This window comes from Candidatus Protochlamydia phocaeensis (genome assembly GCF_001545115.1).
Taxonomy (GTDB): domain Bacteria; phylum Chlamydiota; class Chlamydiia; order Chlamydiales; family Parachlamydiaceae; genus Protochlamydia_A; species Protochlamydia_A phocaeensis.
Genome location: NZ_FCNU01000022.1, coordinates 173,015 through 230,685, shown reverse-complemented (window position 1 = coordinate 230,685; position 57,671 = coordinate 173,015). Strand labels below are relative to the sequence as shown.

The window sequence follows — 57,671 nt, the reverse complement described above, 5'->3', positions numbered from 1 at the left end:
GAGTTAAAGCAAGAAGTTGAAACGATTCCTTCCTCTCGCTTTCTTATTAAATATTTTTCTCCTTATCTCATTTTCATCATTCCTCCTGATGAAACTCAGAATATGTATTTAGTTGGCCTAGCGAATAGCTATCAGCTTTTTGACACTATTATCCAAAATTTAGCTTCTACAGACTATACCATTCAAGTTCTTCAGGACTCTATTCTCATTTATCAACTCAATGAGTCTCCCACACCCACAATGAAACAGTGGAGCGACCAAAGCCATTTAGAGTTGCCTGGCCTCGATTTGATTCTAGACGTTTTTCCTTCCACAGCAAAAATCAATGAAACAATCAATCAAGAGATTAGATGGATAAGCATACTGGGAGGATTCCTTTTAAGCTGTATACTAGGAATCCTGATTTATTTATGGCAGTTTAGCCAGAGAAAGCTTAAGCAAATCCAGCAAATCAGTGAAGAACTCACTGAAAATCAGGATAAGCTCGATTTAGCTTTAAAATCGGCGGAGATGGGAGTTTGGTCTTGGAATTTGGAGACAGATCAAGTCTTTACCGATTCGCACACGTCAAGTTTTCTTGGCTTGCCAAATAGAGCGTCTTTAAGAAGTTGGGATGAAGCTTTTATTTATGTTTTAGAGGAAGATAAAAACCGGCTCAAATTGCAATTAAATGAAGCTTTGAATAATAGAGGCTCCCTGGAAACCCATATCCGCATCGCTTCTCCCCAGCAGCCCTTTCGTTATCTTTCGATAAAAGGAAAGATAGGGGTAGTTGAGAAGGAAAGTACGCTTAAGATGACGGGAATTTGCTGGGATATCACGGAAAACCAGCGAAATTTAAAACTGCTAGAGGGGCAATTAGCAGTAGCCAAAATCCTTCAAACCTCTATTAGCATTAAAGAAGCAGCTCCGAAAATTTTAGAGGCATTGGGAAAAGATCTGGAATGGGATATAGCTGTGTTTTGGGAGTTAAAAGATAATGCCCAAGAAATGGAGTGCCTGAATATTTGGCATGTCCCGTCTTTTAATATAGAAGAATTTGAAAAGGAAACACGCGACTTAATTTTACATAAAGGACAAAGCTTTTTAGGTGAAATATGGGACTATGTGGGGCCTTTATGGATACAAGATATCGAATTAAAGCATAACTTTGCACAGGCAGAGAAAGCTCGCGCAATAGGATTAAAAGGAGCGCTTGGATTTCCTATCTTAGCCATGCAAAAAGACAAAAATATCGTTCTAGGAGTCATTGAATTTTTCAGACGGACACGTTTTAACGATAAAATCGATATTTTTTTTCTTAATTTTTGCTACGCGATCGGTTCGACTATCGGTCTCTTTATGCAGCAAAAGAAAGATGAGAGTGCGCAAGCCTTTTTAGCTTCCATTGTTCAATGCTCTAACGAGGCTATTATTAGCAAGAATCTAGATGGCATCATCACGAGTTGGAATAAAGGCGCCGAACAAATCTTTTATTATACGGAAGAAGAGGCGATTGGCAAATCTGTTCAAATACTTTATCCTCCAGAAAAATTTGAAGAGCTTCAATATATATTAGATATAACCAGCCGAGGGGAATTCATCTCAACACTTGAAACAGTGCGGAAGCGAAAAAATGGAGAACTATGCTGGTGCTTAGCTGCGTTTTCTCCAATCAAAGATCGGACTGGAGCAATTGTGGGATCGTGTGCAATCGCACGAGATATTTCGGAATTTAAACGCGCACAAGAGGAAGCGCAAAAACACCAAGAAAATTTCCGGGCCTTTATTGAAACGACCAATGATTGGATATGGTCAATTGATGCAGAAGGAAAAATTACCTTTTCCAATAACGCCATAAAGACCATCTTGGGATATAAGGTAGAAGAAATTATAGGCGCCGATATCTCATTTTTATTAGATGCAGGAGATAGAAAAAAATGGACTCAAGAATTTAAAAATTATCTCAACAAACAGAAAGGGTGGATTGCCCTAGTTCATCAATGGAGGCATAAAAATGGCTCCATTAAATGGTTGGAGAGCAATGCCGAGCCTATCATAAGTGCACAAGGGGAAATTACCGGCTATCGAGGTGCAGACCGCGATATCACAGAACGGGTGCATGCTGATAAAGTGAAGAACGAGTTTATTTCAGTAGTCAGCCATGAACTGAGAACCCCGCTTACTTCTATTCGCGGATCTCTTGGCCTATTAATTGGAAAATCAAAAGAAGAATTAAAGCCCCGCTCCCTTCATCTCATTGAAATTGCCTATAACAATTGCGAACGTCTGATCCGCCTCATCAACGACATTTTAGATATGGAAAAAATGGAGGTAGGAAAGATAGAGCTTCACTTTGAACCGCTTAATATTGATGACTTGATCCATACAGCTGTCGAAAGCAGCCAATCCTATGCAGAAAAATTTAAAGTCCAAATAAAGGTTGAACAGTTGACAGAGGGAGCAAAGATTTTTGGAAGCGCTGATCGCCTGCTGCAAGTCCTGGATAATCTTCTTTCTAATGCAATTAAATTCTCAAATCCAAATGGCCACGTATTTATCAGCGCGACACAGAATACGACTAGCGTTCGCGTGTCTATCAAAGATGAGGGATGCGGAATTGAGGATTCATTTCAAAATCAAGTGTTTAAGAAATTCGCTCAAGCGGATGCATCAAGCTCAAGACCTTCTGCAGGAACGGGCCTTGGATTATACATTTGTAAAAACATTATTGAAAAACATGGGGGAACGATTCACTTCATTTCAAAAGTCAAAGAAGGAACAACCTTTTATTTTGATCTTCCTAAATGGCATGAAGCCGTTCCTTTGATTCAATGCCTCCCTCAAGACAGCAGTATTGCCCCTTTTTTACTTATTCTCTCTAGCAATACGGAATTTTCTAAAAATTTAAAGCGCGAGTTGGAGGAAAATGGACTTTTAGCTGATATCGTCAGTACGCTTTCGCAAGCGACTGTACTCGTTCAAAAGCAGGCATATAGCGCCGCTATTATTGACGTTGAAGGCATAAAAGGCGAGGATATCGAACTAATTAAGGAAATTTACAATAAGGGATTAAATCCCCAACTTCCGATTATTCTCGTTTCCAGCGATCAGGAAAAAAATAAAGAAATGGGAAAAATCTTTCCTATTTTTGGATGGCTGGACAAACAAGCGGATTCAGGACAAATTTCTACTTTTATTCAAGGAATCAAGAAAAGGCTGAATTCGCAATTGCCAAAAGTCTTATACGTAGAAGATGATCTGGAATTAATAGAAGTCATTAAAATCATTGTAAAAGACCAATTACAGATTTTTCCCGTTTGTACTTTAAAAGAAGCGCGAGAAAAATTGGCAAGCGAAGAATTTGATTTAGTCTTGCTAGATTTGATCCTTCCGGACGGAACGGGAGCGGACCTTCTTCCTTGCCTGAACCCGCGGACCGGTCAAATCATTCCCGTGGTTATTTTCTCGGCACGGGAAGAAGACCGTCAATACGGTAGCGAAGTTAAACGGTTTTTAGTGAAATCGCGAACAACAGAAAGCGAGCTGATTCGAATCCTTAAATCAATCATAGCCTCCAAAGAAACCCAGATAATTGAGGAAGATTATGGCCAATAAACCTCTCAAGAAAATTATTATAGCAGATGATGAAGAGAACATTTTGGACATTCTAAAATACTGCATGGAAGATTTGCCGGACGTTGAAGTGCACTATTTGGGATCAGGCCAAGAAGCCTTGCAAGATGCCTTAACCTTCCAGCCGGATCTGATCATATTGGATTTTATGATGCCCGGAATGGACGGACAAGCCACGCTTCAGGCTTTGCGGCTCATTCCTTCTCTCTCTAAAATTCCGGTTGTTTTTTTGACTGCCAAGGTCCAAAAGAATGAAATAGATGAATTTATCAGAATGGGAGCTAGCAATGTCATTGCAAAGCCCTTCGATCCCATGACTTTAGCTGAAACGATAAAAAACGAGTGGGAACGCATTAATTCTCAAGCATCTTAGAGGGTAAACCCCATAAGGTTCTCCCTAGAGGCAGGAGAGAACAGGCCATATTGAGTGGATATGGCCCGTTCCCCCTTATTGCCACCCAGGGAAAAAAACGCGAATCTCGGTCATTAGCGGTTTTAGCGCTCCCTCTTAGATGCTAAAATCCCCTTTTGAATGGGGTTAGAGTGTTATTTGGCTATTTTTTTACCTTCCTATTAAAGTTTGATCTATTTCAAATTGACACCTGCTTCTCTTATTGATAGGATAACGGCAAAAATATCTAGCTAGATTTTCCCTATGCTTTTCAACTCTTACTCCTTTATTTTTCTCTTTTTGCCCCTTGTGCTGGGAGGATATTTCCTCTGTATGTCCTTGCATTTGCCCAAAATGGCCTTGGTCACGCTCTTGTTCAGTTCACTGTTCTTTTACGCCTATTGGGATCCTCGCTTTCTCATTTTGCTTTGCGGTTCTATTCTTTTTAATTACTTAGCCGGCGAGCAGCTTCAGCGCTTAGTTTCACAAAAGTATAAAAAAATCTTCTTGCTAGGGGCTGTCGGAGTCGATTTAGCCTTGCTCTTTTATTTTAAGTACGTTGCCTTTTTTTTAAGCATGTTGATTCCTTGGCTTGGGCCTGACATTGTAGTTAATTCATCCATTCTTCCGCTGGGCATTTCATTTTTTACTTTTACCCAGATCGCCTATTTGGTCGATGTCTATCAAAAGAAAGCCAACCGATCAAGCCTTGTCTCTTATAGTCTGTTTGTGACAGTTTTTCCCCATCTGATTGCAGGTCCCATCCTTCATCATAAGGAGATGACCGATCAATTTAACCGCTTTGGACAAGGGGAGTGGTGGTCTACCGAGAATTTTGCCAAAGGCCTTTTCTTATTTGTCATCGGCTTGGGGAAAAAAGTCTTGATTGCCGATTACTTGGCAGGGCTTGTTAAACCCATTTTTGACGGATCTGTGGGCGATCCCATGCCCTTTTTACAAGCCTGGTTTGGAGCCATTACTTATACCTTGCAGCTGTATTTTGATTTTTCCGGCTATTCGGATATGGCTGTCGGTTTGGGCCTTCTCTTCAACCTGCATCTGCCCATTAACTTTAATTCGCCTTATCAAGCCACTTCCATTATTGATTTTTGGCGACGCTGGCATATTTCGTTATCGACCTTTTTGAAAGACTATCTCTATATCCCATTGGGAGGAAATCGTCAGGGCCATCAGTCCAAAATGCGCAACCTATTTTTAACGATGCTGTTAGGAGGCTTATGGCACGGCGCTGGCTGGACATTTGTCTTATGGGGGGCATGCCATGGCTTTTTCCTGGTGATCAATCATACATGGAGATGGATGGGATACCAAATGAAAAACAGCGTAGGACAGATTCTGACATTATTGGCTGTCATTATCGCATGGGTGATTTTTCGCTCGCCAACCATTGAAATGGCATTCCATATTTTAAAGGGAATGATAGGAGGCAATGGTATTGTTTTACCGGCTAAATTGGCAGATTCGCTTGGTTTTTTAAGCAACTGGGGAATTGTCTTCATGCACCTAGAAAATTCGCTATTTAAAGCTAAGGATGTGGTTTTAATTCCAGCGCTGATGCTTATCGTATTGTTTTTACCTAATTCGAACGCCTTGAAAGAGCGGTTTTCTCGTTATCGATGGGCCGGTGCCGTATGCGGGGGATTGTTTCTCTTTGCACTCTTAAACTTAAAAGAAGTCACGGAATTCCTCTATTACCAATTCTAGATACCATGAATGAACATTCCCATTACCGCCATTTTATACTGACTTTTTTTTGTCTGCTAGGAGTTGCTATTCCGCTTATCATTGCTTTCAACTGGGCCATAGATCCTTATGGGATTTTTAACTCACCCCAACTCAATGGATTAAATACGCATAAGCCTCAAGCCGAACAGCATGTTCGATTAATCAAGGCTCTTGAAGTAGAAAAAGCAAAACCCAAAGTCATCTTGCTTGGCTCTTCCCGGACAAGGGCGGGAATGCATGGAGAAGACTTAAAGGACCTAACGCCTTATCCGGCCCTTAATGTTGGCTTGCCAGCCGCAACGATAGAAGAACTATATGCTTATCTAGAGCATGCGCTATATAACCAGCCGGACCTTAAAGAAGTGATCATGGATGTGGATTTGTTCATGTTCAACCGTAATCGCAAAATAAATCCCGAATACGATTCAAAGCGATTGAAAACCAACTCCATGATTTTAGATGATTATATTGGTTCGCTTTTCACGGCACATGCCTTGAAAAATAGCTTTTTAACGCTTGCTGAAAATGTGCAGCGTCAGTACTGGCCTTTTCAAGAAGGCAAAGAGATCGCCTTGAATTCCCATGAGATTAACGAAGAAGACAAGAGGTTTCTTAAAGATATTTTAATTAGTCATGAATGGTATGGCAAATTTGAGATGGATTCCAAGCAAGTCGAGTCCTTTGCACAAATTGTCCAAAAATGCCAAAACAGCGGCGTCCAACTAAAGGTCTACTTTCCTCCTGCTCAAGCCGTTTATTGGGAAGCCATTTATCAAAAAGGACTGGGACCCTCTCTTGAGAATCTCAAAATGACTCTTTGTCAAATTCATCCCTTTTATGACTTTAGCGGTTATAACCCTGTCACCATGCAACAATGTCAACAAATCTCCGGTCCTCTTTATTTGGACTGCAGTCACTTTACACGCCCTGTCGGACAAATGATCTTGACCAAGCTCTATGATCGTCCTGTCGAAATTGATCATTTCGGAATTCTGGTAACCCCAAAGACAATTGCATCGCATCTCAATCAAATGAGGCAAGAGCGCGAAGCTTGGATAGCCACGCATCGCGATCAAGCGAGCTATATTGCTGAGTTAGAGCAAAAAGCCAAGCCCGTGCGATAAAGATGATCAGTTCAATGACTAAAACAAAGTCAGTTGAATCTCTTCGCCAATGCTTAAATTGATGCCCAGTCCAAGCAATCGAACGGGCTGCTTTTTGCGCATCCATCCGATTTCAACCAAGGCTTTGTAGTTATCCAAATTAAATAAAGGATAAAGTCCGCTCTCTGCTGTGGTTGTTGAAAAGTCTGCAAACTTGACTTTTACAAAAGGCTTTTTAATGAGGTAATGCTGTTTGATTTTTTCATAGCGGGCAACAAGCCTTTCGTAAAGATCCGGCAGATGCAAGAGGCAGCTTTCAAAAGTGGGAAGATCGTGGATAAAGGTCGACTCTACACTGATGGATTTGCGAATACGGTCCGTTACAACGGAGCGGTTATCAATGCCTCGGCAAAGCTCAAAAAGAGTCCAGGCCCGACTGCCAAAATGATCGTGTAATAGCGAAATATCCCATTGCTGCAATTGTTCACACGTATAAATATTTAATGCATGAAGCTTTTGCGCTGTGACATGGCCGATTCCCCAAATTTTTTCAATGGGCAGCTGTTTAATGAAGGCGTTCACCTCATCCGGAGTGACAACAAAGAGTCCATTCGGCTTATTCCACTCACTGGCAATTTTAGCTAAGAATTTATTAGGCGCCACTCCGGCTGAAGCCGTTAAGCGCCGCTCTTCCCAAATTTGCCTGCGAATCTCTTTTGCAATTAATGTGGCGCTTCCTCCAAAAGCCGCAGTTTCCGATACATCTAAATACGCTTCATCTAAAGAGAGGGGTTCGATTGCATCTGTAAAGGAATGGAATATCTCTTGAATGGCTAAGCTTTCCTTTTTGTATTTATCAAAATTTGGAAAGATGATCAGTAAATCAGGGCATAATTGCTTTGCCTTCCAAGATGGCATCGCTGAACGCACGCCATATTTTCTTGCCACATAATTGGCAGTAGCAATCACGCCTCTTCCTTCAGGATCACCTCCAACAGCAAGAGGGCGCGATTGCAAAGAGGGGTTATCCCGCATCTCTACCGAAGCATAGAAGGCATCCATATCAATGTGAATGATTTTTCTTGTACGCATCTCAACAAATGATAGTCATCGCTCAATTATAGGAAATCCAATCAGCTTTATTTTGAAAAATTTAGGGGGATTAAGCGCATGGATTTTACCCCCTTAATTTGAATAAATTTTATAGCCTTTACTATTTGAAAGTCAAATACTTGAGATTTAAAGAACGGAGCTGCGCTTTGCATGGATAAGGAAAAATAATGCAGGCAGCTCCTCTGCTGCTAGCGACGTCCTAATGCATAAGCCATTGCTATAAGGATGGAAATGATAAATCCAGCCCCTATTAAAGCAACGCCGGTTCCAAATGCTCCAATTGTAATGGGAATAGCCGCAGCAAGACTTGTTGTCAGTTTACTAAATCCTAAAGCCTTTAAAGCTAAGGTGGTTATTACTCCTAGGCTAATGCCTCCAACAGCTAAGACGGTCGCATTGCCTGTAATGTTAATAATAGGAGAAATAAAATCGTAATCTCCTTGGCTTCTTGCAAATTGAATAGGAAATACCATACATAACCTATGTTTTGAGATTTTATTGAATTGCCTTTTATACTAAAGTGAAAGTCGAGATTCTTGCCTTTTATTTGGCCAATAAAGTCTTGAGATTTCGCAAAAAACCTTGTTTAAAAAATTGATGCTTAATGATTTGTCTTTTGCGCTCTAAATAAGGAAGATATTCTAGTTCAGCATATGCCCATAGCAGAGCTTTTTGATGGGAATTTAATAAGTGATCATACCTTTCAAGTAAAAGGCAAGCTTGCTTATGTGTCCGGCAAGCGCAGACGGATTTTTTCTGTGTTTCTGCATTTGGCTCATTCAAAAATTTAAATAGTCCATAGTTTTTTGCGCCGGTATCATTTGCACCGTGCTGACGATAAAGCATAGTAGGCTGATCGACATAATCAATATGGCCAAAGCATGTGGCGACAAGAGCAATCCACCAATCATGCATGATGGCTTTTTCCGGAACGGGACAAGCCAACTCTAACAATCGCCGATTGATGAGCATGGTGCAGCCTGTCACGACATTCTGAGCCAATAGGCGATTGAGGGCAATATGATGAGGATTTAAATGCGTATAGCGCCAAAAGGAAGGGGCTATTTCGGCTAAATCTTTTCCGACTACTTTAAGATCTGTATGCACTAACAGGGGAAGGTGCTTTCCATAACTTTGCTCCATTGCTTGCATGCAAGCCAGACTTGTTTCAATTTTATGGGGAAGCCAATAGTCGTCTTGGTCGGCAAAGAGAATGTAGGGGGCTTTGGCAACTTTCATTAATTCTGAGAAATTCCCCTTTACTCCCAAATTTTCTTGGCTTGGAAGCAAGGTGACTTGATGGGGATAAGTCCGGGCTATTTTAGTTAAAATGGCGACCGTTTCATCGGACGAGCCATCATCCCTAATCCATAGGTGAAAATGAGGATAGTTCTGAAGTAAAATCGATTTAATTTGCTCTTCGACATATTCAGCCCCTTGATAGGTAGCCAATAAAATATCAACGCATTCGCTCATAGTTTTCTCGCCATCCTAAAAGATATTTCAATCGAGCGATAGAATACCAAAAATAAGATTTTAATGTATGGCGAAAACGATAGTGAAAAATAACGTCCATGATTTCTTCGTTACTCATTAAGCCAAAGGCTTTAACGGATTGATCGATACGTTCATCTTGTTTAGTTTTAAATAAGCTCTTCATTAGCATCTCGGAAAAAAGCCATTTTTTTCCAAAATAGCGGTTCATGGAGCGGTCAAAGTCAATAAAATTTGAAATGTCGCCCTTTAAATATCGTTGAATGTGAAAAGCTGCTTCGCGCCCACTGGCCAAGGCGTGTCTAATCCCTTCACAACCAAGGGGATTAATACTAGAAATCGCATCTCCAATAGCTAGAATCGGGCCTTGGTAACGCAAATCTTTTTGCCCTAACGTATAATAGATGGTCTTCCCATGCTTATCTAAAATTTGATAGGCGTCAGGCGACCCGCAAAATTGAAGCAATTGCTCTAAATAAAATTTATAAGAAGGTTCATAGTTAACATAATTGTAATTTTGGAAGTAGCGAATGACTCCGATTTTGAGGCAAGGGGAAGCCATGGGGAAAATCCAAGCATAGCCCTGCGGCATCCAATGATGGCCTAAAAAGAAATTAAGGGATTTGGCAAATTGATGATAGACAGCGGGCGACACCTGAACGTGATATTCAATTCCTGTCGCAGCCATCGCTTGATTCTTATCATAAGGATGGTGAGAAGATAAAACTTTGCGTTCCGTTCCCGTCGCATCTACTAAAACTTTTGTCTGAAGAGAAAAAATTTCATTCGTCGCCAAATCTTTAAAGTGGACTATAGTTGAATGCGAATGAGTTTCATGCGATTGATAGTGGCAGCCTAAGCGAAAAGCGCCGCCTTGTTCGATTGTTTTTTTAGCAAGGAAAGCGCGTAGCTTATCAAAATCAAAAATAGGCCCAAAAGGAGAAGGGGATTCCCATGTGCTTTTTTCCTTAGTCGATTGGACGTTTAAAACTGTCCAATATGTTCCGACCACTTCTTCGGGAAGATCAAAGTCCGTCATCGTTTCTTTGGGGGCGCCGCCGCTGGAATAATTATTTTCTTCAAAGCTTTTGGCTCGATCAGCTAAGAAAACGCGATAGCCTTTGTTAGAGAGTTCACGGGCGCATTGACCGCCGGCCGGTCCTGCGCCTGCTATAACTACATCATATTCTTGCATGCTTTTTCCTAGCTTACACTTATTGATTATTATCCAAGAGGGGGCGGAGGAGGGGGCTGCTGAGAATTTTCGGAAGAAGGAAAGTCTCCCGCTTCTCTATATTCTCCTCCCTCAATAGCGGCAATGCGCTTTTCTATGGGAGGATGGGTGGCAAATAGGCGCTCCCAAAAAGAAGGATGTTCATTGAAATAAAGATGAGAAAAAGGCTGCCCGCTTCTTGGCATATCGGATACGACGGATCGTTGAATTTTTCGCAAAGCATTGGCTATTCCAATCGGATTCCGTGTGTATTGGACAGAGCACGCATCAGCTAAGTATTCCCTTTGTCGACTAACCATCGCCTGCAAGATTGATCCAAAAAACCACGTCAATGCTCCCGCAATCAAAAAGATAAGCGCGATCAGGAGGATTGGATTTCCCCCTTTGCGGTCCTCATCATTGCGTCTAGAATACCCCCCATAAGAGGCGCTTTCCAATAGGCGAAGGCCTATATAAGATACAATGAAAAATCCCATGATCATAGCCGCCACGCGCATGCCGATTGTCATATCTCTATTGTAAATATGGCCAAATTCATGCGCCAACACGCCTTGCAGTTCGTCCCGTTTTAGAGTCATTAAGCATCCGCGTGTGACTGTAATGGCCGCATTCTCAGGGGATGTGCCGGCGGCAAAAGCATTGATTTCTTGAGCTTCTAAAATATAAACCGGCGGAACCGGTAAAGAGGTGGCCAAAGCAATTTCTTCCACAATGTTAAGAAGCTGCCTTTCCTTTGGATCTCTTGTATAAGGATTGACTAGCTCGGCTCCTACTGATTCAGCCACATAGCTTCCGCCCGATTGCAAATAGTTCATATAATTGAAAGCCGCTACCCCAAACGTCACTCCCAAAAATCCCAATCCCACATAGGGCATGGGAGGATTGCCGTAACTATCTCCAGCAAAAGCACGCATAGCTAATTCAGCGCAAAGTCCTGCCGCTAGCGTCAAAAGAATGAAAATAGTTAAATAGATAATGGTCTTAGTTTTTGCTTGTCTCTGTGCTTCCCAAAAGTTCATTACCATAGAATGCTTCTCGTTGTCTGTTTTCGGTCTGCCAAATTAATTTACTAGCGGATTGAGAGTTTCGCGTCTTATTAAGAAAAAGAAATTTTGGGCGCTTTCTTAACTTGTTGATCTTCCACTTGAAAGAGCTCAACAGGGTGATGCCCAAACATTCCAGCTAATACAACAGCGGGAAATTGTTGTTGGGAAGTGTTGTAAAGCATGACATTGTCGTTATAGGCTTGGCGGGCGAAAGCAACCTTATTTTCAGTAGAGCTTAATTCTTCTTGCAATTGCTGCATATTCTCGCTTGCGCGCAATTGAGGATAATTTTCAGCTAAAGCCATAATATTTGTAACAGCTCCTCTCAAAGCCGCATCCGCTGTCGCTAAGTCTTTAATAGAGCTTGCTGTCGGTCCACCGCTTTGCTCAACTTGTGTACGTGCTGCCTGAGCTTGATTGCGGGCGCTGATGACGGCTTCTAAAGTTCCCTTTTCATAGCTCATATACCCCTTTACAGCCTCAACTAGATTGGGAATTAAATCATAGCGGCGCTGAAGCTGAACATCAATTTGGCTCCAGGCATTATTGACTTGGTTGCGCAATTGAACCAACCTATTATAAATTCCAATTGCCCATAGCGCAAGAAGAGCAATAATCACTAAAATAACAATCAATGCTGTAGACATACAATACTCCAGTGGATCGTGTCCGTTTAATTCGCCATTTATCTTTATTTTACCTTTTTGGCATTTTAAGGAGAAGTTTAGTCGGTTTATTTAAAAAATTTATTGAATTTATAAATCAATTTTCTAAAAAAGTAAAATTTTTCCTTGCTTTTTGAGTGATTTATTTTCCTTTCTTTGCTAGGGTGTGCTCTCCTTAGCCACTATCCGTGAATGCATAATAACCTCTTTCCTAAGAGGAGTATTTATTGAAGACCTTTAAATATAGTCATTTACATTTCGTTTACAAGGAATCTTCCATGAGGATAAAGAAAAAACCTAACGAGCCCCTTTGCCTGTTAAAATTTTACTTACTCGTTTTATTTTTTTTCTTTGCTAATTTGGGTGCTGCCGGTACAGAAGAGATTAATACAAAAAGCGAATATCCGCCTTCGGAATTAAACAATCAACCCCCTTCAAAAGAGACAGCGAAGCAAGAAGCCACTGAGCCATCTCAGCAACAGGAAAAGGATAAAAAAGAAGGGAAAAAAGAAGACAAAGAAAAGGGAGATAAAGACAAAAAAGAGGAGAAGAAAAAATCGCCTCATTCCTTTACGGGAAGTGTTAGCATTGTGTCTGATTATCGAGACAGAGGCCTATCAGACACCCTGCATACACCTGCCATTCAGGGAGGATTTGATTATGCCCATGAGAGCGGTTTTTATTTAGGAACATGGGCGACGAATACGGATAGAAGCGGTAATCTTTACAATAACGCAAGCATGGAATGGGATATTTATGGGGGATTTAAAAGCAAAGTCTTTCCCTGTTATCCAGATTTTAGCTATAACGTCGGTTTACTTTTTTACTATTATCCGGGAGGGCAAGCGTTTGTTCCCAAAAGAGTGAAGTACAATACGCTCGAATATTACGTCGAATTCACTTTTAAAGAAGTTGCCGTTAAACTTTCTCAAACGCTGACTGATTTTTTTGCTGTTAATTCTGACAATCCTCCGACAAATTGGGATAAAAATCGTCCAATTCGTCCCAATGGCCATTCTTACGGCTCTCTTTACATTGAAGCGAGCTGGACTCATCCCTTATATCCTAAATGGACACTGTTATTGCATGCAGGTTATCAAACGGTTACGAATTACTGGCAACTCAATTATGCAGATTGGCTGGCGACTCTCACGCGAGAATTTGATTGGCTCAATATCTTTGTTACGTATGTAGGAACAAATGGAAGACCGGCTTTTTATGATGTTCCAGATCATCGTCATGGGCATCCGCATCGTGTTAGTATCGGAGATCAAGGGGTTGTTTTTGGCGTCAACAAAAAATTTTAAACAAAAGATCTATTCAATTAAAACCGTTACCATTAAATCCCAGGAGCTCACGTCTATCGCGGGCAATCTTTAAGCACTTCATTGATACTATGCCAGCATCGCGTTCCCTCTACCGCGTTCGTCTCTGCAAGCCCGGCAGCGATGATCAAAGCTTTCCATAAAGCCCAAGCCCTGCCGCGTTTCCATGTACCCGCATCAAGCGGAAGTCCTGCCTGAAAGGCTTGCCGGCTTTCACCCTTAAATAACGTCCATGCAATCGCCAAATCACAGGCAGGGTCACCGATTGTTAGCTGGCCAAAATCAATGATTGCGCACAGGCGACCTTCTTGTACAAGCAAATTGCCCATGCTGATGTCTCCATGAACCCATACAGGAGATCCTTTCCATTCTGTCGCAAGGGCAGCTTCCCAAACAGCGGTTGCCGCATGCGAATCAATCTGCTTCTTCAGGATATCGATTGCACGCCGTGTTTCTGTATCATAGATGGTCAATGTCCCTCCGCGATAGAAACTATGCGGGCCTGGCAAGGGGGCATTCATCGTTTCTATGTGCTGCAAGGCAAAGAGAAATTGTGCTAAGCGCGTTGCAAATTCCGGCAAATTTGCGATAGTAGCACAGGTTGCGCTTTCGCCTTCAATCCAACGATAAATAGACCATTTCCATGGATAGCCATAAGCTGGCTCTCCGATAGCCAAGGGAACGGGAAGGGGAAGGGGAAGAAAGGGCGCCAGTTTTGGTAGCCAAAGCCATTCTTTTTCCACTTGACCTGCATATTCTGCGGCGCTTGGCATGCGCACTAGCAAATGCCTGCCCAAATGAAAAGTCCGGTTGTCCCAGCCGCTTTGTTTGACGGGGCGAATGGGAAAATTTTTCCATTGGGGAAATTGGGTGGCAACTAAACGGCTGACTAGCCTATCATTTATTATAATTTGTTGAGCGTCTGTCATTAAAGCTATTACCGTCAAGTTATACGTTTGAGAAAGTAATGGAATTCTAGGGTTCTCATTTTATCATTTGCTTTTTTTTCTGGGTTTGTTGCATTTTTATCCTCCATTAAACTCATATTCATCTCCTTACATTAAAAGCCTATCTTCTGTTCTTTCTTTTCCATTTGCAGGGGGCGATTGAGTCTTTTAGAGAAATTTAATTTTTAAGCTATCCAACTGGATTACGTCCTTAACAAAAAGGTAAAAAACTATGTGCTGTCCGCTTCAACGTATGCCAAGCCATTTTATATTAACAGACATTAATCCAGAGCCTTCAACACAACACGGGACAATTTATCATTGTAGAGGATACGTAGATTTTTCACCCCGAACGCTTGCTGATCGCATTCTATTGACTTTCCAACGTCTTGAGCTTGCCGAAAAAATTTCTGAAATTGCAGATGAGTTCTTCCATCTTTTTGGATCCCTACTAAAACAGCATGCCAATTTGATGGTCTATCAAACCTTTCGCAATCTTCATCATGGAGCGCATGAAATTGAGCATTTTTTACATTCTTTTTGCTTCCTAGGTGATTTATGCAGAGCGTGGAATTGGAAAACTCAATTTTTAGAGTATACGGATGAGCAACGCATTCAATTAGATTACATCCGTACATCAGCTAGAGTATGCCATGCTGTGTCTCATTTCTTTTCTACCCTGACTTTTTTGTCGGAACATCAATTATGCCGTTTAGGCCGCTTTGAACATATCGTTAAATATCACTCTCTATTAAGCACGGTCGGATACGGATTATGGACGATTTCTTTGATTTGGAGATGTTGTCAGCGTCAAAGACAGGCCCATTTAGCTTCTGACTTGGCTATTCATGCAGGAGGATTTTTCTTTGAAGGCTTGGAAGTCAGTAAGACATTTAATGCCTTAGCAGCCTATACCTCAATTATTAATAAAGTCAAAGCAGTGGCAGGCATTATTCATGCCTGGAGTGTGGCTTATCGCTTAATGCCGGGGAACCGCGAAGAGTTGCAAGGCCAATTTAGAAGGACTGCAGAAGGATGCATTATTCCTAATGAAATGCATACCCATCACGATCATAATCATTGCCATCACGAGCATCATCATCATAACCATTGCGAATCAGCTTGAGTCAATCAGAAGACTCTATTCCCTTGTAAATCTTTTATAAACCACAGTGCGCAAGCGCTGTGGTTTTTTTATTTAAAATTTAGCTAGGGTTGTTTACCAGACATCTTCCGGATTGCGTTCTGAAACATCATGTTTAATGCAGAATTGATCTAAGATCTCTTTCCAGCGCGCAAAATCTCCCATCCAGTTCCAGGCCTTTTGCTGAATGTAGAAATTTCTAATACGCTCTAGTCCCCAATCTTCATAAAAGGCTTCATCATCACTGACAGCCAAAATTGTATAGGAAAGAGTGGGATATAGCGTTTGGAATAGCAGATCTAATTGTTCCACTTGCTCGCGAGTAAAGCCTTCCCGAACAAATAAAATTTTCTTATTCGAATTCAATAATTCAAAAAATCTATTTATTCTGCGATCATACTTGGTTTTTATGTCATTGTAATTTGCCATAGGTGGCATGGAAAGAAAATCGTGATAGGAATGAATGCCATATAATAAATCAACCACATGAAAACGGCCAGTGTCGCCGGGATAAGGCTCGACTATCCAAATGTGATTCCATTCCAAAAAATGCTCTCCTTTATGCTGAATAAAAGCCATGAGGCTATCAAAGGAAGTATGAAACCAATCAAAAGGATAAGCTGCCTTTCTAAGTCCGTTGGTTTCCAATTGCCACGCAACTTGGCATCCATAGCCAAGACTGACGATTTCATCGTAAGCTTGGATTTCAGCCCTAGCAGCAAATGGGGTAATCACTAACAAAAATAAATAGACGCATAATTTTTTGATCATAATGGAATCCTATTGCTCAAATGATTTGAATAAGCGATTGATAAGAGCTTGTCATCAAATTCATTAGCAATTTGATGACAAGCTCTAAGGACGCCATTATTTATACAAATAAATTTTAAATCTTCTATTTTTTTTATTTATCTTTTTTAATTTAAGAAGAAAGTAAAGCGTTAGATGAGAGGGATAGGCGACGCTTTCCCATCCAAAAAGCCCATCCAGCAGTCAGCATTGCTGCTGCACCACCCCATGAAGTCAAACTGGGATAGTTCCCGACTGCAAACCCCACAATCAAAGGACTCACCCCCATGGCCAATGCAATGACTGATTGATAGACACCCAGAACCTCTCCTTGGTTTTCCCTATTCGCATAATTGGAAATGAGCGCGGTGGTAGTGGAAAAAGTCATTGCCAAACAGGACATAAAAGGAGGAAGGATCCACCAAATGTAAGAAGAGTGGGGAATGATAATAAATAGGAGCATGCAAATCGCGCATCCTATTAATGCCTTAGTCACCACATTTTCCGGATAAAAATATTTTAATAGAGCAGAAGCTATAGCCGCACTAAGGGCATACCAAATCCCGCCATAGGCATAATAGTTCCCTACCTCACCAAGGGCAAAATTAAAACGTTCGCGAAGAAGAATGGGAACAAATTCGTTAAAAAACGACCATCCAAAAGAAAAGGTAAAAGTTGCAAAAAACAGCCAACGCAATTGTTTCCAAACAACAACTTTGCCAATGTTTGTTATGCTTTGCTTTAAACTAAACGGTTTGTTTTCTTTTATGCGGTGCGTTTCCGGAAATTTAAACAAGACAAGGATAAGATTACCTAAACTTAAGACGCTCGCTAAAATAAAGGGAACGGCATATCCACACCAACTTGCTACAGCAGGGTCTGCCAATTTTCCCCCCAAGAACGGACCAATTGAAAACCCTGTTCCCAGGCTTGCATTAAAGAGAGCAAACTGTCTGGCTTTATTTTGATCCGTGCTAATATCGGCAATCATCGCTTGCGCTACACCTACTGTTCCTTCCGATATGCCAATAAGAATGCGGTAAATGAAAAGCAAGGACAGCGAGTGAATGCAAATTCCCACTACAGCTAAAAAGTATCCTAGGCATCCAAGGCCTATTCCATAACCCAGCGTTTGCCTGCGTCCTTTTAAATCCGAAATACTTCCTAAAATAGGAGAGCTAAAAAATTGCGTAAGGGGAGTCAGGCCTATTAAGATTCCCAATATAGCTCCTCGAAAAAAGGAAGAAGAACCAATTGGCACAAGCGGAACGGTTTGATCAAATAATAAAGCAGCAAAAACAGGATACACAAGGGCGATTCCCAAGTAATCCACAAATCCAATTAAAAGAATGGTGAAAAAATTCAACCTAGACATGTTATGTCTCCATTACGAAAAGTCTGAACGAAGTCTTTGCTCCCAAGTTCAAGGCATTGCGTTTACTAATAAAGTTAAACAGCTAAAAATGAAAAACTTGTAAGCAAGAAAAGTATGCGATTAGCAAGAATAGCGAACCGTTGAGGACTTGAAAAAGCCTCTAGCTCGCGTTCTTTTACGGAGAATGGTCACAGCCTCCGAACGCTAGCAGGAGTGACCGTTTGAAGTGGTGCGTGGTAATTGATGATCCATATCAATCAGTTTATGTTATCTATTAATTATCCTCAATATTTAATCGCTTAAATCTGGGTTTAGTTCTTATTTAAGCGATTCCTTACAATTCATATTTTCCCTCTATTCCCAGCGCTTCGAATCCGTTCAAAATAGCCCCGCGTCCTGTAGCGACATCCAGAATATGGACGGATTTAGATATTAGATAAATGCGCTAAATCGACCAGCTTTCGAGCAAAATAATCGAAAAATCTCGACTAGACGATAAACAATTTATAAGCAATTGGATTCAAGCATGCGCTGTCTTTTCAGTGAATTGAAATTTCATTAAAAAAAATTTCTTTAGCTATATATTAATAGACGCTATAGCTATTTAAGGCATCCAAATTTAGCAACAGTAAAACCTTATATATAGGAAAAATATGAAAAGAATGAGGAAGAATTCATTTACCGCAATTTTAATGTTTGCAATCCTTAACTTTGTCTCTTTTTCTCTTCAGGCTAATTGGCAAGATGAGTGGAATGAAGAACAGACAGGAATAGAGGCATTTGAAAAAGCCATGGCTTATGAAGTGGGATGTAAATGCAAGGATAAAAAAAAGACAAAAAGCGAAGAATAGCTTGAATCAAAAAAGCCCAATTAAACTAAAAAAACCATCTAAATACAACATAACGTATATTATCAGACCTTAAACTATAAAAACTTTGCCTTGTTCCTGCTTTTTGCCCCTCCCCTCTGAAATTGATTTTAATAAACAGAAAGCCTAAACTTGTTGCCATGTTTATTATGCCATTCCTTAGTTCAATAAATTGTGCTTAGCTGCGCTTATTAATTTGCCTTCAAATTTCTTCGATATTGATAAAGAAGCCTGTTATTTTGTGATAAAACACGAATTGTCTCACATCAAAAATAATGAGAGAGTTTTAAGAATCCCATAATAGGAGCGATCAGTTCAGCTGTAACTGCTATTTTGATGAACACCTGGATGATCCCCGCCACGCCAGCAAGTTTTGTCTCTGCTTCCGCTGGACGGCTTGTTGTGTCACTTTTTTGCTCAGCGTCAAGAACGCCAAGTCGATGATTTTGCTATCGCCAATAGTTCCATTGAAGAATTAAAAGGTGGAAGAAGATTTTTGCTATGCTTACAAAAAATTAATGCGGCTCTTTATGCAAACTTTCTACACATGAAGCTGATTTTCTCTTCTAATGGTGAAAATAGACTTGATCTACACCACCCTTCTCTTGCTAGCCGTTTAAATAAAATTGAGACGGCTTTGGCCAAAAGAGGAATAAAAGTAGAAGATGATAGCGAGAAAAAAGAAAAGCTGCTCAAGCTGGGAGCGCTTATTCTCAAGCATTGAGAATAAAGTGATTCTTCCTCTAGAGCTATCTTCCTCCTGAACAGAGAAGAGTAAAATACGCCACTTCCTTTGGAGTGATCCCCTTTATGCGCTCTCCTTTCGTTTTTAGGATTATTCACTCAGTAACGTCTGATAATATTAAAAGATATTCATGCTTTTCTAGTTAGATCCATTGACATTTGCAAGTAAAGGTTTCTATAATCGGCTGTCTTTTATTTATCCATTAGGAGCTTTTAACCATGCTTATTCACGGAGAATTGCCTTTACAATTTTGGATGGGGAAAATTCACACGCATTTAGTTAAGCAAGAAACGATCAAAGCAAGCTTTGCTGCTCTGGTCCTTCCCATCTTTGAAGGCTATGCTTGCCTTTGCACAATCGGGCATGTTTGCTTCCGGTTTGCTTCTAACGATGATCATTCGTCTTTCCCCTTATCGCAAGCGCTTATCAAAACAACCGTATTAGCCTTTAATATTTTGCTTAGCCCTTATCACGGCTTCCTGCATCCTTGGAGCAATTATCATCTTCATGAACTTTTTGACCTAACTCCCAGATGTCCCTCTCCATCCAGTGAAACACAGAGAGAACAAAACACGCCTCCGCCATCCATTGAACCGGTTTCTTCCCTTTCGACTCCCACTCCTCATACAAACGAAAACACGGAGAGGCAAGAGCCCTCTCAGGAGGAGCCTCTGATTCCTGTTAGCGAATCTCAACCGATGGAATCTCCTAATCCACCTGCGCCTTCCTCTCCTCAACCGATTTCCACTCCAATAGAACCTGAAACTCCGCCCACTCATTCTAATTCCCCAGTAATTACTCACACCGCAGCGCCCCAAACGCCTATTCGTGCGCCTCAAACACCTGTTTCAGTTTTTACTCCGGTTCCACTAACTCCTCGCACACCTCAAAGAAATGCAGTAAATGAGTCGGTGCCTTCAACGCCAGGTAGAATAATAGCGATCCGAAATATCACCTCTACTGTAGCCACTTCCAATCCTACGCCAAACCAACCTTCAACGCCTCCCAGGGGACAACTGGCCAATCCCGCGGTTTCTACACCAATTACACGTGTTACACGTGCTTTTACACCTAGCAGGCAAAGCCCAGGCATCCAAAATCGGATCGCAAGCCTGCAAGCAAGTCAAACACCTGTTAGAAAATCAGTTACAGTGACTTTAATACCAAACGATAATCTAACGCCTCCTGTTTCGATAAGACACGAACCGGACATTCAAACAGTCTCTCTTCCAATTGAAAGCCCAGACCCACAACAGACAGTTGAACAAACTTCACATATCGAAACTCCAATCAGACAGCGAACGAGCTTGCCACGCCCGCGAACGAGCATTAGTTTTACGCCGATTAATCTTGCCCCTATTTTTGAATCAGGGGTAGGGAAACAACAATCTGACATGGAGAAACGCCAATCTGTTGGCACATCAAATTCTTGTACGCCAGTTTCGTCTGAAACAAGCGAGAACGAAGGCTTTTATCCCACCTTCTCCCCAGCTTTCTTTAATTCTGATTTGGTGTATAGCACTGACACTGAAATAGAAATGGTAGATTTCACCTCTTCTTTAAACCGCTCTTCCCAAGAAATCACTTCGTCTGATCCGGAGCCCGTTGTCCCTGCGCAAGTTTTTATCCAACCCTCTACTCAACGCCCCTTTTATTTAGGGGATCTTCCCCCTCCTCCTTCATTGTGCGCCACCCAGCAAACGCTTCAGCCAACGGCTTCTTCTTCTTTATTAGAATGTCTTTTTAATCAAATGTTGAACGAGCCATTTAAATTAAAAGTGGCGACTCGCAAGGCTTACGTCCTTTTTGGAAAAGAATCAAAATATTTATCGATTGAGAAGTCTCAACAAACGACTATTAGCGATCCCGAGAAGGTAAAAAAGTTTATTCAAAAGCATCAAAAAGACTTCAATACCTTATCCGCTTCTCAAATTGGATATCTAAAAAACAATCTCAAACTTCTTCAAGGAAAGGGATTAGGTGGTGTAGAAACTTTTCTTTCTCAATTAAATACGCTTCAGTTCAAACTCTGGGTAGAGGATGAATACAAAAAAGGCCAGTTGGAAAATACGTGCAGGCGCTTAATCGAACAGACAATTGATAAGATTATTGAAGACCAAGGCAGATCCAGCGGAAGCCAGGCGCGTTTAATGCGGGCAGCCATCAATCATGATGTGTTACAGCAGAGAATTGAAGAGCATCACAAATATGATCTGTGCAAGATCAATCAATTTACAGCTTATGAAACATATGGCATTTTAAGTCGTTACCTTCAAAATTTACCCGAACAGAAAAAAGCAGATCTGCAATCTCTTCAACAAGTGAATTCAACGGAAGGCTTTATTGCAGCTATAAAACAATTGAACAAAACAGATCGCGCTTTCGTCATTGATTTGCTTTCCCTTTATTGGTTTGCCTGGGATAGAATTTGGTTAAAAGAAGACCGAATAAGTTTCGGGGACGATTATGACTCGCGCACATCTGCGACAAATATGTTAAGAGGCTCTTTCAGCATTGCTTCGCTTTTATGCCCGCCAACATCGACGCCTGGCGAATTGAAAAGGGATTATGTTGTTGATGTGCTTTTAAATTACAACACCTATTTTGAAGAATTAAAGCAAAGCCTGCAAGCATAGGAATTGTCTATTTGGTTGGGAGGAAGCTAGTTGAATCTTCACTAGCTTTCCTTTATGAGGAGGTATTAGACCTGCTAATAACATGACAATTTTTAAGAATTTTGTTATCAATGAAAATAAACAAACCTTAGCATCATGGCAAATCCATCCTCTCTCCTTCCCCCTCCATCCCACCCACCTGCTAAATCTGTTTCTCCTTCTCTCATCAAACGCGCAGTCCGCGTTCTCGTTGATGCCGCCCGCGGGTTTGTAGAAGATGACTGTTATGCAAAAGCATCTGCTTTAACATTTTATTCTCTTCTATCAATCGTTCCTGTTTTTGCCGTCTTGTTCGGCATCGCCAAAGGTTTTGGCTTTGAGAAGGCGCTTGAATCAGAAATTAATGAACGTTTCTATGAGCAGCGCGAAATCGTAGAAAAATTAATTGAATTTTCTTATTCTTGGCTGAAAACTGTACAAGGAGGAGTAATAGCCGGGATTGGAACCATTACCTTATTGTGGTCTGTCTTCGGCCTGCTTAATAATATTGAAACAACGCTTAATTCAATTTGGAAAACACGCATTTCGCGTCCTTACAGCAGAAAAATTAGCGACTACCTAGCCACCATGATCATTGGCCCTCTATTTTTGGTTACCTCTAGTAGTATAACTGTCTTTTTAAGCACCCAAATCACGCAAACGGCTCAAAACAATATTTTAGTTGAAGCCGTCAGCCCTGTCTTAATTTTTGTTCTTAAGCTCTTTCCCTTTTTTTTAAGCTGGATATTATTTACTTTTATTTACGCATTCATGCCAAACACGAAAGTCTATTTACGATCTGCTCTTATAGCAGGAATCATTGCCGGGACGGTTTTTCAGCTTTGGCAGCTGCTGTATATTCAATTCCAAATCGGTGCTTCAAGTTATGGCGCCATTTATGGAAGTTTTGCTGCACTTCCTCTTTTTCTCATTTGGCTTCAGGTGAGCTGGCTAATTTTATTAGGTGGGGCCGAATTGGGATTTGAAATTGAAAATGATCTTTTTATTCCTGTCAGGCGGCTGACCCCTCTTTCAAGCAAAGCGATCGCTTTGCTCATTACTTACCGCTGCATTGAGGCCTTTGCAAAAGGACAGCCTCCCCTTACAGACCGTGCATTGGCTCATGAACTGGGAATGTCCCTGAATCATTTGCAGCTTGTCCTAGAAGCGCTTCAGGAAGACCGTATCTTATCCGCTGTTTCTTTTCAGGACAAAACAATCGGCTACCAGCCGGCGAGAGCCATTGAGACCATCACCATGAAAAAGGTCTGCGATGCGATTGACAGAAGCCACGATTTAATGGCATCTGTCAAAGAGTCTCCGCCAATGGAAAAAATTAGAGGCTATGTCCAGCAAATTGACCTCATCTTAGAAGACCCGACAAACAACCAACCGCTTTATAATTTTATTTCCAATCCCTAGAAATAGGGCAACAGAGGGAGTGAACCTAACTGAACAACTATTCCTATATCTGTTCTTTTTGCAATTCAATGATTTGCTGTTGCATTTCAATATACCGATTGACCTTGATCGTCTCTTTTTCTAAAATTTCTTTTTCTGTTAATTGCAAGTCAATCCATACCTCTAAACAGGAATAAGCGCATGTGTCAAATCGCTGCGCTTTATACAAAGGGCCTGATTTGAGGTCCGGTTCTTTCCCTTCCTCAAAAAGAAATTTTTTATGAAGGCTATAAAAGTGATCGATAGAAGAGCGTTTATCTAGAGCGCATAGGATTAAACTTTCAATAAAGGAATAACTCAATTTCTCGCGTCTCACCTCTTTTATAATATAGGGATGAACAAAGATTTCTCGATTTACTCTCTGGATGCGATGGTACTTTTTTATTCCATTGCCGGTGTTAAAGATAGTATAGCAATAACGGCAATCGGTAGATTGTTGGGATGGTAACAACTCAATTTGAATCACGATATTATGCGTGCCTGTTCCCAAATTAAAGATGCGTTTATCCCCTTCTTTCATTTGATCAATAATCTCGATCATATCCCAACACATGTCATTGACCAAAACTTGAAAAGGAACCGAAAAGGGCGAAAGGAGTGGATATGTGCTATAAAAAGAATCTTTGTCAAACCCGACCAACTCTTTCAGATAAGTCAAAGGAATTTTTTCTTCCTTTTTTAAAACTTGATGAGCAAAAGAGGTTTTAATGGCAAACTTTTCTGCTTTTTTTAAAGCCTCATAAGTGGCATTGAAAGCGGCTAAACGCTCGCTCTCTATCTTACTTCTTAACGCTTCCAATAAGCTTAAATAACTAATGGCCGATTGCAACTCTAAACTTCCTTCATAAGCTTCAACGTCTACTTCTTGAAGATCCTTCCGAACAAATTGATTGGCCATTAAATGGAAAAGATCTTTTTGGACTGTTGTAATGGTAGAAGAATCTAGCCTTAAATCCCGCACCTTTTTTTGATAAAAAGCTTCCCAAGCTTTATCGGCATTACAAGGTAAACGCGCTCCAACTTTCATCTGCTGGGTTAATTCATTTATACAAGCATTTAGAGAAACTGACACCTTTTTTCCTGTCTCTAAATTCAAGACTGAACAAGGAGGTTGTTTAACAGATTTTTGACTCGCGTTCACTTGGTGGATATGCTTTGATATTAAATTAATCTTTTTTTTTAGATTAATTAACTTTACCAATCGATCGGCAGATTGAGTGATCGACAAAAGAGGCTTTCTGGTATCTTCTAAATGAATTAATTGATCTGTCTTACAGACAATAGCTTGAAAATCTATATCTAATTCATCAGTAGTGGATTTACAAGTTCTAATGGCTTTTTCAGTCTGCTTTATACGTTCTTCAATCCCCTTAACAGTACTAATAAAAAATTGAAGATTTCCATTTTGAATCATAAATCCACTAAATTGTAGTTATTTTAATTTTATCAATTCTAAACAAAAACTAAATTTTACAACGAACACCTTTTAATTACAAATAACATTATCTATATCAAAGGTTAATTTGATTTATACAACTATTACTTTAACTTTCTTTTAAAGAGTCATTTAATCAATCTAGCCATTTGTGAAGGTCTTGGATTTTAGAAAAGTTAAGAGGGATAAGGGCCTATATTCAAGGTGATTTTTCCGCTAGGAAAAGCCTTCAATTTTAGGTCACGAGCCGTTTTAATATCCCCTCTAAAGGAAGATCTCCTTATTGCGTGTCATTTATAAGAGGAAAAGCCCCTTCCTTTTGAAATAAACTTTCTTCTTTGGTTATCGAAATTTTTCTTTTTTTTACTTCTGTTTGCAAATGAGAAAAGTATTTTTCGCCTAAATCAAGAAAAATCTTACTCTCTTTTAATTTTCTCTTTCGTTTATTGAAATCGCTTTCTGTATAGTTTCTGCGTTTTTTGGGGATTTTCGAAGAAAATGCCTGAATCGCTTTTTTGTCATCTTGTTCCAGGATTTGAACAACGCGTGCTTGCTTTTGAACAGATAAAGATGACTTAATTAATTCCTTTTGCAAAACTTCTTCTAAAGTGAGATGAGAATCGATCCACGCCTCAAAAGAAGAATAGGCACAGGTACCAAATTTTTGCTCAAGATAAGCCGAGCCGCTATCAAGGTCTACAGAGCCGCCGCCTTCCACTAAACACTTTCTATGCAATTCATAAAACTCTTGAATAGTTGACTCTTCATCAAACATGAATTTCACGAGACTTTCAATAAAGGAATAGCTAAAAGCTTCAAGCTTCAATCCTTTAATAATATAAGGCTTACAATAATTTCCGTCTGCTGTTTGAGCGTAGTAGTGAAATTTCTTTCTTCCCGATCCGGTGTTAAAAATCGCGTAGCGATACTCGCCATTTGAATACTGCTCCGATGGCTCTAGCCGTTCGACTTGGACAGTAATGGAATGCTCCCTTATTCCTACGTTAAAAACACGTAAATCATTAGGTTCAATTTGATGGATCATCGTAATAATATCCCAAGCGATATTATTAATAATGATAGAGAAAGGTACTTGGCACTTTTTTGCAAGCGTATAGGTTCGATTGAAATCCGCCCATTCGTTCATCGCATCAACCAAAGACACGTTTTGACTGCTCGCTACTTTAGCCAGCCCTTCAAAATAGGTCTGCTCACTTTCAACTGTATGATCTTGCTGCATTTTGAAGACAAAAGTTGTTTTGAGAGCAATTTCCAAAGCTAAGCTTGTCCGACAGAGAAGGAAAAACATTTTTTCTTTGTTTTGATTAGAGCTGACTTGAACAAGTCTTTCTAGCATTTTTAAATAACTGAAAATAGAATGAAATTCCCAACTTCCTTCGTAACTTTCAATTTTTACGTCTTCTAGTTTTTTTTCATCGAATCGACCACCCAGCCAATGAAAGAGCTCTTTTTGAGCGGTTTGAACGCCCTCTGCTTGTTCCAAGAGAAGTTTTTTTTTCTGCTCCTCATAAAAGAGTTGCAAAGCATCTTTATCCTGAAAAGGTAGGCGAAATGTTTGTTTTAATTCTGTTTTTAATTCCTGTACTCTCTTTGCCAAGCAAAAGAGGACGCCTTTCTTACCTGTGACTTTACTATTTATAAAAAATTTACTTGTTGTAGACTGGATCAAGTTTTGTATTTTTTTGACTTGTCTATGAAGCGCATCTAATTTATCAATCCGTTGACTTTCTAAAAAACCATTGGAAGATGATTCAATAGGAAGGCGTTTATCTTGCTGAACCAAATAAAAAATTTGATTTAAAAATTGATTAAATTGGCGACGAACCGACCTGGGAAAAGAATGAGTCCGCTTCAAATGCAAGACCGTTCCTTGCAAATGACTTTTAATTTGATCCATTCGATTAAATTGATCATAAAGCGTAGGGAACGGATTTGAATTTATTACCTGTTGAGAAACATCAAAAGAAACAGAGGAGGGAGACGCGTCCTCTGTTTCTTCTAAAGACAAATCCCTAAGATGAATGCGAAAATGTCCGATTTGCTGCATGGCTTACCATAAAAAAATATTATTACACCTATTCTCGACTCTAATAATTATTGAAGATTGCTCTTCATTTTTTCAATTTTCTGCTTGTACTGTTCTCCCAATGCCAACAAGATTTTGCTATCCTTGAGAGCTTTCTGTTTGGCCATGGATTCTGTTGTTGGAACATAGCGAGTTTTGTTGTAGACTCTTTTGACAGTTTTCCAATTAGACTTTTTTGTTTCTTCTTCTAATTGTTTAATAACATGAGTTTGTTTTTTAATAGAGAGCGAAGATTTGATTAATTCTTTTTCTAATCTTTCACTATCTGTTAATTGCAAATCGATCCAAGCATCAACAGCCGCATAGCTGCAAGTGCCAAATTTTTGAGCCTGATATTCCGGTCCTCCATTCAAGTCCAAATATCCGTTGGCTTCTCCTACTAAGGCATAATGATGAAGACAGTAAAAATTATAAGCCGAATCTCTAGACAGAAGGCACCCGACTAGGCGATCGATAAAGTCATAAGTAAAAGCTGAGCGTGTTAATTTTTTTATAGTACACGGTTTTACCCACGTTTTCCCATCGGCTTCTCTAGAAACGTGATAGCTAATTCCCAAACCTGTGTTATAAATAGAATATTGATATTCTCCTTCCGGAAAATCTTGACTTGGCAATAAACGAACAATTTCGATTAGCAGGCTATGCCCGTCTATTCCCATATTAAAAATGCGTTTCTGCCCCGGCTGGATTCCATCTATCAGCTTAAGAAGGTCATGGCAAATATCATTAATAATGACTTCATAGGGAACACGGCAATCAAACTCCAATTTATACGTTTCATTAAATACCCGTTCCTCCTTGGCTAATGTCCCATCCTGCGCAGCTTTATCCAGGGCTGCTAGAGCTTTATAATAGCGGTATTCTTCTTCATCTGATTGGTTGCGGATCATGATTTCTGCAAAGAAAAACTTAAGAGCAATTTGCCGCCCTATCTTTAGCATATCCAATAATTTGACTTGATCTTCTTTGCGTTCTTTCTTAGCAGATTGCAATAAAATTTCAACTAGCTTGCAGTAACTAGAATAAGAATAAAACGCGCAACTTCCTTCATAATTTTTCACATTAAGGCCTTTTAAGCGATTCTCACTTACATGCTCTCCTAGCCAATGAAAGAGCTCTTTTTGTACAAGCCGAGGATCCGCTTGCACAAGTCCGGGATCTGCCAATGAACCGCTTTCAGTCATATGCTCTAGCTGAGCAAATCCCATCTCTTCTTCTTTCTTTTTTTGGTATAATTCCCATGTCTGGTTAGGATTAAAAGGCAATCGACCTTCCTGCTTAATTTTCCATCTTAAAGAAGAGATTCTTTTGACAAGCTTAGGCAAGACAGTCTTACTAATCTTTGCATAAAACATGTAACTTCCCGTAACCGGTAATATACGGCTTTTAATTTGGTATATTTTCTTTTGAATTTTGCAAAGCTTGACAATCTTTCCGGCTAATTGATTCGTATTTAGGACTTCTGCATCGTTTTGCACATGGACAACAAGCTTTTCTAATAAGTTATTAAAAGCCCTTCTGCTAGCTAAAGAGAAAGTATTTTGGTCTCTTAATTCATTTCGAATTTTTCCTAAATCACAATAAATTTGATTAAACTCATTTGAGACATTATTATTAATCATGCTAAAACACCCACTTATTAAAATTAAGATTTCTTAATAAAAAATAAAGTCATTTTACATCAACTATCAATAAAACACAAAAAATAATAAGAAATTGAAATGAGAGGTAAAATAAAAAATTAAATTAAAAAATAATCTTATAGCAGAAAATAGTCTTCGAAAATAAATTGAAATTTGATAGAAATAAGAATAATTAAAAAAGCCTTTGTGATTATTTACAAAAGATTTAAGAGGTTGACATGTTACCCCTCACGCCCCCTCCTTCTTCTATTGCAACTTTGAAGAATCTCAGTGAGAAATTTGCTTCTCAACTTGGAATCGTCCAGTTAAATGCCAATGTGAAAAAACAGATCAATCAAATAATAGAATTAGTTGATTCCCATTTGCCCATGCAAAAAGGAAATGCGAGCAAGCAACTCGAGAAGATTTTTTTTTCTGCATCTATAGAGACAATCAAACAGATGAAAAGAGAAGAGAAGGGAATCATTTCAACAGAAGTGACCTTTGCTGAGATTATAAAGAAGACAAAGTTTTATTATGCACTCAACGCTAAATTAGAAAATAATTTATTCAAGGATAAAATCTTCGGTTTTCTTTTGCTTAGATTCAATTCTGAAGTAAACAAGCAAATTGAAGCGCTGATAAATGAATTCTTGCTTACGCTCAAAAAAGATAGGCATTGTTCTGAATTAGACATTGAAAAGGCTAATCAACTAGCAAAAGAAGCCTTTGTCCTAACTATGGGGCGAATCACGCAAAAACTTCTTGTCGAAGATGCTAATCTTCTTCCTCAGACCCTCTCTTTTATGAGCTTGACTGAACACACGGCCTTCCTGCCGACGTTAAAAGACTATTTTAAAGAACATGAAGAATTATATCAGGTCATTTTAGCGGTTTTTCAAAAAGGCTCAACAATAAATTTAAGACGGTTGACAGGGAATTACCAACAACTGCTTTCTCTAGATGACTCTTTTCTTTCTGAAGAAGCGCAGAATCCAATTCGTCGGCACCTCTCCGAAACGTTGCTTACCCCTTCGGCAAATTCAAAAGATGAGAAACGCAATTCGGATGAATGGGTTAGCCCAAAAAGAAAGCATCCAGAGCATGCCTTGCAGGAACACGTGTCTAATCTGAATGGCATCATGCTTTGCTTGAACCCGGATGAAAAAAAGGAAATGAAAACGCTTCATTTTTCTACCCTGTCCAATATTGAAAAACTCATCCAAGCTCAACAAAAGCGACGTGCCGAGGCCTATGAAAGGCATTTTCAACAAGTGCTCCAAAAAGATTTTTTTCTTTCTCAATTGGAAGCACAAGTGAACGATCAATCTGACCAGACGATTGACTCTCTTCTTCAAGATGCATTTAGACAGCAGATAACCCTTTTTCTTTCGCAGGTAAATGATCAAAAATTTAAAGATAATTTAGACAAGTATTTGGCCTGCTTGGAAGATATCTTTGTCAGCCATTTTCACGACGTTTTAGACCCTCTCTTAAAGGAAGAAAACGTAGATAATCAAGCTTTGACGTCTCATTTGGAAGCCTATTTAAATACGTTTCCCACCTGTTTTAAGACAAGATTTCGCGATCAAACCCGCGCCTTCTTAGATGATTGGTCTTCCTCATCAACCGCCCTATATCGGAAACAGAACGGATTAAATAGAAAAATTATTCATGACATTGCGCTGAAAAGGCAATTTGAGTAAAGCACACTCGCTTGCTCTCTTGCACTGCAAGCAAGCTCAAAAATTAAGGTAGGCGTAGCCGGAAATTTTAATTTCGAACTTGTTTACATGCGATTCATCAAACAATATAAATTGTTAAATTTACAAATTAAGTATTGTTTATTTTTAAATTTTATTATAAATTAAATAAATAAAATAATTTTAAATTGATATTAAGAAAAAAAATAAGAGATCTTTCATCGTTTTTTTTCCTCATATGCATTAAAAGAGACTCATTGTTTAATTATTTGAAAGCTTGATAAGCCGTCGGAGTAGCTAGATAACAAGGAAAAGATGTTTATTTTTTTTTAATAGAAAGGCAAATTCCAAGTTATTGTCTTTCAATTAATTAAAAATTGAAATCATCGCTTGTCCATAAGTAAGGGCAATGTTAGAATGCTTGCCGTGTTCATTGCAGTAAATAAAGGATAGAAACATTTATAAAATGGTAAATTAATAAACATTGTATGTTTAATACCTCGCCGCCAAAGACTCTCAAACAATTCTGGGGGCTTTTAACCAATCGATGGGCATTTGGTTGTTTTGCATTGCTAACCTTTCAACAAATCATTGAAGCATCTTCGACGGTTTGGCTGGTGACAATGATGAAAAGAATCACAGGAGGAGAAAACTTTTTTCCGTTTCTTTTTCTTTATCTGACTTCGCTCGCTTTTCCGTATATTCCAGGATGTATTGCCTATATTATTAAAATTTCTTGGCGTCAAGAAGCGCAGCGTTCATTTATTAATGCTTTTGTTTCTTCTAATCGCAACCAGATTGGGGAATGGAGCAATAAAGGCATTAAAGAAGAAAAGCTCTCTATATTGACGGCAGAAGCCCCAACCGCACTGCAAGCATTAATTGATTATGTATTTGATCTTTATAGCTACGTTCTAAGTGTATTCTTTAACATTTTTGCTCTTTCAATTGTTGTCGAACCTCTTTTCGGCGTTGCTTATGGCTTAAGCGTGTTAACGGTCGTCCTTGTGATGAAAGTCAAGCGCCGCCTGCAAAGAAGGCTGACTAAAAAAGCGTTGACCGCCCGCATTGATTTATGTCAGTCTTTATTGGCCGCGTGGGATAACGTGCTGTTAGGCAACCGATATAATTTTAAGTTATGGGAAGACCGCACAACCCAGCGTCTCAATCGCTGTTTGCAAAAAAACGTGGACTTAGAACGATTTGATCAAATTTTAGCTATCGTTATTTCGCTTTTAACATCGATCCCCTCTTTAATTGTCGTCGTCTATTATGTTTACATCAACCGCTTTAGTGTTCCAAACTTGACCGCTTTTCTTGTGACCCTTCCGGTCCTATTTAATATCCTTTCTTACACTTATCAAACTTTGAGCCTCATTTTCCGCTGGAATATGCATCGCAGTAAATTACTGTCTATTTACAAAGCCATTCAACCGATCGCCGATGCAGACACGGCTATGGAAAAAAAGGTCAAATGGCCGAAAATTCAAATTTCCTCTTCAACAATCGCGTCTTCCGATCATATTTCTCTTCCCGGACCGCAAGCCCTCAATTCTTATCATGATCTCTTGCCATATACGCATCAAGCCGGGCGCATTACGCTGCGGGGAGAAAACGGAGCAGGAAAATCGACGCTTCTTATGTTAGTCAAGAATGCCTTATGCGATCGCGCTTTCTTTTTGCCTACGCAAAACCAATTAAGTTTTATTTCTGAAACAAATAAATATTCAACAGGCGAATCGTTGAAAAATCGCCTGCTTGAAATATTAGAGCGCGTAGATGTGGATGTTTTACTATTGGATGAATGGGATGCCAATTTGGACAAAGATAATCAAGAGCGTTTATCCGCTTTAATTGACGAACTTGCCCAGAAAAAATGCGTCATTGAAGTCCGTCACCGTTAAGCCTTTCATAGCACGGGGGCTTGCCAGCTTCCGTGCATCTTAGAGGATGTCTTAAAATTCACGCTTTTCAAGCCTCTCTCTTAATATACCCTTTTAATGAGTGTTGAGTTTTTGTGCCCAGTACTACGCAATTGTCTGTAAATACCCAAAAGCTTAATATCGGCAGATACATTATATCTGCGTAGAGTTTTGTATGTATAACATTGCCATTAAGATGCTAATGGGCGATCGAGCCAAATACTTGATGTTGATTAGCGCTTTATCCTTCGCTTCTTTATTGATGACTCAGCAATGCTCTGTCTTTATTGGCTTAATGCATTGGACAACAGCGACTTTACGCAATACCCATATTCCTATTTGGGTCATGGATCCCTATGTCGAACAAGTCAATGAAGTCAAGCCGATGCGAGATACAGATTTAAGCCGCGTTCGCTCCATCCCTGGAGTGGCTTGGGCTGTTCCCTTTTATTTTTCCATCCAGCAAGCCCGCCTAGCTGACGGAAAATTTAAATCGATTCAACTCATTGGTTTAGATCCTGCCACCCTTATTGGAGCTCCTCCCATTATGCTTCAAGGAAAGCTAGAGAACTTACGCCAAGCGAACGCCGTTATCGTCGACCGTGTTGGCATTGAAAAATTAAGCGAAGGAAGGCAAGCTCCTTTGCAGGTTGGCGATCGCTTTGAAATCAATGATCATGAAGTCCGCATTGTAGGAATATGCGAAGCTGCCCGGTCTTTTTTTGGTTATCCCTTCATTTATACAACTTATGACCAAGCCATCGAAATTGTTCCAAAGACTAGAAAGAATTTAGCGTTTATTCTCACTCAACCTTTGCCTGATACCAATCATGAAGCCCTCGCTCAACGCATTACCGAAGAAACCGGCCTTAAGGCTTTGACGGAAGGACAATTCTTCTGGAGTACAATCTGGTGGTTTGTGCGAAACACGGGAATTCCCATCTCTTTTGGCACAACAATCCTGCTTGGCTTTATTGTGGGAATTGCTGTAGCCGGTCAAACTTTTTATTCTTTTATTCTAGAAAATTTAGGAAACTTAGGGGCCTTAAAAGCCATGGGAGCGAGCAACTCCCTCCTTTGCCGGATGCTCTTGCTGCAAGCCTTTCTTATTGGCTTTATTGGCTATGGAATAGGCATCGGATTGGCAGCGGCTTTCGGATTTGCCACGCTTAAAAACGGACAGCCGCCTTTTTATATGCCTTATCAAATCCTCTTTCTTTCTTTGGGAATGATTATCCTTATTTGCTCTGTTGCAGCTTTCTTGAGCATTCGCCGTATTAGCAAACTAGACGCCGCGGAGGTTTTTCGTGGATAAACAATCGAATGTTGCCGAGAAACTCTCCCCCAAACTTGCTATTGATGTGCGAGGTGTGTATAAAACATTCCAGCAAGGAAATAATGCAATAGAAGCTTTAAAAGATATTCACTTGCAAGCTAGAACGGGTGAATTATTAATGATCGTCGGTCCATCCGGATGCGGAAAGACAACGCTATTGAGCGTCATTGCAGGAACACTGCGATTCGACAGAGGAGAAATTGAGGTATTCAACACCGCTCTGCATAGCTTAAGTGAGCAAAAGACGACACAATTTAGAAAACAGCATGTCGGATTCATCTTTCAGCAGTATCATTTGATCCGGACATTGAATTGCTTGGAAAATGTCAGCATCCCCTTGCTTTTGAATGGAATAAACCGCTCTGAAGCCGAAGAGCGGGCAGCCGTTTTATTAGAAAAAATCGGGCTAAAAGGACGAGAAAAGGAAAATCCCCTCCGCCTCTCCGGCGGTCAACAGCAGCGCATCGCTATTGCGCGCGCGCTTGTACATGAGCCTCAGCTAGTCATATGCGATGAACCTACGGCCGCCCTTGATGCCGAAACGGGAGCGAGAATTATGGAACTGATGATTGAGATTGCCCGCATGCCCGATCGATGTGTCATTTTGGTGACACACGACAATCGGATTTTCAGATATGCAGACCGGGTGGCGGAAATGAATGATGGGAAAGTGTTGACTATTAATTAAATATGAAATTTTGATGGGAATTAAAAACGATTATGGCAATCTTTCGCGGCTTTGCTATTTACTTCGCCTTTGCAGGCATTATCTTGGCTTTGATTTTAATCAGTCGATTGAATATGTCCGATCCTAAGCCTGCCCCTGTTCTCATGCCTGCTGTTAACCCCTATCAGCATACCATTGCCGCATCGGGCATTATTGAATCTGCGGATAAGAATATCGAAATTGGCGTTCCACAATCCGGCCTAGTCAAGATGGTCTTTGTTCGCGTGTGGGATGCTGTTCAGGAAAACGCGCCTCTTTTCCAAATGGATGACCGCGATCTGGAAGCTCAGCTAATTGTCCAAAAGGCTAATGTCGCCGTTTCGCTCGCCAATTTGGGCCGCTTAAAAGACCAATTAAGCCGTCTAGAAGGAGTGAAAGATCTGCGCGCAATCAGCCAAGAAGAATTAAAGACTAAAAGGCATGATGTCGCTGTTGCCGAAGCCCAGTTGGCCGCTGCTGAAGCGGCTGTTCATCAAACTCAGCTTCTTATTGAGCGCTTGACAATTCGAGCGCCTAAAGAGGGAATTATTTTACAAAGCAATATCCGTAAAGGAGAATCCGTATTAGCAACCAATCCCATTCCGGCTATGATTTTGGGAGATTTAGAGCATTTACAAGTGCGTGCAGATATAGATGAACAAAACGCTTGTAAAATTCTGCCCTATGCACCGGCAACAGCTTTTCCCAAAAATAATACAACCCTTGCTATCCCTTTGCAGTTCGATCGCATCGAGCCTTACGTCATCCCTAAACGGTCCTTAACCGGAGCGAGCGAAGAAAGAGTAGACACCCGCGTGCTGCAAGTCATTTATACATTTGCTCATCAACCATCTTTTCCCCTGTATGTTGGCCAACAAGTGGATGTCTTCATTAAGCAAGGCACAAAACAAATAGATTCTCACTCCTCCGAGGTTGCCGATGCCCCATAAAATATCCTATCGCGATTGCCTTTCTATTTTTGGTTTTTCATTTTTGGGGAGCCTTGCTTTTGTGGGATGCCAACTCATTCCTCCTTATCAAGGCCCTTGCACGCCAACTCCGGGGGAATGGAAGACGCCTTCGCTCCACTCAAATATGCCGTCCGATTGGAAATCCGAAATGGAAAATTCGAATCAAACGAATGATCACCCCCATTCCGATTCCGCCTCTTGCAATCCGGAAGAACAACAGCAAGCGCTCTTCTCTGAATGCAAGGAAAATTTTGAAAATTGGTGGGAAGTTTTTAATGACCCTGTACTCAACCAATTGGAAGAGCAAGCGCTTAACTCCAGCTACACCCTAAAAGCAGCCTTGCAAAGGGTTATTGAAGCCCGCGCTCAAGCATGGATCAGCCGTGCAGCCCTTGCGCCGGCCATTAACTTTGCTCCCAGCTTTTCAAGAAGCGGATCTTTGATTCAAAATCCGATTCCTGGAGGACTCGGCACAGGGACAACAGGTACTCAGCCGACTGTACAAGCGGGGTCTTCTTCTTCTGGAGCCGGGGGGACAGCCGGTTCAACCAGTTTGCCTAGCGAATTTCGGTTTGTGCAATCCCAATATCTTCTTCCCTTAGATTTAAGCTATGAAGTAGATTTGTGGAGCCGGCTAACCAATACCTATGAAGCGGCTCTCATTCGTGCACAAGCCTCTTTAGAAGACTATTATAGCGTTCTTTTGACTCTGACAGCGGATGTTGCCTCCCATTACTTTCAAATGCGCGATTTGGATGCCCAGCAAGTCGTCTTAGAAAAAACCATTCAAGCAAGACGAAGGGCCTATGAAATTAATTTAGCCCGCTTTAAGGCAGGCCTAATTGTCTACCTAGATGTCAGCCGAGCGGAAGTCGAATTGGCGCGAGCGGAATCAGACAGCATTGATATTCGCCGGCAGCGCGGATTGGAAGAAAACATGATCGCCTCTTTAGTGGGCGTTCCAGCGCCTGTTTTCTCGCTTGATTTCAATCCTTTGTATACGCCTCCCCCTCTTATTCCAGCAGGCCTACCTTCTGATTTACTTATTCGCCGGCCTGATATCGCAAGAGCCGAGCGCAACTTGGCAGCTGCTTATGCAGATATAGCCGTCGCTTATACGAACTTTTTTCCTTCCATCAATTTGACGGCCGCGATCGGGCTTGAAAGCCCATTTGCCCATTCCTTGTTCTCGTGGAAAGCGCGCTTTTGGGAAGTCGGCCTAAATATTATGCAGACCGTCTTCGATGCGGGGCGCAATGAAGCGAATTTAATTTACTATAAAGCTAAATTTCGCGAACTATTGGCAAATTACCAAGAGGTTGTCTTGACGGCTTTTCAAGATGTCGAAGATTCTCTGACAGACATTCGGGAAAGAGCTTTTCAATCACAAGCTCTGACCGTTGCCGTCAGAGCAGCCCGCGAAACGCTCAATCTTTCGGAGCTACGCTATAATCAAGGGTTAGTAAACTATTTAGACGTCGTAGATGCCGAACGCACCCTGCTGGAGACAGAGCAAAACTCAGTCATTGTACTTGGTGATCGCTACCTCTCTACAATACGTTTGATTAAATCCTTGGGCGGAGGCTGGGGAAGGATTACGGAAGCCGAAGAGTGCGATGCTTGTTTGATTAAATAATAAGGGCACGGATGGGATGTTTCCCATCTGTGCTAGCTTTAGCCTTGCAAAAAGAACGCATTAGCTCATCTATTTACTATTTCAGATCGTGGATGTCGCTTAAGCGATTTTCACACTCCTTTAAAATTCGGCAAACTTTTCATTCCTTAAGGGTTTTCCTTATCATTTAATGAATGAACATTTTTGGGACTATCATCTAGGCTAAAGCCTTCCGCACTAAGAGCCTTTACACCCGAACTGACAGAACAGGCCATCACCTCCTGCTTTCTTTTGTATTCTTCGATCAATGATTTCAAGGCTTCATTAAAAACAACGGCAATTTTTTCATCCTTTAAAAAGGGAATAATGCCTTTTACTGTTTGATGAATGGGAACTTTGGGCATATCGCCCCGATGCGGAGGTTCAAAAATCGTCACCTCATCTGCGCTTGAATGAGCAAAACAAGTCGCACTTGCTCGAGCATAGACTGTAATAGTGGACTCTTTTAGCTTACAAGCCTCTTGTAAGCATCGTGCAACGTGTGTATTTGAAGAAACTATCACAATCGTTTGAATTCCTCTTAACGTGCATTCTCTTACAGCTGCCTTTATTTCTTCTGCTGTATTGCGTGAATCTCTATCAATAAATGAAACCCGAGAAAGATAGTCTTTAAGCTCCTTTGGTTTTTTTTTGACATGGCAAGCCAACATCTTAAGCTTCGGGCCCATTGCTTGATTAAATGTATATTCCGACTCTTTTAAACCACTGGTATCTTGCGATGCCCCACTTCCCCAAAAGATAAGACTTGCTTTCTTGTAAACAGCCTCTTCAATTCCTATGGGGACGCGACCTAAGCCTTCTTCCGTCCCAAATACAATATTCTCCCACTCCTCTGCCAACAAATGACAGCCATGGATCAGCACAGCAACCTGATGAAAGTCTGCAATAGAATTCATATCCTTCTCCTAAAAGGGGTCAGCTCACGAAACGGAAAAAATGCACGCTAAGATTTTTCCATCAGATTTAGCCTAAATTCTCCTTTACCAAGAGAGCGTTTTTGTTGCCAATTATAATCTCCGGTTAAGTTAATATGCTCCCACCCAAGAGATGATAGATAACGAAGTAAACGATCATCCACCTCAACATTTTGTTCTTTTAAGGCAAGAATCGCTCTTTCTAAATAAACAGTATTCCAAAGTATAACTGCTGCAATAACAAGATTAAGTCCACTTGCACGATAGCGTTGATTTTCAAAACTGCGATCACGCATTTCTCCTAAACGATTAAAAAATATAGATCTTGCTAAGGCGTTTTTGGCTTCTCCTTTATTTAATCCAATTTGTACACGCCTCCTTAAGTCTTTGTTTTGCAGCCACTCCAAAATAAATAGCGTGCGTTCAATTCTTCCTATTTCTCGAAGCGCTGCTGCTAAGCCATTTTGTCTAGAATAGCCTCCTAATTTCTTTAGGATTATAGCGTCTCTTTTAACTCCTAAGAATGGCATACGCATTTTTGGAGTAGATGCTCTTTCGAAGGATTTGAAAAAATACTATAAACAACCTATTACAGTACTTGTAGATGAAATCTTTGCAGCTTCTAAATAACTAGGCGATTCTTAACGTGCAATTTTTTCCGTTTCGTGAGCTGACCCCTAAAAGGTGTATTAAGACCAACATAACCAAGATTTGAGTTCTTTTTCTGTATGAAGCATGCTATAGAAATTCGTAAGGGTGCTTTAAATAAAAATTCGAATCATTTATTTTAAAAAATTCTTACAATTCGATGTCTGCTTTACCAAGACCTTATATTCCCATAAATAAGGAAGAATGGAATGATCGTCAATAAGACCTTACCCCCCCTTCTCTTGTGCTTATCTGCCTTGCTTTTATTTTTAACAAGTTGCAGCTCCAATAAACCAATTGTAAATGCCCTGGATGAAAGAGATGCTAATGAAATTATTGTCTTTTTATCCAGCAAAGGCATTCAAGCCTCAAAAGTGCCAAGCGCACAATCAGATGGAGGCGGAGGCGGCAACAAAATGATACTTTGGAATATTTCAGTTCCTCCCGATCAAGCGATTGAGGCTATGAATTATTTAAATCAAGAAGGCCTTCCGAGAAGGCATGCGGAAAACCTGTTAGAAATTTTCAGCAACTCTTCCCTTGTTCCGTCTGCCATGCAAGAACAGATTCGCTACCGAGCCGGCCTCGAACAGCAAATTGCTAACACAATTCGGAAAATTGATGGGGTGCTGGATGCCAATGTCATTATTTCTTTTCCCGAAAAAGATCCTCTCGATCCATCCAAGAACCTGACTCCCATAACAGCCTCTGTCTATGTTAAGCACAACGGTGTATTAGACGATCCCAATAGTCATTTAATATCAAAGATTAGAAAGCTCGTTGCAGCAAGTGTGCCTGGATTAAGCTATGATAATGTGACTGTTGTAGGAAACCGGGCAAGAATAGGCGAATTGCCCAATCCATGGCTAGAGGCCATGCAAAAGCAGCAAGATCAACTCGTCGATGTTTGGTCTATGACTATTGCCAAAACTTCGCTTCCTCGATTCCGCCTCATTTTCTTTTCATTCGTTATCTTGCTTGTTTTATTGGCTTTAATTGTGGCTTGGCTTATTTGGAAAATCCTTCCCTTGTTAAAAGAGCAAGGCATAGGACAGCTTTTGAGCTTTAAACATTTTAATACCCATGCGCCTCTAGCCGAGCCTGATAAAAAAGCAGAATCAAAATCTGATGAGGATGAATCGAAAAACAGTGATGTCACTTAGGGAATCGCACGGCCTTCGCTTAGCAAGGCCTGCTCTCAAGAGGCCGAAGATCGATTGAGTCAATATAGCCCTAGAGCCATCCAAGAAATTAAGTCATTCCTTGCTTCGCTTTTTGTCTAATTTTAGTGGGACGATAAATAGGCTTACCGCACAACGTCTGATAATATCAAAAAACAGCATTTTTTATATTTGCGCATTTAGTTAAATTTAATTATAATTATCCATTCATTTTATTTAATAAAAAAAATAAAAAAGGTAATTATGTCTTTAGATAGTCTTAATAAAAATTTACAATCCATAGAGCATGGTCTTAATATAATGGGTTATATCCCTATCGTCGGGACCTTTTCTGCATGTATTCGTTTTACTTATGGTAAGATGGAAATGATTACTGGATTAGCAGTTTCTTTAATTAGTTTCACTGGTTCTATATTTGCATCCGATCTTCAAAGGCAGCAGGCGTTAGAATCTCGTGCAATCAAAGCTATAGAATATTCTTTGCATGGATGGCTGAATATGGGCCGATGCTTTTTGGAAATTATTCCTTTTATCAGCTTGGTCACTTGTCTGCCCTATGATTTGAGCGGGAGAAAAATAATTGTTTATACTTCCGCTATCGATGGACAACAACAGATCCAAACAGCTTTCTAATGCACGTATAATTCAACAGGCTACTGACCAACTTCAGGTTACTAGCCTGTTGGAGAAAATTAATTGGCAGTGAAAAGTGCTCTCCCACCCATCACGTCTGATAATACCTCAACCCGATCCATTCTTCATGGTTTTTATGTTTCTCAATTTCTATGCTCCATGCAACCTTGCACTAGTTAAAACTAAAGAGAATTGTTGAATAAGCGGGCTTTAATGAAACCTAAATAAAATAATAACAATCTCTTTAAAATTGATTGACAATTAAATTCTGCCCGGCTAATTTTAAATACCTTATGTTATAAAGGTTGAACATGCGGTCTTTTCTTTCCTCTCGTTTATTTCTTTTTTTCTTTTTTATCTTGCTGCTGCTTGGGATTTTTGTTGTTTGTCTTCCTACTTTGGTAAGTACGGAGTGGGGAAAAAAACAGGTCGTCTCCTGGATTAATCGCTCTATTCCCGGCAATGTAGAAATTCGCTCCCTTAAATTGCATTGGGGTAAAGGACAGGTAATTGAAGGAATTTTATTAAAAGATCCGGAAGGACAGGCTGTCGTTGGAATCGAGAATTTCTCTACCGAAGCAACGCTTTGGCAATTATTGAGAAAAAGCACGCAATTAGGGCTGACGCATGTAGAAGAGTTAAATGCCGCCATTGTTACGGATGGCAAAGGCATTAGCAATCTTCAACGCGCTTTAGGGATAAGAGTGGGCGAAGACCATCCTCGTCTTCCTCCTTCAACCATTTTGCTATCGGACGTTAATGCCACGCTTGACCTTTTTGCCAAGGGCAAGCCTTTAGCCGCCCACTTGACAGGGACGACCCGGCAAGAAAATTTAGTTGGTTCTTTTGATATTGATGTCGCTTTAAATGGCCTTTACGCCAACAATTGGGATCAACTCTCGCAAGACGCAAAAAAATATTTGAGCCTTGAAGGCAGCAAAGATGCCAAGATGCATGTCAAGGTAGTGAATTTTCCCGTCGATTTAATTGATCGCTTAGTGGCTTTGAAAAGACCTGATTTGGACACTCTTTTCCGCTCTTTGCTTGGGGAAAAGCTTAATTTGATTATTGATAAAGAGCCTAGCTCTGAGGGATTGGCCTTTAATTTAACGGCTTTATCTCCCCTTATGCAAGGAGATGTAAAGGGCAAAATTGTTCAAGGCGTCTTTACTTTATCTGAACCTGCTCTTTTTCAATTTAACTTAAAACCCGATTCGCTTAATCCTTTTACGCATTATCGCTTTGAAATTCTAGAAGAAGCCCGTTTAAAAGTGCTTTTTCAAGATTTAACCTTGCCTTTGGCCTTTCTAGATAACAAGACATCAGCGGACCCTTGTCAATTCGGCTTTAAAGCGCAAACGGATCTTTCGCCTGTCCGTGTGGATATTTTTCCGATTGGCGAAATAAAAATTTTAAACCTCAAGACTTTGTTAGAGTCTCCGCTTTGCCATAAAACAATTAGCGTACAGGTGATCGGACAGGCTCAGCAAGACCGCGAGCCTTTTGATATTCACTTTGAGTCCTTATTGCATAAGCCAGCCAATTTGCATAACTTGGTGCAGCAATTGCGGAAGGGAATGGAGTCTTCTTTAAAAGTATCCCATTTACCTTTGCGGCTCGTTCCCTTTTTAGCAAGCTATCCGGGCTTGATTAAACAAGCGGGATCACACGCCGATTTACAACTAGCAATTAAGCAAAAGAACGAGGAAGACCTTGCCCTGACCCTTTCTTTTCACACTCCGCGCATCGTTTTAAATCAAGCTCAATTTAAAATAGGGAAAGAGCTAAGCTTAATGGAGCCATTGGCCTTGAGCTGGAACTTCGATACAGACTGCTTGCAAACTTTGCTATCAAGTCCGAAGTTTACTTTGGAGCAACCCTGTCCTGTTTTAGTCACAGTCAAACGGCTTAACATTCCTCTAGATGAGCACGGACAAGGCCGCATCCAACTGGAATCCGCCATTAAGCAAATTCAGTTATCCCAGTTGTCTCCTTTAGGAATTGTCCAGGCAAAAGACATTGTATTCAAGGCTGAAGGCGAAAGCTTATCCGAGTTTCAGACAACGCTGTCTTCCCAGCTCGCTTTCTTAAAAGCAGACGGTTTTTATTCTCCCTTGCTCAACCGTCCAGTGCAAATGAATGTATCTTCTCTTGTGCGTCATTTACCTGATGAAAAACTTGATTTTCCTGTCATAAAATTGCAAATGACCAGCCAAACCTATGATGCAAATCTGGAAGGCCATTTGACTAAAGATCGCTTGTTTATTTTAAACCAGCCTTTTAAAATTCATTATCTTTTGACTCCTGAAGCCCTTCAAGAATTGAATTCGGCTTTAGGGACAGACCTAGCTAAATTGCAATCCCCAACGACAATCAATGCCATCGTTTCTCCAACACAGATCGACCTAAAGCAAAACCTTATCAAAGATTTAAATCTTAATGGTTTAATCAATTTAGATCATGTGGTCCTGCAAAAAAAAGAAGATATCTCGCTTCCATCGCTTGAGCAAACAGCCATTTCTTGGTCAATTAACGGACCAGAAAATACAATAAACCTGCATCTGAAAGGATTAGCATCTACCAACACCTCTCAAAAGCCAAGTCATTTAGATGCCCAAGCTCACATTCAACGCTGGTTATCTCCTCAAAATAGCATAGATTTCAGTCAAAGCATTGCTGAGATCAATACCCATTTTGTCAATCTTCCGACCTCTTTTGCCAGCGCTGTCGTATCAAACAGAGATTTAACGCCTCTCATTGGCCCTACGTTAGACATTGATTTAAAGGCTTTGATAGATCGCAATCATGTCACTCCCGGCTATTGGGATATGTATGTGGACAGTCCTAATTTTCACGCCAAAGCGCGTATCAGGATAGACGAAGCTCTCACCCTCTATGAATCTAACAGTCCGTCTGCAGAAATTAGATGGACGCTTTCCCCCGAAGGTTATCGCTATTTAGAAAATTGGCTTTCCTCCCCTTCCTCTCCAAAGCTGACCTTGGAAGAACCCATTACCTTCATGGCCAATGCAACGAATCTATATATTCCTCTTAAAAATTTTTCCAAGGAAGCGCCCGCTTCGTTCGCTATAAATCTGTCTACGACTTCCATCCATTGGGCAGAGCTTCCTTCTGCGTTTAAATTAATAGGAAAGCTAGAAAGCGCTGATTTAACCCAAGATATGCATGTTTCTCTTCAAACCGCTTCGTCTCCAGAAACATTTTTAAAGCTAGATGGAACGGTTAGCCATCTGCTCAGCCCTTCAGGAAAACTTCAAAAATGGCAAGAGACAGATCTGCAAGCGCATTTAGAAGCAAAGCGCCTTCCCGTGCAATGGATTCAGGCCTTGCCAGCTACCAGTATCAGTCTTAATCGTTTGCAGGCGTTGATAGGAGAGGAAGTCGATATACAAGCCAGCACGCACCTTCAACAGCTTAGCGGTCCTCTTACAGCCGAATTCAAAGGAGAAAATGGCCAAGCCAGCCTTGACGGACAATTAACGCAGGGTGTCTTAACACTGCGCAAACCTTTTGAATGGAAAATCCGGGCAACTCCTCAATTAACGGATTTAGTCAAAGAAAACATGCCCGTCCTCAATACATTGATAGGAGCGGAAGCCCCCCTTACGTTGATGATTGATCCCAAAGGATTCTCCTGCCCGCTTGTTCCCTTTGAATTTAATCGGACGACTATTGAGCGAGGAATGATTGATTTGGGCAAAATTCATTTTCGCAATGAAGGAGATCTGCGATCCATTTTAAATCTGATTCATCCTATTTCGGATAATCAATTGACGATCTGGTTTACCCCTCTTTACTTTCAATTAAATAAAGGCGTTTTAGCTCTTCAACGATTGGATTTGCTCGTCGCCAACCTCTATACTTTAGCTAGCTGGGGCGAAATCGATCTAAATTCCCATAAAATGAACATGGTCTTAGGCGTGACTGCGCAAACGCTTCGCTATGCTTTTCATGTCCAAGGCTTAGATGATAGTTATATCTTGCAAATTCCTCTTAAAGGACGCAAAGGCTCCATTGAAATTGACAAAAAGCTAGCAGCCGGGCGCATTAGCGCGCTAATTGCCCAAATGCATGGCGATCCAAAAGCAAAATTACTCGGCACTGTTTTGGAAACGGCTATTTCAGACCATTTTGACGCAACACCACCTGCCCCAACGACCCAGCCTTTTCCATGGGCCCAAGAATTCACTCCCCCTCCTGTTGAATCTGATGACCAGTCGTCTTCTCCTTCAGACCAAAACAGCAGCGAGGACAGCAAATCGGGAAAGAAAAAGCGCAAACGCCTGCAGGATATGGATGCTAACGATCTCTTAAAAGGGTTGGAGCAAGGGGCGTCAAGCTTACTCGAACAGTGGATCAAGTAAAGCGCTTCTTTCCATTCTCTGCAGAGACTTTTTGACGGTTAATTCCTTTTATTATAAGTATAAATAAAAGGTCCAAAACTTTAAGGAGAGGATATAATGGCAAAGCGCTTTTTTCTTTTGGCCTGTCTAATAGGGATGCAGATTTTTGCCGGCCTTTCCCTTCATTCTAAAGAACTGACATTTGATTTTACCTTTTCCAAAGACTATGCAGGCTGGGTAGGCGATTTTGCCGATTATGACGTCAATCAAGAGACCTTTTTTGAGCTAGGCTGGGCCTGGACCAACCTTCCCTCAGAGTTAGCTTTCAATGGACTTCTCTTGAATAAAGGCATGCTATTGACGGGGAATAATCACAGCGATGACTTATTCATGTTTATCAAGCGCCGCATCGAAGGCTTAAAACCCAACACCTCTTACGATCTAACTTTTTTTGTCGCCATTGAAGACAATATTCCTCCAGGCCTAATAGGAATCGGCGGCTCCCCCGGAGAAAGCGTCTATTTTAAAGTCGGCGCCTCAAAGGTAGAGCCAAGAAAAGTAGCCGATGGCACCATTTATCGCTTGAATGTCGATAAAGGTAATCAATCCCAAGGAGGAAAAAACGCTGTTGTCGTAGGCAATCTGGCCAATCCGTTGGTCAATCCCTTTGCTCCCCTTTATCAGCCTAAATACTTCACCAATGAAATCCCCTTAAGAGTTAAAACCGACCATGCAGGACGGCTCTGGTTATTTTTAGGGACAGACTCCGGCTTTGAAGGGCCCACTACCTATTATATCGCCTTTATTTCTGTCCTGGCAACACCCAGGCATTAGGCTAGTCCATGGATTGAAATCCGGTTGGAAGCTTTCTGCGATGCTTCATTTCATCTACAGGGCTTGAAAAGCTTTAATAAAGGTTCACTTTCAAGCAATGCTCCTTTCTGCTGCTCCCACCCTGCTTATTCAATTCAAAAACTTAATTAGCTTTGGGATAAAAATAAGGAAGAGAAGACGTTTTTCCACTTATTGTTGTAAAAATCACTTTATCCCCATCTGCCTTATACCGGCCTTTGACAAATTTCTTATAGTCTTCCGGCTTGCCCCCCCAACGGCTTACTTCATCAACCCGCGCGATTACCGTCGCATGAATACCTGCTGCATCTAAAGCTTGGCTCAAGCGAAATCCAAAGCTCTTTTGCTCTCCGCTATCAACAGCTCCGCTGCAAGCAACAAGACTAATCTTTATGTGGCGTTCAGGTGTTCCTTTTTGCAGCTCCGGGGCATAATCTATAAGCATTTTGACATATTCATCAACAGTCACCTTATCCCCTTTATCAGAGGTTTCGATATAATCATTCCCCGGCTCATAATGGCCAATAAGATAAAGACGAGAAGAGGGGGTTAATTTGGAAAGAGCGGACAACTCTTCCTTTTTTCGCAAGTCGATCATTTGAGACGGAAGACCGTGTTTTCCTGCTTTAGCGTTCAATCCATGCCCCGATCGCCCACTCCCTAAATTAAGAATGATTTGCTGATCATAAGCGGTTCTATTAGGAGCTTGCTCAACTTGTCGAGAAGGCACTCTAGCTCTAATCGCTTCAGAAACTGTAAATGGAAAAGACGACGCTAGACGGGATTGCAACCCATTAGGAGTGAATAAAGATGGCTGAGGTTGATCTTGATCGGATGATCTCAGGCCAGAAAAAGATTTAAAAGCAATGGTTTGCGTCTTTGCTTTTGCAGGTTTATTTAAATTATTCAGGGGAATCACAGCAGACGCATGTGAGGAGGAAGGCATATTAGCTATTTCAATAGTAGAGAATGCGTCGGAAAGAGTTGAAATAGAAGCCTGAAAGACTTTTATTTCTAAATCCGTTGGGCAGCATTCGCCTGCATTTGAGGTTTGTTCATTTAGTACAGGTGTTGAATTGAGTAAAGCCGAAGAAAGCAAATCAACAGATAAAGAATTTAAATTAGGCCCGGCAAACATGCAAAAACTCCAATTAAATTGTTATAAATTAATTAACAAAATATCAAACTAATTTTAATTTATCATTAATAATAAAACAAATATTTATTAATTTAAATAAAGATTAATTATTCTTTCAGCTAACGGATGCCTCTCTCGTTAAAAATGCGGAATTTTTTAGCTGTTTTTTAATGCGAAGAAAACTTTTACCTTCTAGGCCGTCAGCGGTTTTTAATCCCTTCTTAGAGAACGCGCATCAAGACAGGCTCGCCAATCAACGTCTGATAATACAAAAAGAAAAGAAGAAACGCTTTTTTCCCAAGGTCTGATAATATCACCATCTTCTTCTTCTTAAAAAGCCAAAGCCAAAGCCAAGCCTGCAAAAGATCAGGCTTGGCTTAAATAAGCAGAAATCTTACTTGTTATTAAATTATACGGTTTGACCGTTTGAGTAAATGATGGTGAGGCGAGCGATTAAAATCGCACCGGTCACAAATCCTAAAGCGCCTGCTGTGCGAAGAGAGATAAGATCAAATTGCCTCATTGCTACAATGGTAGCGGCAGAAATAAGCGTATTAGTGATGTTATAAAGTCTTATGACTGATAAACGGTAATTGAAGCGGTTCAAGACAAGACGAGACAATTGAAAAAAAATATGATCTGCAAGTGTATAGATAGCAGGAATGCCCGCACTCAACTTGGTATTGAGATTTCCAATTAGACCTACAGCATAACCCACTCCCCCTGCTAGGGCTAGGTTAAATGGCAAATGAGACCATTTTGGTATTCCGATCAGCATGGCAAACTCCCTTATAAAAAGTTGAAAATAGAGATTAAAATTAACACTAATTTCAAATTTTTATTTTTATCAGAAGCCCTATTTATTTTCATCCTAGATAGAAAATGGTAGATTTAGTCTGCCAGACACTTAGAGTGTTTGGATTGGCCTACTTAAAATCATTTCAACGATAAGCCATTACACGTGTAAATTCCGTCACCCGCATGGGAATCTGGCTGAGACAGATTGAATATAGGCATTAGGAATTTTAATTCTTTCTTAGAAAGGAGAAAATAAAAGAGGCAAGAGTCTAATTAATAGACTCTTGCCTTTAATCAAAAGCTCTACAAGAGAGCGTACTTCTGAGTAGAAGGAGATTAAGCGTTTGAACGGTAGTTAGAACGGCCGCCGCCAAAAGAAGAACGTGGCTCTCTTCTTTCGCTGCGATCTCTTTCTTGAGCTAAGCTAACGCGCAGGCTTCTGTCTCCTAAAGGCTTGCCATTCAATTCGCGGATTGCGTTTGCTGCGGCATCAGCATCTTCCATTTCGACAAAGCCGAAACCTTTAGATTTGCCTGTCATTTGATCAGTAACGATCTTGGCACTGACAACTTTTCCGAAGGCTTCAAAATGCGCTTTTAGTTGGTCTTCGGATGTTTTCCAAGACAAGTTACCAACAAATATTTTCTTCATAAAATTCTCCATAGGATTAAGTTAACAAGGGGTCTAACTTGTGCTTATTCAGCTCCCCCTGACTCTGAATAAGGACACGCGCGCTTTTGCTTTTTAAGCAAAAGACAATTACTCATCCATAGTGTAAGAAGCAAGGGGAAACAAGGTATCTAACTTTGAGTTCAACAGATGTGATAGTCTAATAAGAACAGAAGCAAGTTGCCAACTTATCCTAATCAGGCCTCAAAAAGTATACGTATGAACCTCTTTGCGCTACACTAACTGTATGCGTAAAGGGTATAATGTCAAATGATTGCGTTTACCTCAACTCATGTACTACCTTAATTGTAACATATTTTTCTTTTTAGTCTACAAGAATGTAAAAAAAGATTCTGTTTAAGTCTTTATTTACTTAAAATAGACAGCTGCTTACCCCATAGGATGTCAATGCCAGAGATGCCGGAAGTCCATACAATTTTAACCGATTTAGAGCAAGCAGGGCTAGTAGGAAGAAAAATTGAGCATGCGGATATCTTTTGGCCTCGCACGATCAGCACACCTGACGCCAACACTTTTTGCCAGCACGTACGCCATCAAACCATTATTGGCCTAGATCGACGCGGAAAATATCTCATTTTTCATTTATCCAATCACCTTTATCTCCTTGCCCATCTGCGCATGACCGGAAAGCTTATGTTGATGCCTCCGGATGTTCCCCTCTCCCCTTACGTCCGTTTGCAATTTCGATTGGACAATCAACAGGAGCTGCGTTTTCACGACACCCGCAAGTTCGGACGTTGGTATTTGGTCCACCATCTGGATGAAGTCATCGGCAAGATCGGCCCTGAGCCTTTAGGTCCAGACTTTTCCCTAGAGGCTTTTAAGCGTTTATTAAAGGGACGCAAACGCGCCTTAAAACCCCTTCTTCTCGATCAGTCTTTTTTGGCCGGATTAGGCAACATTTATGTCGATGAAGCGCTCTGGGAAGCCGGGCTTCATCCCTTGCAGCCAGCCAATCAGCTCAATGCGCAGGAGGCTAAGAAGCTATATGACGGGATCAGGCATGTGCTAAAAAGAGGGATTGAAAGCCGAGGCACGACGCTTGGAACGGGCCGCACGAATTATTACCGACTCGATGGGACGCGCGGTCAACACCAAACCCTCCTTAATGTCTTCAGGCGCACGGGCAAACCTTGCCCGCGATGCGGGCATATCATAGAAAAGCGCATAGTGGCTCAACGCAGCACACATTTTTGCCCTGTCTGCCAGCCTTTTTTAACCAGATAAAAAGGCTGAATGCCTATCCTCTCGGCCTTTACAGAACCCGAATAGATCATTAGCGGTTTTAATACGCGCTCTTACAGCAAATAAGGCAGGAACTGATCAAACAAGAAAATTTTGTTTAATTTTTATCAAAAAACCTAGTAATATCAAAGACTTATACTAAATATTAAGAGCATTCAGGCTATTCAATGTTTACAGGTATTGTTGAAGAATTAGGAAAAATCGCGTCCATTGAATGGAAAACAAGCGGAGCCCGCTTTCATATTAGCGCGCATCGCGTGCTGGAGGATGCCAAAATAGGCGATTCGATCAGTGTGAATGGATGCTGCCTAACACTTGTCGATTTTTCTTCCCAGGGATGGTATTGCGATGTTGTCCAAGAGACCCTCGATCGCACAAATTTCCGCCTCCTCAAAGAAGGAGATTCGGTCAACTTAGAACGCGCGATCAGGTACCAAGATCGCTTGGGAGGCCATCTTGTTCAAGGCCATATTGACGATGTAGGAACCATTAAAAATAAACAAGCATTGAGCGACGGATCTTGGCAAGTCACCATTCAGCTTTCTCCCGACTTGATGAAATATTTGGTTTATAAAGGCTCTATTGCTGTCGATGGAGTGAGCTTGACAATTGCAACTCTTGGAGAGAAGGATTTTTCTTTCGCGATGATCCCCCACACGGCACAGGTAACCACGCTTGGAATCAAAAAGCCTGGAGAGCTGGTCAATTTAGAAGTCGATTTAATGGCTAAGTATATTGAGCGTCTTTTAGTCCCCTTTCAATTTAAGTCTGATCAAATAGGATCATTATATGAGCATTCAACGCATTGAAGAAGCCTTAAAGGCTTTAGCTAAGGGAAAATTTGTCATCGTCGCAGATGATGAAAACCGGGAAAATGAAGGCGACCTCATTCTGCCAGCTGAAATGGTCACACCAGAAGCGTTAGCTTTCATGATTCGCTATACAACCGGTATTGTTTGCTTAGCCATGACCGGATCTCGCCTAGACGAGCTGCGTTTGCCGCAGATGGTCGCCGAAAATACAGACCGCAAGCAAACGGCTTTTACGGTTTCCGTCGACTATCGATATGACATATCGACAGGCGTCTCTGCGGCCGATCGGACTAAGACCATTTTATCTTTGATCGACCCTAGCACAAAACCGGAAGACCTCTGCCGCCCCGGTCATATTTTTCCTCTTCGCTATCGGGAAGGCGGTGTTCTCAAACGTGCGGGACACACGGAAGCTGCTGTCGATCTTGCCCAATTGGCCAACCTCTATCCTGCAGGCGTCATTGCTGAATTGATCAATGATGACGGCACAATGATGCGCATGCCTGATTTAGAAAAATTTGCTGCTCAGCACGACATTCCCCTTATTACTGTTGCAGACATCGTACGCTACCGCCGCAAACGCGAAAAATTGGTGGACTGCATCTCTCAAGCACGCCTGCCGACAACTTACGGAGAATTCACCGCTTATGTCTATGAGTCAAAATTGGACGGCATCCAGCATATTGCTCTGGTAAAAGGAGATATCCGCAATCAGCCTAATGTCCTCGTTCGCGTCCATTCCGAATGCCTGACGGGAGATGTATTTGGATCCAAGCGCTGCGACTGTGGCTCTCAGCTGCAGCATGCCATGCAAAAAATCACCCAGGAGGGGTTAGGAGCCATTATTTATTTACGCGGGCACGAAGGTCGAGGCATCGGATTGGGCCATAAGCTGCGGGCGTATCAACTGCAAGATCAAGGACGAGATACCGTAGAAGCCAATATAGAATTGGGCTTTCCCATTGATTCCCGCGAATATGGCATTGGCGCCCAGATCTTAGCAGATTTAGGACTAACAACCATTCGTTTGATGACAAATAATCCTTCTAAGTACAAAGGAATTGCCGGCTATGACCTGGAAATTGTTGAACGGGTCCCCCTTCATACAAGCTTAACTGAAGAAAATAAACGCTATTTGCTGGCTAAAAAGAACAAATTGGGCCATTTATTAGAATTCGCAGATTGCGGAATGTCCCTTTAGCTGAAATAAAAGGAGCTTATGAAAGAATATAAAGGCAAGCTAACAACTGCTCAGCCGCGAATCGGCATTGTCATTGCCCGCTTTAATGAAATGATAACCAAAAGCTTATTAGAGGGCGCCCTCGATTCCCTAGAACGCTTTAGTGTTCCAAACCAAGCCATCACGGTCGCTTGGGTTCCCGGTGCTTTCGAAATTCCCCTTGCCGCTCAGCAATTGGCCCATTCCGGACAATACGATGCCATTATTTGCCTAGGAGCTGTTATTCGTGGGGCAACACCGCATTTCGATTATGTCGCCGGGCAAGTCTCTTCCGGAATCGCCCGCCTGTCTTTAGATTTGCAGCTGCCCATTATTTTCGGTGTCCTTACAACTGACACAATTGAGCAAGCAATTGAACGGGCAGGAACCAAAGCCGGAAATAAAGGAGCGGAAGCCGCACAAACCGCCATTGAAATGATCGACCTGATCAAGCAAATTCAACAAGATCGATCTGGCACGATCGCTTGTTCCGCACAGCCAGCCCACCGTTTCACTGTTTCCGGACCCGCGCCTTCTAGCATTTAACAGCGAGGGGAATTTTAAGTTACATACACTCTAAAATTCCCCCTCCCCCTTTTGTTCGTCGGTTCCGGCAGCGTCTCCATACAGCGACTACTCATGCGCCACTCGCGTGGCTTGTTTGGTCTAGCCGGCCTTTTTCTTCTCCAGACCAATTGTCTCCGCGCCTTTGCCTTTGCCTTTTATTTTAGGGCATACTACTCGAAGTCTGCCTGTCTTTTCTTATCCATACGCCTGTCGGCGAATATTATTCCCACAGATTAATAAAAAAAGTATAATAACTATTAAGAATAGATATTAATTGGAAGGAATAGAAATGGATAATCATTCTCTTTCTCCTCTATCCTCCTCTCCTTCTCCTATTCCACAACAAGAGGACTTGCTATCCTCCTTAACGTCCGTGGAATCCTTAGAAAAAACAACACCCGCTTCTTTAGCTGCATCGCATCCTGTTGCCGCTCACCCGGATTATGCCAACCAAGTCATTGCAGCTGAACCGATACAAGAAGAGAATATCACCTCTTCTTTTTCAACGTCAGCAGCCAATAGGGAGATGCCTTCCAAAAGCGCGCTTGCTTCAGCCAAAAAACTAGCGTTTAAGCATGGGGGATTCGTCCAGAGTATTTTTAATAAGATGATCGGCTTGGCTTATTCCACGCTAAATAATTTATCCAAGTCTATTAAAGCGGTAGGAACCGGCGCTTTAGCGGTGCAAGGAGTGTCTTTCATTTCTGCCATCCCCGATACGGTGGTAAGCGTATATTCTCTAGCCAAAAACTGGAAGGAGACCTCTCATTTCAATAGAGGCATGCAGATAAGCGGCCTTTTAGCCTCACAAGTGGCACTGGCCGCCAGCGTCACCGCATTTATTCATTCCGTTCCCGGATTATCGCAAACCATCCAAGCCGGAGCTGCCAAAGCAAGTCTCTTTTTAGGTCCCATTGCCACAGGTGTCGGAGCCATTTTAGCAGGAATTCAAGGAACCGCACTGGCGGTCAAGGCGGCTGGCTGGTCCATAAAAGCCAATGCAGCTAAGAAATTAGCTCAGGTCCATCCAAAAGGGCTATTGCATCAACTTTTTCAACGCGAACAAGATCGCTTCTCTGCCAATCGCAAATTTGCAGGCCTTCAAAGCTTTCAGTCGTATTTAATTGCCATTGGCTTAGCAGCTGCCACCGTGACAGCCGTACTGGTCAGCGTCGGCGTCATTGGGGCGGCAGCCGCCACTCCAGCCGGATGGGCGGTGTTAGGCTTAGCCGCTACAGCGACCCTTATAGGGATAGGCATTTACGCTTATCGCTCCTTTAGGGCCAAGCAAAAGGAGCGCCAAGAGCAGGCTGGCTTAGCCAAAGAATTAGTTTCTCATTTATCAGAAACAACAAAGGAAAAGGTCAAGGCCCTTGCAGCCCAGAAGAATCAATTTAACCCATCAGACTCCAGTCAAATCTTGCGACTCGCCCAACAAATTAATCAATTTGGATGGGGAGAAAAAGAGAGCCACTTGCAAAAGCAACTTCCGCAAGTGATCAGGCAAATCAGGAAATGGGGCATAAAGCTTGACAAAACAGAAGAAGCCTCGTTGAGGGAGGCGATTCAAAAGCGAGATAGCGAAACTGCAAACGCTTTAATACAAAGGATCATTGTAAATGAAATAGAAAATCAAGGGCTTAAAGCAATTGAAAAGTGGACAAAAACTCAAAATATTTTCATAAAGAAAGAAATGGAAGCCCTAGTAAGCGAAGAAGCTCAACGATCATTGATTGAACAGTTAAAAACGCTTCCTTCCAATGATGAAAGCCTTCAAAAAATTTTAGGAGCTCCCGTTTCTGATAAAAATTTAACAGATTATGCCAAGCAGCTCTTGAGCAGCTCAAACTGGCCAGAGAATCCTTCGCTAGCTAATCTTTTAGTAAAATTAATTACAAAATAGGATGGAAAGCATTCATGCCTTCAGACACCATACAAACGTCTTTGTCTTCAATTGGAGAATATCTTAATCAAGCGGGCTATGAGACGATCATACAGCCTCCAACCGAAATGAATGCCTCCGAGCAGCTGCTTGTCTCCTTGGGACAAGACGTTGACGGTCATCCTTTAGTCCTTCATCTTTTTTGGACGCAAGGAATAGAAAGAGAACCCGATTCCGCTGATACGGAATCCATTGATTTTCTGCAATTTTTGCTTGTTCCTTCCTTTTTAGCGACAGAAGCGGCAATGAAGGATCTGACTTCTTTGATTTTAAATTTAAATGCTACTCTTGATATGGCCGGCTTTGGCCTCTATGAGAGCGAGCGTTTAGTTTATTATCGCTATGTTCATATTTGCGAAAAGCCTATGATGGCCGCAGAGCCTGTGCTTGCGGTTGTCGTCTCGATTGAATTCTTGATTGAAATGATTCTTCCCTCTTTAAGAGAGGTTGCCCTAGGCCATAAAAGCCTAAGCCAAATCCAACAAGAAGCCGTTCGGAATATGCAAGAGGATGCAGAATCTCTTGATCTATGACATTTGAAGATTTCCTACAAGAAACGATGCGTGTATTGGGAGGCTCCGACAAGCTCCAGACAGACGCTTATGGGATTAGACGGTTCTGGTATGATCAGGACCGCTATCTTCTTCACTTAAGAAGTTCTTCCGACGAGAGTTTTTTTTATCTTTATGCAAAGATCGCTGCCGTTCCGGAACAGCATAAAGAAGCCCTTTATGAAATGTTGCTTACCGCCAATCTTTTTGGACAGGGAACGGGCAATCTTGTCCTAGCTCTTCATAAACACTCCAATAGCTTGATCCTAATGGAAACATTTCTTACGGCTAAAACGTCTTTTGATGAATTTTGGAACGCCCTTCCACGCTTTACGCTGTATTTAAACAATTGGAAAGAAAAAATTTCGGAATATGACAAAAAGCAAGGAAATGAAGACACGCAAGAGAATATGTTGGATCTCATGAGTCGGCGCAATCAAACTGTTTTATTTATTTAGCCTATGGAAAAAGACATCATTTTTGAATCAGCCTATGCCATTAGGCAGCATATCCTAAAAAAAGAACTTTCCCCTCTAGAAGTCGCACGCCATTTTCTTGCCCACATTGAACGAACCGATCGCCGTTTTCATTTTTTTCTTAATATAACCGCTGAAAATGCCTTGAAATCCGCACAATTGGCGGAAGAAAACCTGATGAAAGGCCATCCACTCCCCCTGCTAGGCATTCCTCTTGCCATCCTAGATACCCTCGATATGCAAGGATACCCGACAACCTTTGGTTCCTTAGCGCTAAAAGATCGCCTGGCTTTAGAAGATAGCTTTGAAATTCAAGTTATTAAGGAATCCGGCGCAATTATCCTAGGCAAAATCAACATGTCGGAGTTCCTTTTCTATCCGGTCCCTGAAAACCTCCTCAAGCCGAGAACGCTTAATCCTTGGGATGCTTCCCTATCTGCCGGCAATACGGCTGCAGCCGCCGCTGTTGCCTCGGGCTGTGCGCCTATTTGTATAGTAGGCGATATTCATGCAAGCGCAAGGGTCCCTAGCAGTTTTTGCGGGGTATTCGGCCTTAAATCCACGCGTGGAAAAATTCCCTTGATCCGGAAAAGCCTTGTTCCGATTTCCGAAAAGAACCTTTACCAGAAAGGCCCTATTACCCGTTACGTGATTGATGCTGCTCTCGCCATGGACGGCATTTTAAATTATAGCTATGGGCAGCATGCCATGCCCCCTGCCAAACAAAACTATATTGAAGCGGCTTTAAATGAAGAACCCCTCTCTTATCGGCTAGGATGGTCACCAAACCTGGGCTTTATTTCCGTCCATCCAATCGTTCATCAGGAGATGCTAAAGGCCCTAAAAGTCATGGAAAGCCTAGGCCATGTGGTCCTTCCTTTGGACCTAGAATTCGATGAGGGAACCCTCCTTCATTACCAGCATATTTTAGCCGCAGATAGGCTTTTTCCCCTTCTTTCACTTAAAAGGCAGCATGCCCATCAGCCCGACCACTTATGCGATTATACCCAGTCTTGGATTCATATGGGAGAACAAGTGACAGGCATGGAATATTCTTTGGGACTTATTCACATGGAATGGATTAAATCGGAAATCGAACGCTTGCTCGAGCACCTCGACTTTTTAGTCACGCCTACTGTTCATACCCCCCCTTTTCCGCTTTCATCCGCTCCTAAGCTTCCTACAAATAAACAAGAGATCGATCCTAGCCTCTTTTACTCTGCTTTTACCCTGCCTTTCAACATGTCCGGCCACCCTGCAATGAATATTCCCATTGGATGGACTCCCGAAGGCCATCCTATAGGCATGCAAGTGATAGGCAACTATTTCAGCGAGGATAAGATGATCCAATTTGCCGCTTCCTTGGAAAGAGTTTTCCGTTGGCCTGATAAAAAGCCTTCAAATATTCATTAGAAGCCATGATGGCTTCTATTAATAGCTTGAATTCCACGTTTTGGTTTTATACGAGGGATTTTGAAATGCTCAAATTAAGAACGAACGATTATGCCAATTTTCAGAGCTTTTCAGCCCCATAAAATATAAGTAATGCTAGTTCTGGATGCCTCTTCATTGCATCCATTTCTCAAAAAAGAAGAAGCCATTGTAAAAAATGTTCCCGCAAAGACACTGATTCGATAAGGGATAAAAAAGCTTAAGACCGCTTGAGCTAAGACAATATTAATGACACAAAAAACGGCATGTTGGCTCCAGGTTATCTCATTAGTTTGAGAAAGCTTGCGAAAGAGGGGAATGGCCAAAGCATGGACAACCGAAACAGAAGCCGCTACTGTCCCAACTAGAAGTCCTGTTTGCATTTTTCCCGATAAAAGAGTACTAATGACAAACGAATAGACCCCGCTTCTTAAGATTGCCTCAACCAAATTACCGGGCATCTGCGCAGCATAAGCACGAAGATAAGACATGGCTTCAGCTTCAATCATAGAATTTCTCTTCTTATGATAGAAAAAGTAGAATTAAAGAGCTTTTTTGAAAAACACTCTGTCCTTAAAAATTTTAGGGGCAAAAGCCGATTGTCTTTTCCCCCTTTAGGCATGTGTTAAACCAATTGAAATCATTTAGCGCGAAAGATCTTTTCTAATCTTATCAAAGCTATCATAGCGTTCGACAAAGGATTGTGCAATTTCGTCAACACTGTCTTGAATTTGTCCGATAATGGTATTTGTTGGACCGACTTGCAAGGTTTGTTTTTCCCATGTAATTGCTTGAAAGCCCATGCCTGGATCAAACATAAATCTTTGCAACATGACTGATTCAAATAAACGCCCTTCACAGCATGCAACATAGCCTTTGTCAATGGGATAGAGCAATATTTGGATTTGAAAAAAAGGCAGAGGAGGCTGGCCTTCGGCAGTCATGATAGTGGGATTAATGGGCTCCTTGCTGAAAATCGTCTCCACCTGTTTGCGCAATTGGTCTGCATTAAGATCG

The 57,671-nt window shown here is 41.2% G+C and carries 46 protein-coding genes and 1 pseudogene (2 of these 47 running past the window's edge); 28 read left to right on the top strand and 19 right to left on the bottom strand.

All coding sequences use genetic code 11. The features are described 5' to 3' along the window. The 4 genes from BN3769_RS08410 to BN3769_RS08395 all read left to right on the top strand — a co-directional run. Positions 1–3,597: the 3' portion of a PAS domain S-box protein gene (locus BN3769_RS08410; protein WP_068469509.1), read on the top strand. The gene continues 1,014 nt to the left of window position 1, outside the view; 3,597 of the gene's 4,611 nt are visible here — the last part of the coding sequence; the start codon falls outside the window, past its left edge; it ends in the stop codon at positions 3,595–3,597. Beyond that, entirely contained in the window at positions 3,587–3,988 is a 402-nt protein-coding gene (locus BN3769_RS08405; RefSeq protein WP_068469508.1) for a response regulator, read from the top strand. The genes BN3769_RS08410 and BN3769_RS08405 overlap by 11 nt, the downstream gene beginning before the upstream one ends. Positions 3,989–4,339: 351 nt before the next feature. Next, positions 4,340–5,731: an MBOAT family O-acyltransferase gene (locus BN3769_RS08400; protein WP_228840657.1), complete on the top strand. Its 1,392-nt coding sequence runs from the start codon at positions 4,340–4,342 to the stop codon at positions 5,729–5,731. Positions 5,732–5,736: 5 nt separating this feature from the next. Further along, positions 5,737–6,876, top strand: a complete 1,140-nt coding sequence (locus BN3769_RS08395) for a hypothetical protein (RefSeq protein ID WP_068469503.1) — start codon at positions 5,737–5,739, stop codon at positions 6,874–6,876. An 18-nt stretch (positions 6,877–6,894) separates the two neighbouring features. Here BN3769_RS08395 and dinB read toward each other — a convergent pair whose 3' ends face one another. From dinB to BN3769_RS08365, 6 genes are all read right to left on the bottom strand, one after another. After that, entirely contained in the window at positions 6,895–7,947 is a 1,053-nt protein-coding gene (dinB, locus tag BN3769_RS08390) for a DNA polymerase IV (protein WP_068469501.1), read from the bottom strand. A 209-nt stretch (positions 7,948–8,156) separates the two neighbouring features. Beyond that, positions 8,157–8,441 (bottom strand): hypothetical protein, encoded by a 285-nt coding sequence (locus BN3769_RS08385; RefSeq protein ID WP_068469499.1) that lies wholly within the window; start codon positions 8,439–8,441, stop codon positions 8,157–8,159. 70 nt (positions 8,442–8,511) lie between these two features. After that, complete coding sequence (locus BN3769_RS08380) at positions 8,512–9,444, bottom strand: glycosyltransferase family 2 protein (protein WP_068469497.1); 933 nt, start codon at positions 9,442–9,444, stop codon at positions 8,512–8,514. Beyond that, the gene (locus BN3769_RS08375) at positions 9,428–10,657 is read right to left on the bottom strand and encodes an NAD(P)/FAD-dependent oxidoreductase (protein WP_068469495.1); all 1,230 of its coding nucleotides are present in this window, start codon (positions 10,655–10,657) and stop codon (positions 9,428–9,430) included. Before BN3769_RS08375 ends, BN3769_RS08380 begins: the two co-directional genes overlap by 17 nt. Before the next feature lie 29 nt (positions 10,658–10,686). Further along, the gene (locus BN3769_RS08370) at positions 10,687–11,721 is read right to left on the bottom strand and encodes a M48 family metallopeptidase (RefSeq protein ID WP_228840656.1); all 1,035 of its coding nucleotides are present in this window, start codon (positions 11,719–11,721) and stop codon (positions 10,687–10,689) included. Between the two features lie 71 nt (positions 11,722–11,792). After that, positions 11,793–12,389: a LemA family protein gene (locus tag BN3769_RS08365; RefSeq protein WP_068469493.1), complete on the bottom strand. Its 597-nt coding sequence runs from the start codon at positions 12,387–12,389 to the stop codon at positions 11,793–11,795. A gap of 296 nt (positions 12,390–12,685) precedes the next feature. On the opposite strand from BN3769_RS08365, the gene BN3769_RS08360 reads away from it, so the two are divergent. After that, complete coding sequence (locus BN3769_RS08360; RefSeq protein ID WP_068469490.1) at positions 12,686–13,714, top strand: TorF family putative porin; 1,029 nt, start codon at positions 12,686–12,688, stop codon at positions 13,712–13,714. A 53-nt stretch (positions 13,715–13,767) separates the two neighbouring features. Here BN3769_RS08360 and BN3769_RS08355 read toward each other — a convergent pair whose 3' ends face one another. Beyond that, positions 13,768–14,661: an aminoglycoside phosphotransferase family protein gene (locus BN3769_RS08355; RefSeq protein ID WP_068469488.1), complete on the bottom strand. Its 894-nt coding sequence runs from the start codon at positions 14,659–14,661 to the stop codon at positions 13,768–13,770. Positions 14,662–14,911: 250 nt separating this feature from the next. On the opposite strand from BN3769_RS08355, the gene BN3769_RS08350 reads away from it, so the two are divergent. After that, positions 14,912–15,805 carry a hypothetical protein gene (locus BN3769_RS08350; RefSeq protein WP_068469487.1) on the top strand — a complete coding sequence of 298 codons (894 nt, stop codon included), beginning with the start codon at positions 14,912–14,914 and terminating at the stop codon, positions 15,803–15,805. 93 nt (positions 15,806–15,898) lie between these two features. Here the strand turns inward: BN3769_RS08350 and BN3769_RS08345 are convergent, their stop codons facing one another. Continuing rightward, positions 15,899–16,594 carry a DUF1796 family putative cysteine peptidase gene (locus BN3769_RS08345; RefSeq protein WP_068469485.1) on the bottom strand — a complete coding sequence of 232 codons (696 nt, stop codon included), beginning with the start codon at positions 16,592–16,594 and terminating at the stop codon, positions 15,899–15,901. Positions 16,595–16,745: 151 nt separating this feature from the next. Continuing rightward, positions 16,746–17,987 carry an MFS transporter gene (locus BN3769_RS08340; protein ID WP_068469483.1) on the bottom strand — a complete coding sequence of 414 codons (1,242 nt, stop codon included), beginning with the start codon at positions 17,985–17,987 and terminating at the stop codon, positions 16,746–16,748. Positions 17,988–18,649: 662 nt separating this feature from the next. Here BN3769_RS08340 and BN3769_RS08335 point away from each other — a divergent pair. The 4 genes from BN3769_RS08335 (at position 18,650) to BN3769_RS08320 (ending at position 23,677) form a co-directional block, all read left to right on the top strand. Further along, entirely contained in the window at positions 18,650–18,838 is a 189-nt protein-coding gene (locus BN3769_RS08335) for a hypothetical protein (protein ID WP_154017864.1), read from the top strand. 415 nt (positions 18,839–19,253) lie between these two features. Then, positions 19,254–19,580 carry a hypothetical protein gene (locus BN3769_RS08330; RefSeq protein WP_154017863.1) on the top strand — a complete coding sequence of 109 codons (327 nt, stop codon included), beginning with the start codon at positions 19,254–19,256 and terminating at the stop codon, positions 19,578–19,580. A 239-nt stretch (positions 19,581–19,819) separates the two neighbouring features. Next, positions 19,820–22,237: a hypothetical protein gene (locus tag BN3769_RS08325; protein ID WP_068469477.1), complete on the top strand. Its 2,418-nt coding sequence runs from the start codon at positions 19,820–19,822 to the stop codon at positions 22,235–22,237. A gap of 135 nt (positions 22,238–22,372) precedes the next feature. Further along, the gene (locus BN3769_RS08320) at positions 22,373–23,677 is read left to right on the top strand and encodes a YihY/virulence factor BrkB family protein (protein ID WP_068469475.1); all 1,305 of its coding nucleotides are present in this window, start codon (positions 22,373–22,375) and stop codon (positions 23,675–23,677) included. Positions 23,678–23,720: 43 nt separating this feature from the next. Here BN3769_RS08320 and BN3769_RS08315 read toward each other — a convergent pair whose 3' ends face one another. From BN3769_RS08315 to BN3769_RS08305, 3 genes are all read right to left on the bottom strand, one after another. Next, positions 23,721–25,130, bottom strand: coding sequence for a hypothetical protein (locus BN3769_RS08315; RefSeq protein ID WP_068469473.1), 1,410 nt, complete (start codon positions 25,128–25,130; stop codon positions 23,721–23,723). A 301-nt stretch (positions 25,131–25,431) separates the two neighbouring features. Continuing rightward, positions 25,432–27,219 (bottom strand): hypothetical protein, encoded by a 1,788-nt coding sequence (locus tag BN3769_RS08310; protein WP_068469471.1) that lies wholly within the window; start codon positions 27,217–27,219, stop codon positions 25,432–25,434. A gap of 47 nt (positions 27,220–27,266) precedes the next feature. After that, complete coding sequence (locus tag BN3769_RS08305) at positions 27,267–28,880, bottom strand: hypothetical protein (RefSeq protein WP_068469469.1); 1,614 nt, start codon at positions 28,878–28,880, stop codon at positions 27,267–27,269. A gap of 239 nt (positions 28,881–29,119) precedes the next feature. On the opposite strand from BN3769_RS08305, the gene BN3769_RS08300 reads away from it, so the two are divergent. From BN3769_RS08300 to BN3769_RS08275, 6 genes are all read left to right on the top strand, one after another. Continuing rightward, on the top strand, positions 29,120–30,586 hold the full coding sequence (locus BN3769_RS08300) for a hypothetical protein (RefSeq protein ID WP_068469467.1): 1,467 nt from the start codon (positions 29,120–29,122) through the stop codon (positions 30,584–30,586). Between the two features lie 485 nt (positions 30,587–31,071). After that, positions 31,072–32,487, top strand: a complete 1,416-nt coding sequence (locus BN3769_RS08295; RefSeq protein ID WP_068469465.1) for an ATP-binding cassette domain-containing protein — start codon at positions 31,072–31,074, stop codon at positions 32,485–32,487. Between the two features lie 193 nt (positions 32,488–32,680). Further along, positions 32,681–33,820, top strand: coding sequence for an ABC transporter permease (locus tag BN3769_RS08290; protein WP_068469463.1), 1,140 nt, complete (start codon positions 32,681–32,683; stop codon positions 33,818–33,820). Next, positions 33,813–34,529, top strand: a complete 717-nt coding sequence (locus tag BN3769_RS08285) for an ABC transporter ATP-binding protein (protein ID WP_068469461.1) — start codon at positions 33,813–33,815, stop codon at positions 34,527–34,529. The genes BN3769_RS08290 and BN3769_RS08285 overlap by 8 nt, the downstream gene beginning before the upstream one ends. 32 nt (positions 34,530–34,561) lie before the next feature. Next, positions 34,562–35,497: an efflux RND transporter periplasmic adaptor subunit gene (locus tag BN3769_RS08280; RefSeq protein ID WP_068469458.1), complete on the top strand. Its 936-nt coding sequence runs from the start codon at positions 34,562–34,564 to the stop codon at positions 35,495–35,497. Beyond that, the gene (locus tag BN3769_RS08275; protein ID WP_068469456.1) at positions 35,487–37,154 is read left to right on the top strand and encodes an efflux transporter outer membrane subunit; all 1,668 of its coding nucleotides are present in this window, start codon (positions 35,487–35,489) and stop codon (positions 37,152–37,154) included. Before BN3769_RS08280 ends, BN3769_RS08275 begins: the two co-directional genes overlap by 11 nt. A gap of 146 nt (positions 37,155–37,300) precedes the next feature. Here the strand turns inward: BN3769_RS08275 and BN3769_RS08270 are convergent, their stop codons facing one another. Next, positions 37,301–38,089, bottom strand: a complete 789-nt coding sequence (locus tag BN3769_RS08270) for a YdcF family protein (RefSeq protein ID WP_068469454.1) — start codon at positions 38,087–38,089, stop codon at positions 37,301–37,303. Positions 38,090–38,136: 47 nt separating this feature from the next. After that, positions 38,137–38,625, bottom strand: a pseudogene (locus BN3769_RS08265) (Tn3 family transposase); the annotation flags it as partial. Positions 38,626–38,964: 339 nt separating this feature from the next. Between BN3769_RS08265 and sctJ the strand changes: the two are divergent. From sctJ to BN3769_RS08245, 4 genes are all read left to right on the top strand, one after another. After that, entirely contained in the window at positions 38,965–39,918 is a 954-nt protein-coding gene (gene sctJ / locus BN3769_RS08260) for a type III secretion system inner membrane ring lipoprotein SctJ (RefSeq protein WP_068469451.1), read from the top strand. A 261-nt stretch (positions 39,919–40,179) separates the two neighbouring features. After that, on the top strand, positions 40,180–40,569 hold the full coding sequence (locus tag BN3769_RS08255) for a hypothetical protein (protein ID WP_068469449.1): 390 nt from the start codon (positions 40,180–40,182) through the stop codon (positions 40,567–40,569). A gap of 311 nt (positions 40,570–40,880) precedes the next feature. Further along, positions 40,881–44,954, top strand: coding sequence for an intermembrane phospholipid transport YdbH family protein (locus BN3769_RS08250; protein WP_068469447.1), 4,074 nt, complete (start codon positions 40,881–40,883; stop codon positions 44,952–44,954). A gap of 96 nt (positions 44,955–45,050) precedes the next feature. After that, complete coding sequence (locus tag BN3769_RS08245) at positions 45,051–45,767, top strand: hypothetical protein (protein ID WP_068469445.1); 717 nt, start codon at positions 45,051–45,053, stop codon at positions 45,765–45,767. A 142-nt stretch (positions 45,768–45,909) separates the two neighbouring features. Here BN3769_RS08245 and BN3769_RS08240 read toward each other — a convergent pair whose 3' ends face one another. The 3 genes from BN3769_RS08240 to BN3769_RS08230 form a co-directional block, all read right to left on the bottom strand. Then, a complete protein-coding gene (locus tag BN3769_RS08240) occupies positions 45,910–46,923 on the bottom strand; it encodes a C80 family cysteine peptidase (RefSeq protein WP_068469443.1) in 1,014 nt (337 codons plus the stop codon). 409 nt (positions 46,924–47,332) lie between these two features. Continuing rightward, complete coding sequence (locus BN3769_RS08235) at positions 47,333–47,701, bottom strand: hypothetical protein (RefSeq protein WP_068469441.1); 369 nt, start codon at positions 47,699–47,701, stop codon at positions 47,333–47,335. Positions 47,702–48,057: 356 nt separating this feature from the next. Continuing rightward, on the bottom strand, positions 48,058–48,372 hold the full coding sequence (locus BN3769_RS08230) for an RNA recognition motif domain-containing protein (protein ID WP_068469439.1): 315 nt from the start codon (positions 48,370–48,372) through the stop codon (positions 48,058–48,060). Between the two features lie 426 nt (positions 48,373–48,798). Between BN3769_RS08230 and mutM the strand changes: the two genes are divergently transcribed. The 8 genes from mutM (at position 48,799) to BN3769_RS08190 (ending at position 56,636) form a co-directional block, all read left to right on the top strand. Then, positions 48,799–49,638 (top strand): bifunctional DNA-formamidopyrimidine glycosylase/DNA-(apurinic or apyrimidinic site) lyase, encoded by an 840-nt coding sequence (gene mutM / locus BN3769_RS08225; RefSeq protein ID WP_068469437.1) that lies wholly within the window; start codon positions 48,799–48,801, stop codon positions 49,636–49,638. 185 nt (positions 49,639–49,823) lie between these two features. Further along, complete coding sequence (locus tag BN3769_RS08220; protein WP_068469435.1) at positions 49,824–50,465, top strand: riboflavin synthase; 642 nt, start codon at positions 49,824–49,826, stop codon at positions 50,463–50,465. Next, positions 50,446–51,669, top strand: coding sequence for a bifunctional 3,4-dihydroxy-2-butanone-4-phosphate synthase/GTP cyclohydrolase II (locus BN3769_RS08215; protein ID WP_068469433.1), 1,224 nt, complete (start codon positions 50,446–50,448; stop codon positions 51,667–51,669). Before BN3769_RS08220 ends, BN3769_RS08215 begins: the two co-directional genes overlap by 20 nt. Before the next feature lie 18 nt (positions 51,670–51,687). Continuing rightward, positions 51,688–52,233: a 6,7-dimethyl-8-ribityllumazine synthase gene (gene ribH / locus BN3769_RS08210; protein ID WP_079989484.1), complete on the top strand. Its 546-nt coding sequence runs from the start codon at positions 51,688–51,690 to the stop codon at positions 52,231–52,233. 310 nt (positions 52,234–52,543) lie between these two features. Then, positions 52,544–54,157, top strand: a complete 1,614-nt coding sequence (locus BN3769_RS08205) for a hypothetical protein (RefSeq protein WP_068469431.1) — start codon at positions 52,544–52,546, stop codon at positions 54,155–54,157. Positions 54,158–54,171: 14 nt separating this feature from the next. Continuing rightward, positions 54,172–54,729 (top strand): type III secretion system chaperone family protein, encoded by a 558-nt coding sequence (locus BN3769_RS08200; protein WP_068469429.1) that lies wholly within the window; start codon positions 54,172–54,174, stop codon positions 54,727–54,729. Beyond that, positions 54,726–55,205 (top strand): type III secretion system chaperone, encoded by a 480-nt coding sequence (locus BN3769_RS08195; RefSeq protein WP_068469426.1) that lies wholly within the window; start codon positions 54,726–54,728, stop codon positions 55,203–55,205. The genes BN3769_RS08200 and BN3769_RS08195 overlap by 4 nt, the downstream gene beginning before the upstream one ends. Positions 55,206–55,208: 3 nt before the next feature. Continuing rightward, positions 55,209–56,636 carry an amidase gene (locus BN3769_RS08190; RefSeq protein WP_068469424.1) on the top strand — a complete coding sequence of 476 codons (1,428 nt, stop codon included), beginning with the start codon at positions 55,209–55,211 and terminating at the stop codon, positions 56,634–56,636. Positions 56,637–56,746: 110 nt separating this feature from the next. Here BN3769_RS08190 and BN3769_RS08185 read toward each other — a convergent pair whose 3' ends face one another. Beyond that, on the bottom strand, positions 56,747–57,163 hold the full coding sequence (locus BN3769_RS08185) for a hypothetical protein (protein WP_068469422.1): 417 nt from the start codon (positions 57,161–57,163) through the stop codon (positions 56,747–56,749). 135 nt (positions 57,164–57,298) lie between these two features. Further along, positions 57,299–57,671, bottom strand: partial view of a hypothetical protein gene (locus tag BN3769_RS08180; RefSeq protein ID WP_068469420.1) — the 3' portion only. Its footprint extends 359 nt past the window's final position; the window shows 373 of its 732 coding nt (coding positions 360–732); its start codon lies beyond the right edge, outside the window; the stop codon is at positions 57,299–57,301.

Excerpts from the sequence above, each read along its gene's own strand:
- BN3769_RS08375 (WP_068469495.1), bottom strand. The coding sequence starts at position 10,657 with ATGCAAGAATATGATGTAGTTATAGCAGGCGCAGGACCGGCCGGCGGT.
- BN3769_RS08250 (WP_068469447.1), top strand. The coding sequence starts at position 40,881 with ATGCGGTCTTTTCTTTCCTCTCGTTTATTTCTTTTTTTCTTTTTTATC.
- BN3769_RS08270 (WP_068469454.1), bottom strand. The coding sequence starts at position 38,089 with ATGAATTCTATTGCAGACTTTCATCAGGTTGCTGTGCTGATCCATGGC.
- BN3769_RS08400 (WP_228840657.1), top strand. The coding sequence starts at position 4,340 with ATGTCCTTGCATTTGCCCAAAATGGCCTTGGTCACGCTCTTGTTCAGT.
- BN3769_RS08255 (WP_068469449.1), top strand. The coding sequence starts at position 40,180 with ATGTCTTTAGATAGTCTTAATAAAAATTTACAATCCATAGAGCATGGT.
- BN3769_RS08315 (WP_068469473.1), bottom strand. The coding sequence starts at position 25,130 with ATGATTCAAAATGGAAATCTTCAATTTTTTATTAGTACTGTTAAGGGG.
- BN3769_RS08240 (WP_068469443.1), bottom strand. The coding sequence starts at position 46,923 with ATGTTTGCCGGGCCTAATTTAAATTCTTTATCTGTTGATTTGCTTTCT.
- BN3769_RS08395 (WP_068469503.1), top strand. The coding sequence starts at position 5,737 with ATGAATGAACATTCCCATTACCGCCATTTTATACTGACTTTTTTTTGT.
- BN3769_RS08295 (WP_068469465.1), top strand. The coding sequence starts at position 31,072 with ATGTTTAATACCTCGCCGCCAAAGACTCTCAAACAATTCTGGGGGCTT.
- BN3769_RS08360 (WP_068469490.1), top strand. The coding sequence starts at position 12,686 with ATGAGGATAAAGAAAAAACCTAACGAGCCCCTTTGCCTGTTAAAATTT.
- BN3769_RS08380 (WP_068469497.1), bottom strand. The coding sequence starts at position 9,444 with ATGAGCGAATGCGTTGATATTTTATTGGCTACCTATCAAGGGGCTGAA.
- BN3769_RS08335 (WP_154017864.1), top strand. The coding sequence starts at position 18,650 with ATGAGGAAGAATTCATTTACCGCAATTTTAATGTTTGCAATCCTTAAC.
- dinB (WP_068469501.1), bottom strand. The coding sequence starts at position 7,947 with ATGCGTACAAGAAAAATCATTCACATTGATATGGATGCCTTCTATGCT.
- BN3769_RS08305 (WP_068469469.1), bottom strand. The coding sequence starts at position 28,880 with ATGATTAATAATAATGTCTCAAATGAGTTTAATCAAATTTATTGTGAT.
- BN3769_RS08220 (WP_068469435.1), top strand. The coding sequence starts at position 49,824 with ATGTTTACAGGTATTGTTGAAGAATTAGGAAAAATCGCGTCCATTGAA.
- BN3769_RS08340 (WP_068469483.1), bottom strand. The coding sequence starts at position 17,987 with ATGTCTAGGTTGAATTTTTTCACCATTCTTTTAATTGGATTTGTGGAT.
- BN3769_RS08290 (WP_068469463.1), top strand. The coding sequence starts at position 32,681 with ATGTATAACATTGCCATTAAGATGCTAATGGGCGATCGAGCCAAATAC.
- BN3769_RS08300 (WP_068469467.1), top strand. The coding sequence starts at position 29,120 with ATGTTACCCCTCACGCCCCCTCCTTCTTCTATTGCAACTTTGAAGAAT.
- BN3769_RS08205 (WP_068469431.1), top strand. The coding sequence starts at position 52,544 with ATGGATAATCATTCTCTTTCTCCTCTATCCTCCTCTCCTTCTCCTATT.
- BN3769_RS08310 (WP_068469471.1), bottom strand. The coding sequence starts at position 27,219 with ATGCAGCAAATCGGACATTTTCGCATTCATCTTAGGGATTTGTCTTTA.
- BN3769_RS08200 (WP_068469429.1), top strand. The coding sequence starts at position 54,172 with ATGCCTTCAGACACCATACAAACGTCTTTGTCTTCAATTGGAGAATAT.
- BN3769_RS08325 (WP_068469477.1), top strand. The coding sequence starts at position 19,820 with ATGCTTATTCACGGAGAATTGCCTTTACAATTTTGGATGGGGAAAATT.
- BN3769_RS08185 (WP_068469422.1), bottom strand. The coding sequence starts at position 57,163 with ATGATTGAAGCTGAAGCCATGTCTTATCTTCGTGCTTATGCTGCGCAG.
- BN3769_RS08365 (WP_068469493.1), bottom strand. The coding sequence starts at position 12,389 with ATGTCTACAGCATTGATTGTTATTTTAGTGATTATTGCTCTTCTTGCG.
- BN3769_RS08355 (WP_068469488.1), bottom strand. The coding sequence starts at position 14,661 with ATGACAGACGCTCAACAAATTATAATAAATGATAGGCTAGTCAGCCGT.
- mutM (WP_068469437.1), top strand. The coding sequence starts at position 48,799 with ATGCCAGAGATGCCGGAAGTCCATACAATTTTAACCGATTTAGAGCAA.
- BN3769_RS08275 (WP_068469456.1), top strand. The coding sequence starts at position 35,487 with ATGCCCCATAAAATATCCTATCGCGATTGCCTTTCTATTTTTGGTTTT.
- BN3769_RS08405 (WP_068469508.1), top strand. The coding sequence starts at position 3,587 with ATGGCCAATAAACCTCTCAAGAAAATTATTATAGCAGATGATGAAGAG.
- BN3769_RS08230 (WP_068469439.1), bottom strand. The coding sequence starts at position 48,372 with ATGAAGAAAATATTTGTTGGTAACTTGTCTTGGAAAACATCCGAAGAC.
- sctJ (WP_068469451.1), top strand. The coding sequence starts at position 38,965 with ATGATCGTCAATAAGACCTTACCCCCCCTTCTCTTGTGCTTATCTGCC.
- BN3769_RS08320 (WP_068469475.1), top strand. The coding sequence starts at position 22,373 with ATGGCAAATCCATCCTCTCTCCTTCCCCCTCCATCCCACCCACCTGCT.
- BN3769_RS08350 (WP_068469487.1), top strand. The coding sequence starts at position 14,912 with ATGTGCTGTCCGCTTCAACGTATGCCAAGCCATTTTATATTAACAGAC.
- BN3769_RS08345 (WP_068469485.1), bottom strand. The coding sequence starts at position 16,594 with ATGATCAAAAAATTATGCGTCTATTTATTTTTGTTAGTGATTACCCCA.
- BN3769_RS08235 (WP_068469441.1), bottom strand. The coding sequence starts at position 47,701 with ATGCTGATCGGAATACCAAAATGGTCTCATTTGCCATTTAACCTAGCC.
- BN3769_RS08385 (WP_068469499.1), bottom strand. The coding sequence starts at position 8,441 with ATGGTATTTCCTATTCAATTTGCAAGAAGCCAAGGAGATTACGATTTT.
- BN3769_RS08280 (WP_068469458.1), top strand. The coding sequence starts at position 34,562 with ATGGCAATCTTTCGCGGCTTTGCTATTTACTTCGCCTTTGCAGGCATT.
- BN3769_RS08215 (WP_068469433.1), top strand. The coding sequence starts at position 50,446 with ATGAGCATTCAACGCATTGAAGAAGCCTTAAAGGCTTTAGCTAAGGGA.
- ribH (WP_079989484.1), top strand. The coding sequence starts at position 51,688 with ATGAAAGAATATAAAGGCAAGCTAACAACTGCTCAGCCGCGAATCGGC.
- BN3769_RS08195 (WP_068469426.1), top strand. The coding sequence starts at position 54,726 with ATGACATTTGAAGATTTCCTACAAGAAACGATGCGTGTATTGGGAGGC.
- BN3769_RS08245 (WP_068469445.1), top strand. The coding sequence starts at position 45,051 with ATGGCAAAGCGCTTTTTTCTTTTGGCCTGTCTAATAGGGATGCAGATT.
- BN3769_RS08370 (WP_228840656.1), bottom strand. The coding sequence starts at position 11,721 with ATGGTAATGAACTTTTGGGAAGCACAGAGACAAGCAAAAACTAAGACC.
- BN3769_RS08190 (WP_068469424.1), top strand. The coding sequence starts at position 55,209 with ATGGAAAAAGACATCATTTTTGAATCAGCCTATGCCATTAGGCAGCAT.